The organism is Streptomyces eurocidicus (assembly GCF_002891295.1).
Taxonomy (GTDB): Bacteria; Actinomycetota; Actinomycetes; order Streptomycetales; family Streptomycetaceae; genus Streptomyces; species Streptomyces eurocidicus.
This window is the reverse complement of record NZ_LGUI01000012.1, coordinates 229,730-287,400: the sequence shown is the minus strand read 5'-3', so window position 1 is coordinate 287,400 and position 57,671 is coordinate 229,730. Positions and strand designations below refer to the sequence as shown.

48 protein-coding genes and 1 pseudogene (2 of these 49 running past the window's edge) are annotated in these 57,671 nt (G+C 71.6%); 29 read left to right on the top strand and 20 right to left on the bottom strand.

The window, feature by feature from the left end; all coding sequences use genetic code 11:
- The 6 genes from AF335_RS30650 to serA form a co-directional block, all read left to right on the top strand.
- On the top strand, positions 1-667 hold the 3' portion of the coding sequence (locus AF335_RS30650; protein WP_102921676.1) for a 2-hydroxyacid dehydrogenase. The gene continues 296 nt to the left of window position 1, outside the view; the window shows 667 of its 963 coding nt (coding positions 297-963); its start codon lies off the left edge, out of view; the stop codon is at positions 665-667.
- 404 nt (positions 668-1,071) lie between these two features.
- Complete coding sequence (locus AF335_RS30645; RefSeq protein ID WP_102921711.1) at positions 1,072-4,053, top strand: putative bifunctional diguanylate cyclase/phosphodiesterase; 2,982 nt, start codon at positions 1,072-1,074, stop codon at positions 4,051-4,053.
- Between the two features lie 228 nt (positions 4,054-4,281).
- Complete coding sequence (locus tag AF335_RS30640) at positions 4,282-6,141, top strand: acetolactate synthase large subunit (RefSeq protein ID WP_184742841.1); 1,860 nt, start codon at positions 4,282-4,284, stop codon at positions 6,139-6,141.
- A 29-nt stretch (positions 6,142-6,170) separates the two neighbouring features.
- Positions 6,171-6,695, top strand: coding sequence for an acetolactate synthase small subunit (ilvN, locus tag AF335_RS30635; RefSeq protein ID WP_087926127.1), 525 nt, complete (start codon positions 6,171-6,173; stop codon positions 6,693-6,695).
- Positions 6,696-6,826: 131 nt separating this feature from the next.
- Complete coding sequence (gene ilvC / locus AF335_RS30630) at positions 6,827-7,828, top strand: ketol-acid reductoisomerase (protein ID WP_102921674.1); 1,002 nt, start codon at positions 6,827-6,829, stop codon at positions 7,826-7,828.
- Positions 7,829-8,101: 273 nt separating this feature from the next.
- Positions 8,102-9,706: a phosphoglycerate dehydrogenase gene (serA, locus tag AF335_RS30625; RefSeq protein ID WP_102921673.1), complete on the top strand. Its 1,605-nt coding sequence runs from the start codon at positions 8,102-8,104 to the stop codon at positions 9,704-9,706.
- Positions 9,707-9,844: 138 nt separating this feature from the next.
- On the opposite strand, the gene AF335_RS30620 is transcribed toward serA, so the two are convergent.
- The 3 genes from AF335_RS30620 to AF335_RS34945 form a co-directional block, all read right to left on the bottom strand.
- Positions 9,845-10,651: an SCO4651 family lipoprotein gene (locus AF335_RS30620; protein WP_102921672.1), complete on the bottom strand. Its 807-nt coding sequence runs from the start codon at positions 10,649-10,651 to the stop codon at positions 9,845-9,847.
- Between the two features lie 67 nt (positions 10,652-10,718).
- On the bottom strand, positions 10,719-11,153 hold the full coding sequence (locus tag AF335_RS30615) for a hypothetical protein (protein WP_102921671.1): 435 nt from the start codon (positions 11,151-11,153) through the stop codon (positions 10,719-10,721).
- A gap of 68 nt (positions 11,154-11,221) precedes the next feature.
- Positions 11,222-11,671: a hypothetical protein gene (locus AF335_RS34945; RefSeq protein ID WP_170127835.1), complete on the bottom strand. Its 450-nt coding sequence runs from the start codon at positions 11,669-11,671 to the stop codon at positions 11,222-11,224.
- Positions 11,672-11,860: 189 nt separating this feature from the next.
- Between AF335_RS34945 and AF335_RS30605 the strand changes: the two genes are divergently transcribed.
- Positions 11,861-13,042 (top strand): helix-turn-helix domain-containing protein, encoded by a 1,182-nt coding sequence (locus AF335_RS30605; protein WP_102921670.1) that lies wholly within the window; start codon positions 11,861-11,863, stop codon positions 13,040-13,042.
- A 208-nt stretch (positions 13,043-13,250) separates the two neighbouring features.
- Here the strand turns inward: AF335_RS30605 and AF335_RS30600 are convergent, their stop codons facing one another.
- A complete protein-coding gene (locus AF335_RS30600; RefSeq protein WP_102921669.1) occupies positions 13,251-14,144 on the bottom strand; it encodes an SCO4651 family lipoprotein in 894 nt (297 codons plus the stop codon).
- Positions 14,145-14,342: 198 nt separating this feature from the next.
- On the opposite strand from AF335_RS30600, the gene AF335_RS30595 reads away from it, so the two are divergent.
- Positions 14,343-14,690 carry an antibiotic biosynthesis monooxygenase family protein gene (locus AF335_RS30595; protein ID WP_102921668.1) on the top strand — a complete coding sequence of 116 codons (348 nt, stop codon included), beginning with the start codon at positions 14,343-14,345 and terminating at the stop codon, positions 14,688-14,690.
- Positions 14,691-14,731: 41 nt separating this feature from the next.
- On the opposite strand, the gene AF335_RS36065 is transcribed toward AF335_RS30595, so the two are convergent.
- The gene (locus AF335_RS36065) at positions 14,732-15,223 is read right to left on the bottom strand and encodes a hypothetical protein (RefSeq protein ID WP_170127834.1); all 492 of its coding nucleotides are present in this window, start codon (positions 15,221-15,223) and stop codon (positions 14,732-14,734) included.
- Positions 15,224-15,394: 171 nt separating this feature from the next.
- Between AF335_RS36065 and AF335_RS30585 the strand changes: the two genes are divergently transcribed.
- Positions 15,395-15,658: a GntR family transcriptional regulator gene (locus AF335_RS30585; RefSeq protein WP_184742838.1), complete on the top strand. Its 264-nt coding sequence runs from the start codon at positions 15,395-15,397 to the stop codon at positions 15,656-15,658.
- Positions 15,659-15,678: 20 nt separating this feature from the next.
- On the opposite strand, the gene AF335_RS30580 is transcribed toward AF335_RS30585, so the two are convergent.
- Positions 15,679-16,098 (bottom strand): TIGR03668 family PPOX class F420-dependent oxidoreductase, encoded by a 420-nt coding sequence (locus AF335_RS30580; protein WP_102921667.1) that lies wholly within the window; start codon positions 16,096-16,098, stop codon positions 15,679-15,681.
- A 136-nt stretch (positions 16,099-16,234) separates the two neighbouring features.
- On the opposite strand from AF335_RS30580, the gene AF335_RS30575 reads away from it, so the two are divergent.
- The 3 genes from AF335_RS30575 (at position 16,235) to AF335_RS30565 (ending at position 19,155) form a co-directional block, all read left to right on the top strand.
- A complete protein-coding gene (locus AF335_RS30575) occupies positions 16,235-17,047 on the top strand; it encodes a class I SAM-dependent methyltransferase (RefSeq protein ID WP_102921666.1) in 813 nt (270 codons plus the stop codon).
- Between the two features lie 47 nt (positions 17,048-17,094).
- Entirely contained in the window at positions 17,095-18,069 is a 975-nt protein-coding gene (locus AF335_RS30570; RefSeq protein WP_102921665.1) for an MsnO8 family LLM class oxidoreductase, read from the top strand.
- Positions 18,070-18,219: 150 nt separating this feature from the next.
- On the top strand, positions 18,220-19,155 hold the full coding sequence (locus tag AF335_RS30565) for a GntR family transcriptional regulator (RefSeq protein ID WP_102921664.1): 936 nt from the start codon (positions 18,220-18,222) through the stop codon (positions 19,153-19,155).
- 54 nt (positions 19,156-19,209) lie between these two features.
- On the opposite strand, the gene AF335_RS30560 is transcribed toward AF335_RS30565, so the two are convergent.
- Positions 19,210-19,818, bottom strand: coding sequence for a TetR/AcrR family transcriptional regulator (locus AF335_RS30560; protein WP_102921663.1), 609 nt, complete (start codon positions 19,816-19,818; stop codon positions 19,210-19,212).
- Positions 19,819-19,904: 86 nt separating this feature from the next.
- Here AF335_RS30560 and AF335_RS30555 point away from each other — a divergent pair, with 86 nt between their 5' ends.
- The 3 genes from AF335_RS30555 (at position 19,905) to AF335_RS30545 (ending at position 22,484) form a co-directional block, all read left to right on the top strand.
- Complete coding sequence (locus AF335_RS30555; protein WP_228773080.1) at positions 19,905-20,816, top strand: NAD(P)-dependent oxidoreductase; 912 nt, start codon at positions 19,905-19,907, stop codon at positions 20,814-20,816.
- A gap of 190 nt (positions 20,817-21,006) precedes the next feature.
- The gene (locus AF335_RS30550; RefSeq protein WP_102921662.1) at positions 21,007-22,230 is read left to right on the top strand and encodes a cytochrome P450; all 1,224 of its coding nucleotides are present in this window, start codon (positions 21,007-21,009) and stop codon (positions 22,228-22,230) included.
- A 59-nt stretch (positions 22,231-22,289) separates the two neighbouring features.
- Positions 22,290-22,484: a ferredoxin gene (locus tag AF335_RS30545; RefSeq protein WP_102921705.1), complete on the top strand. Its 195-nt coding sequence runs from the start codon at positions 22,290-22,292 to the stop codon at positions 22,482-22,484.
- A gap of 23 nt (positions 22,485-22,507) precedes the next feature.
- Here AF335_RS30545 and AF335_RS30540 read toward each other — a convergent pair whose 3' ends face one another.
- Both AF335_RS30540 and AF335_RS30535 read right to left on the bottom strand, forming a co-directional pair.
- Complete coding sequence (locus AF335_RS30540) at positions 22,508-24,286, bottom strand: acyl-CoA dehydrogenase family protein (protein ID WP_244927207.1); 1,779 nt, start codon at positions 24,284-24,286, stop codon at positions 22,508-22,510.
- A 130-nt stretch (positions 24,287-24,416) separates the two neighbouring features.
- Positions 24,417-25,652 carry a PucR family transcriptional regulator gene (locus AF335_RS30535; RefSeq protein ID WP_102921661.1) on the bottom strand — a complete coding sequence of 412 codons (1,236 nt, stop codon included), beginning with the start codon at positions 25,650-25,652 and terminating at the stop codon, positions 24,417-24,419.
- Positions 25,653-25,843: 191 nt separating this feature from the next.
- Here AF335_RS30535 and AF335_RS30530 point away from each other — a divergent pair, with 191 nt between their 5' ends.
- The 3 genes from AF335_RS30530 to AF335_RS34935 all read left to right on the top strand — a co-directional run bounded on the left by AF335_RS30530 (position 25,844) and on the right by AF335_RS34935 (position 29,147).
- The gene (locus AF335_RS30530) at positions 25,844-26,770 is read left to right on the top strand and encodes a proline dehydrogenase family protein (protein WP_102921704.1); all 927 of its coding nucleotides are present in this window, start codon (positions 25,844-25,846) and stop codon (positions 26,768-26,770) included.
- Between the two features lie 45 nt (positions 26,771-26,815).
- On the top strand, positions 26,816-28,447 hold the full coding sequence (gene pruA / locus AF335_RS30525) for an L-glutamate gamma-semialdehyde dehydrogenase (protein WP_102921660.1): 1,632 nt from the start codon (positions 26,816-26,818) through the stop codon (positions 28,445-28,447).
- Between the two features lie 556 nt (positions 28,448-29,003).
- On the top strand, positions 29,004-29,147 hold the full coding sequence (locus AF335_RS34935; RefSeq protein WP_170127844.1) for a hypothetical protein: 144 nt from the start codon (positions 29,004-29,006) through the stop codon (positions 29,145-29,147).
- 42 nt (positions 29,148-29,189) lie between these two features.
- On the opposite strand, the gene AF335_RS30520 is transcribed toward AF335_RS34935, so the two are convergent.
- Positions 29,190-30,797, bottom strand: a complete 1,608-nt coding sequence (locus AF335_RS30520; RefSeq protein ID WP_102921703.1) for a purple acid phosphatase family protein — start codon at positions 30,795-30,797, stop codon at positions 29,190-29,192.
- 131 nt (positions 30,798-30,928) lie between these two features.
- Here AF335_RS30520 and AF335_RS30515 point away from each other — a divergent pair, with 131 nt between their 5' ends.
- The 4 genes from AF335_RS30515 to cimA all read left to right on the top strand — a co-directional run bounded on the left by AF335_RS30515 (position 30,929) and on the right by cimA (position 36,785).
- A complete protein-coding gene (locus AF335_RS30515) occupies positions 30,929-31,969 on the top strand; it encodes a 3-isopropylmalate dehydrogenase (RefSeq protein ID WP_102921659.1) in 1,041 nt (346 codons plus the stop codon).
- A 192-nt stretch (positions 31,970-32,161) separates the two neighbouring features.
- Complete coding sequence (locus tag AF335_RS30510) at positions 32,162-33,250, top strand: branched-chain amino acid aminotransferase (protein WP_102921658.1); 1,089 nt, start codon at positions 32,162-32,164, stop codon at positions 33,248-33,250.
- 264 nt (positions 33,251-33,514) lie between these two features.
- Positions 33,515-34,825: an MFS transporter gene (locus AF335_RS30505; protein WP_102921702.1), complete on the top strand. Its 1,311-nt coding sequence runs from the start codon at positions 33,515-33,517 to the stop codon at positions 34,823-34,825.
- A gap of 328 nt (positions 34,826-35,153) precedes the next feature.
- Positions 35,154-36,785 carry a citramalate synthase gene (cimA, locus tag AF335_RS30500; RefSeq protein ID WP_102921657.1) on the top strand — a complete coding sequence of 544 codons (1,632 nt, stop codon included), beginning with the start codon at positions 35,154-35,156 and terminating at the stop codon, positions 36,783-36,785.
- A 91-nt stretch (positions 36,786-36,876) separates the two neighbouring features.
- Here the strand turns inward: cimA and AF335_RS30495 are convergent, their stop codons facing one another.
- A complete protein-coding gene (locus AF335_RS30495; RefSeq protein WP_102921656.1) occupies positions 36,877-37,518 on the bottom strand; it encodes a TetR family transcriptional regulator in 642 nt (213 codons plus the stop codon).
- A 106-nt stretch (positions 37,519-37,624) separates the two neighbouring features.
- Between AF335_RS30495 and AF335_RS30490 the strand changes: the two genes are divergently transcribed.
- Complete coding sequence (locus tag AF335_RS30490; RefSeq protein ID WP_102921655.1) at positions 37,625-39,220, top strand: FAD-dependent monooxygenase; 1,596 nt, start codon at positions 37,625-37,627, stop codon at positions 39,218-39,220.
- A 13-nt stretch (positions 39,221-39,233) separates the two neighbouring features.
- Here the strand turns inward: AF335_RS30490 and AF335_RS30485 are convergent, their stop codons facing one another.
- Positions 39,234-39,869 carry a YceI family protein gene (locus AF335_RS30485; RefSeq protein WP_102921654.1) on the bottom strand — a complete coding sequence of 212 codons (636 nt, stop codon included), beginning with the start codon at positions 39,867-39,869 and terminating at the stop codon, positions 39,234-39,236.
- A 218-nt stretch (positions 39,870-40,087) separates the two neighbouring features.
- On the opposite strand from AF335_RS30485, the gene AF335_RS30480 reads away from it, so the two are divergent.
- The 3 genes from AF335_RS30480 (at position 40,088) to AF335_RS30470 (ending at position 44,488) form a co-directional block, all read left to right on the top strand.
- Complete coding sequence (locus AF335_RS30480; protein ID WP_244927206.1) at positions 40,088-42,475, top strand: polysaccharide lyase 8 family protein; 2,388 nt, start codon at positions 40,088-40,090, stop codon at positions 42,473-42,475.
- A gap of 219 nt (positions 42,476-42,694) precedes the next feature.
- The gene (locus tag AF335_RS30475) at positions 42,695-44,278 is read left to right on the top strand and encodes an acyl-CoA carboxylase subunit beta (protein WP_102921652.1); all 1,584 of its coding nucleotides are present in this window, start codon (positions 42,695-42,697) and stop codon (positions 44,276-44,278) included.
- A 12-nt stretch (positions 44,279-44,290) separates the two neighbouring features.
- Entirely contained in the window at positions 44,291-44,488 is a 198-nt protein-coding gene (locus AF335_RS30470) for an acyl-CoA carboxylase subunit epsilon (RefSeq protein WP_102921651.1), read from the top strand.
- Between the two features lie 144 nt (positions 44,489-44,632).
- Here AF335_RS30470 and AF335_RS30465 read toward each other — a convergent pair whose 3' ends face one another.
- From AF335_RS30465 to AF335_RS30430, 8 genes and pseudogenes are all read right to left on the bottom strand, one after another.
- Positions 44,633-45,214: a GTP-binding protein gene (locus AF335_RS30465; protein ID WP_087926103.1), complete on the bottom strand. Its 582-nt coding sequence runs from the start codon at positions 45,212-45,214 to the stop codon at positions 44,633-44,635.
- Positions 45,195-45,737 (bottom strand): DUF742 domain-containing protein, encoded by a 543-nt coding sequence (locus AF335_RS30460; RefSeq protein ID WP_102921650.1) that lies wholly within the window; start codon positions 45,735-45,737, stop codon positions 45,195-45,197. The genes AF335_RS30465 and AF335_RS30460 overlap by 20 nt, the downstream gene beginning before the upstream one ends.
- 84 nt (positions 45,738-45,821) lie before the next feature.
- Positions 45,822-46,244: a roadblock/LC7 domain-containing protein gene (locus tag AF335_RS30455; protein ID WP_087926101.1), complete on the bottom strand. Its 423-nt coding sequence runs from the start codon at positions 46,242-46,244 to the stop codon at positions 45,822-45,824.
- A 1-nt stretch (position 46,245) separates the two neighbouring features.
- Positions 46,246-49,509: a sensor histidine kinase gene (locus AF335_RS30450; protein WP_102921649.1), complete on the bottom strand. Its 3,264-nt coding sequence runs from the start codon at positions 49,507-49,509 to the stop codon at positions 46,246-46,248.
- A 328-nt stretch (positions 49,510-49,837) separates the two neighbouring features.
- Positions 49,838-50,419, bottom strand: coding sequence for a GTP-binding protein (locus AF335_RS30445; RefSeq protein WP_087926099.1), 582 nt, complete (start codon positions 50,417-50,419; stop codon positions 49,838-49,840).
- Entirely contained in the window at positions 50,400-50,807 is a 408-nt protein-coding gene (locus tag AF335_RS30440; protein ID WP_087926098.1) for a DUF742 domain-containing protein, read from the bottom strand. The genes AF335_RS30445 and AF335_RS30440 overlap by 20 nt, the downstream gene beginning before the upstream one ends.
- Before the next feature lie 104 nt (positions 50,808-50,911).
- The gene (locus AF335_RS30435) at positions 50,912-51,325 is read right to left on the bottom strand and encodes a roadblock/LC7 domain-containing protein (protein ID WP_170116805.1); all 414 of its coding nucleotides are present in this window, start codon (positions 51,323-51,325) and stop codon (positions 50,912-50,914) included.
- A gap of 9 nt (positions 51,326-51,334) precedes the next feature.
- Positions 51,335-55,236: pseudogene (locus AF335_RS30430) on the bottom strand (sensor histidine kinase).
- A 485-nt stretch (positions 55,237-55,721) separates the two neighbouring features.
- Here AF335_RS30430 and AF335_RS30425 point away from each other — a divergent pair.
- From AF335_RS30425 to gltX, 3 genes are all read left to right on the top strand, one after another.
- On the top strand, positions 55,722-55,934 hold the full coding sequence (locus AF335_RS30425) for a hypothetical protein (RefSeq protein WP_102921648.1): 213 nt from the start codon (positions 55,722-55,724) through the stop codon (positions 55,932-55,934).
- Between the two features lie 227 nt (positions 55,935-56,161).
- On the top strand, positions 56,162-56,944 hold the full coding sequence (locus tag AF335_RS30420; RefSeq protein WP_102921647.1) for a fumarylacetoacetate hydrolase family protein: 783 nt from the start codon (positions 56,162-56,164) through the stop codon (positions 56,942-56,944).
- Positions 56,937-57,671: the beginning of a glutamate--tRNA ligase gene (gltX, locus tag AF335_RS30415; RefSeq protein WP_102921646.1), read on the top strand. It continues 738 nt past the right edge of the window; 735 of the gene's 1,473 nt are visible here — the first part of the coding sequence; it begins with the start codon at positions 56,937-56,939; its stop codon lies off the right edge, out of view. The genes AF335_RS30420 and gltX overlap by 8 nt, the downstream gene beginning before the upstream one ends.

Genomic DNA, 57,671 nt, shown 5'->3' with positions numbered 1-57,671 from the left:
CGCCCGCGGCCTGCACGACGCCAGCACCGCCGAGCTGGCCCTCGCCCTCGTCCTGGCCTCCCTCCGGGACATCCCGGGCTTCGTCCGGGCGCAGGACGCGGGGGAGTGGAGGCAGGGCTTCCGGCCCGCGCTCGCGGACCGGTCCGTGCTCATCGTCGGCTACGGCTCGATCGGCCGCGCCATCGAGGACCGGCTCCTGCCCTTTGAGTGCGCGCGGGTGGTGCGCGTCGCACGCTCCCCGCGTGAGGACGAGCGCGGACCCGTACACGCGATCACGGAGCTGCCCGGCCTGCTCGCCGACGCCGACGTCGTCATCCTCGCGACCCCGCTCACCACGGAGACCCGCGGCCTGGTGGACGCGGGCTTCCTCGCCCGGATGAAGGACGGCGCCCTGCTGGTGAACATCGCGCGGGGGCCCGTCGTCGACACCAAGGCCCTGCTCACCGAGGTGGAGAGCGGCAGGCTGCGCGCGGCCCTGGACGTCACCGACCCCGAACCGCTGCCTTCCGGCCATCCGCTGTGGAGCGCCCCCGGGGTGCTCATCACCCCCCATGTGGGTGGACCTTCTTCGGCCTTTCTGCCCCGCGCCAAGAGGATGCTGCGTGATCAGCTGGCCAGATTCGCTCTGGACGCGCCACTGCAAAATGTCGTAGTCACCGCACCCTAGTTACCACGTAGAGGTACCGTTCGACTGCACTGAGTGTCCATAACGCCGCTGCCGATTACGCTATGTATATGAGCTATGTCCCTGAGTGACGAGTCTGGTGTATCGTCCCGACCGGGGGCTGCGCCGGGCACCGTACGGCCGCAGCGAAGTACCGGAACTCGAGGGGGGCGACGGGCGATGCACGGCCAATGGACGATCAACCCGACGCGGCTCACGTACCGACCACGGCACCGCTGTGCGGCGCCGCCACCCGGCCCGACCAGCCCGGCAGGCGCGCCCCCCACGCTTCCGCCGCCCCCGCGGCCCCTCCGGTCCGGGCCCGGGCCCGGACCCCGGCGGCCCGGCCGGCCCCCGGCGAGGACCCGCCCGGGCCCGCCGCGGCCCTCGCTCGGGACGGCGGCGCGGTGAGCGCCCCCGGAGCGGCGCTGCCCCGCCGCACCGGCGGCGGCTCCGGACCGGCCTCGCCACTGCTCCTCGCCCTCGTCTGCGGGGGCTACGCCACGGGCGCCGTCTTCGGCTGGGGATCCCGCGAGCTGGCCTCCGCCATGGGCGATTTCGGGCTGGGCGGCGCGGCGGCCCTCGCGGCCCTCTCCTGCTTCTGGTACGGCAGGACGCACAAGACCAGGTTTCGGCTCGCCTGGCTCCTCTTCGCGGTCTCCTCGGCCATGGCCGGCCTCGGCAACCTCGTCTGGGGCTGGTACGAGGTCGTCCTCGACCAGGTGGTCCCCGACCTGTCCGCGGCCGACTTCTGCTTCCTGCTCTTCGCCCCGCCCGCCATCATCGGCCTCCTGGTTCTCGCCCGCCGGCCCGTCACCCGCGCCGGCTGGGTCTGCCTGGCCCTCGACGCCTGGCTCACGGGCGGCTCGCTGCTGACCCTCTCCTGGAGCCTGGCCCTCGCGCACACCGCCCAGTTCCAGGGCGAGAACGTCGCCCACGCCGCCCTGTCGCTGGCCTATCCGCTGCTCGACATCGCCCTGGTCTCCATGGTCCTGGCGCTCCACTTCCGGCGTTCCACGGCCAACCGCTCCGCCATCAACACCGCCATCGCCGCCCTCGCCCTGACCGTCCTGTGCGACGCCCTGTTCACCTCGCCCCTGCTGCGCTCCAACTACCGTTCCGGCCAGATCCTCGACGCCGGCTGGTTCGCGGGCTACATGCTGATGGCGTACGCCCCCTGGGTGGCCCGCGAGAAGGGCGACGACACCGGAGCCGCCGGGCGCCGCGCCGCGCACACCCCGAGCCGCCCCATCGCCGGCTCCCTCGCCGCCCTCACCCCGTATCTGGCGGCCGCGGTCTGCACGCTGGGGATCCTCTACACCTTCCTCAACGGCCACCACGCCGACCGCGTAGTGATCTTCACGGGCTGTACGGTCGTGCTGGCGCTGGTCATCCGCCAGGGCATCATGCTGCTGGACAACATCTCCCTCACCCAGGAGCTGGCCCAGAAGGAGAACCACTTCCGCTCCCTGGTGCAGGGCTCCAGCGACGTCATCATGATCGCCGCACCCACCGGAATACTGCGCTACGTCAGCCCCGCCGCCGCCGGTGTCTACGGCCGGGAGGCCGAGGAGCTCGTCGGTTCCGAGCTGGCCTCGCTGATCCACCCGGAGGACCTCGGCAGGGTCGTCCACGAGGTGCGCCGCTTCCTCGCCGCGCCCCCCGCCGACGAGCCCACCACCCGCATCGAGTGCCGCTTCCGCTCCGGCGGCGGCGACTGGCTCAACGTGGAGTCCACCGTCAACCGCCACCACGGCGGCCTGATCTTCAACAGCCGGGACGTCACCGAGCGCGTCCGCCTCCAGGCCCAGCTCCAGCACACCGCCGAGCACGACCCGCTCACCGACCTGCCCAACCGCGCCCTGTTCACCAACCGCGTCCAGCAGGCGCTCACCGGCCGCAGAGCGACCGACGCCGGCACGGCCGTGCTCTTCATCGACCTGGACGGCTTCAAGGCGGTCAACGACACGGTCGGCCACCAGGCGGGCGACGAGCTCCTGGTCCAGGCGGCCCGTCGGCTCCAGGACTCCGTGCGCGCGGGCGACAGCACCGCCCGGTTCGGGGGCGACGAGTTCGCCGCGCTGATCCTCGGCGACGGCACCCGCGACCCCGAGGCCCGGGAGTACCGCATCCACGAGATCGCCGACCGGCTGCGGCTCACCCTCTCCCAGCCCTACCGCGTGGAAGGAGGCACCGAGGTCCGCGTCGCCGCCAGCATCGGCGTCGCCTTCGCCGAGCCGGGCATCACCCCCGGCGCCCTGATGCGTAACGCCGACCTCGCGATGTACCGGGCCAAGCAGGCCGGCAAGGGCCGCGTCGAGCTCTACGCCCCCCAGATGCAGGCCGACGTGGTGCGCCGTGCCGAGCTCGCCACCCGGCTGCGCACCGCGCTGCACGAAGGCGAGTTCGCCCTGCTCCATCAGCCGGTCGTCGAGCTCGGCACGGGCCGGATCACGGCCGTCTCCGCCCAGGCCCGCTGGCGCTCCGCCCAGGGCGTCCTGTTCACCCCCGCCGAGTACCTCCGGGTGGCCGAGACCGAGCGGGGCGACGAGGGCGCGCGCGCCGCCGAACTGGGCCGCTGGACGGTCGAGAAGGCCGTCGAGCAGGCCGCCCAGCGCTGCCGCGCGGGCCACGTCGCGCCCGTGTACGTACGGCTGACCGCCGCCCGGCTGATGGACAAGTCGCTGCCGCCCAAGTACCTCGAAGGGCTGCTGGTCCGGCACGGCCTGCCCTCCGGCGCGCTCGTCCTGGAGCTGTCCGGAAGCGATCCCCGCGTCCCCCTGGACGAGTTGGAGCGGCGGCTCGTCGCGCTGCGCCGGCTGGGCGTGCGGATCGCCCTGGACGGATTCGGCAGCGGATATGCCGCGATCAGCGCCCTGCGCAGGCTCCCCATCGATACACTCAAGCTCGATCGCGGACTGGTCGACGGAGTGGTCGAGTCCGCACGGTTGCACAAGATCACCGCAGGACTGCTGAGGATCGCCTCCGACCTCGGCATGCAGTCCGTCGCCGATGGTGTCGACGTCCCCGAGCAGGCGCTCGCCCTGCGGGCCATGGGGTGCACCCACGGTCTGGGCGCCGCCTTCGCCGGTCCGCTCGACGAGCACCGGCTGCGGCACGCCCTCGATCTCGGCACCTACCCGGTACCGGGCGCGGCCGTGGACGGCGGGAACGTCCTCGTCGCCGGTGCGGTGCCGGGCCACGCCGGGAGTCACCTCCCCCGTGCCGTCCCGGCCCACCTCCCGGTGAACGCCCCGGTCAACGTGGCGTTGAACGCCGTCAACGCGGCCCTTCCGCCGGCCGTCCGATCGGGGGCCGCGGGGGGCGCCGGATCCCTTGCCCATGCTCCATTGCGTTCAAATAATGAGACGCCCGTCCCACCCACTTGACACTGCATATGCGCCGGGTGGAGGGTCAACCACATGCGCACCCGAATTCTCGTACTTGGAAAGCGCGTCGGCTGAAGCAGGCATCGTCACAAGCCCTGCTGACCACCCCGGCGCGCTCCCCTCGCTTGCCTCATGGCACGAGGGGTTTTTTGTTGCACCGGAACGACGCGGAACTACGCAGACCCACCCAAAACCTCATCCGTCGAATCCTTCGAGAAGAGAATGTCGATGACCGAGCAGGCCACCGGGGCCCACCATCCGCAGCCGCGGGCCCGTAGCGGCGCCGCGCAGCAGCAGCCCGCCACCGTCGAGCACGTCACGGGTGCGCAGTCCCTCATCCGTTCGCTGGAGGAGGTAGGGGCGGAGATCGTCTTCGGTATCCCGGGTGGGGCGATCCTTCCGGCGTACGACCCGATGATGGACTCGTCGAAGGTGCGTCACGTCCTGGTCCGGCACGAGCAGGGCGCGGGGCACGCGGCGACCGGATACGCGCAGGCCACCGGCAAGGTCGGGGTGTGCATGGCGACGTCCGGCCCGGGGGCGACGAACCTGGTGACGCCGATCGCCGACGCGCACATGGACTCGGTGCCGCTGGTGGCGATCACGGGCCAGGTGGCGTCGAAGGCGATCGGCACGGACGCCTTCCAGGAGGCGGACATCTGCGGCATCACCATGCCGATCACCAAGCACAACTGGCTGGTCACCGACCCGGCGGAGATCCCGCGGACGATCGCCGAGGCGTTCCACGTCGCCGCCACCGGCCGGCCCGGCCCGGTGCTCGTCGACATCGCCAAGGACGCCCTCCAGGCGCGCACCACCTTCAGCTGGCCGCCGCACACGGACCTGCCGGGTTACCGGCCGGTGACCAAGCCGCACGCCAAGCAGATCCGCGAGGCCGCGAAGCTGATCACGCAGGCCCGGCGCCCGGTGCTGTACGTGGGCGGCGGTGTGCTGAAGGCGCGGGCCACCGCGGAGCTGAAGGTGCTGGCCGAGCTGACCGGCGCCCCCGTCACGACGACGCTGATGGCGCTGGGCTCCTTCCCCGACAGCCACCCGCAGCACGTGGGCATGCCGGGGATGCACGGCTCGGTCGCGGCCGTGACCGCCCTGCAGAAGTCCGACCTGATCGTGGCGCTGGGCGCCCGCTTCGACGACCGGGTGACGGGCAAGCTGGACTCCTTCGCCCCGTACGCCAAGATCGTCCACGCGGACATCGACCCGGCGGAGATCGGCAAGAACCGGGCGGCGGACGTGCCGATCGTCGGTGACGCCCGTGAGGTCATCGCCGATCTGATCGTGGCGATCCAGGCCGAGCACGCCGAGGGCCACACCGGGGACTACCGCGCCTGGTGGAACGACCTCAACCGGTGGCGCGAGACCTACCCGCTGGGCTACACCCTGCCCGAGGACGGCAGTCTCTCCCCGCAGCAGGTCATCCAGCGCATCGGGCAGCTCGCGCCGAAGGACACGATCTACGCCGCCGGCGTCGGCCAGCACCAGATGTGGGCCTCGCACTTCATCGACTACGAGCGGCCGCGCACCTGGCTGAACTCCGGCGGCGCGGGCACCATGGGCTACGCGGTCCCGGCCGCGATGGGCGCCAAGGCCGGCGCGCCGGAGCACACGGTGTGGGCGATCGACGGCGACGGCTGCTTCCAGATGACCAATCAGGAGCTGGTCACCTGCGCGCTGAACGACATCCCGATCAAGGTCGCGATCATCAACAACGGCGCCCTGGGCATGGTCCGTCAGTGGCAGACCCTGTTCTACAACGAGCGCTACTCCAACACCGTGCTCCACTCGGGCCCCGGCTCGGACGGCACCGAGTCGCACTCCGGCACCCGGGTCCCGGACTTTGTGAAGCTCGCGGACGCGATGGGCTGCGTGGGCCTGCGCTGTGAGCGCCCGGAGGACCTGGACGCGGTCATCGAGAAGGCCAACGCCATCAACGACCGGCCCGTCGTCGTGGACTTCATCGTCCACCAGGACGCCATGGTCTGGCCGATGGTCGCCGCCGGCACCTCCAACGACGAGATCCTCGCGGCCCAGGGCGTCCGCCCGGACTTCGGCGACACCGAGGACGACTGAGAGCCCGCGAGAAGAGAGAGAACAAGCAGATGACCAAGCACACGCTCTCCGTCCTGGTGGAGAACACCCCCGGCATCCTGGCCCGGATCGCCGCGCTCTTCTCCCGCCGCGGCTTCAACATCGACTCCCTCGCCGTCGGCGTCACCGAGCACCCCGACATCTCCCGCATCACCATCGTGGTCAACGTCGAGTCGCTGCCGCTGGAGCAGGTCACCAAGCAGCTCAACAAGCTCGTCAACGTCCTGAAGATCGTGGAGCTGGAGGACAGCGCCGCCATCCAGCGCGAGTTGGTGCTGGTGAAGGTCCGCGCCGACAACGAGACCCGGTCCCAGATCGTCGAGATCGTCCAGCTGTTCCGCGCCAAGACCGTGGACGTCTCCCCGGAGGCCGTCACCATCGAGGCCACCGGCGGCAGTGACAAGCTCGGCGCGATGCTCAAGATGCTGGAGCCGTTCGGCATCAAGGAGCTGGTGCAGTCCGGGACCATCGCCATAGGGCGCGGCGCCCGGTCCATCACGGACCGCAGCCTGCGCGCCCTGGACCGCTCGGCCTGAGCCGAACGGCCGGAAACCATCAGGTCCGGCCCGCCGTGACCCGGCCGGACACCCCTTTCGCTTCGACCCCCGCCCACCCGTCATACGGTGGGACGCACAACCGGAAACCCGGAAACAAGGAGATACCTCACGTGGCTGCCGAGCTGTTCTACGACAACGACGCCGACCTGTCCATCATCCAGGGCCGCAAGGTCGCGGTTCTGGGCTACGGCAGCCAGGGCCACGCCCACGCGCTGTCGCTGCGCGACTCCGGCGTCGATGTCCGGGTGGGCCTGCACGAGGGCTCCAAGTCCAAGGTGAAGGCGGAGGAGCAGGGCCTGCGGGTCGTCACCCCCGCCGAGGCGGCGGCCGAGGCCGACGTCATCATGATCCTGGTGCCGGACCCGATCCAGGCCAAGGTCTACGAGGAGTCCGTCAAGGACCACCTGAAGGACGGCGACGCGCTGTTCTTCGGGCACGGCTTCAACATCCGCTTCGGCTTCATCAAGCCCCCGGCCGGCGTCGACGTCTGCATGGTCGCCCCCAAGGGCCCGGGCCACCTGGTCCGCCGGCAGTACGAGGAGGGCCGCGGCGTGCCGTGCATCGCGGCCGTCGAGCAGGACGCCACGGGCAAGGCGTTCGCGCTGGCCCTCTCCTACGCCAAGGCCATCGGCGGCACCCGCGCCGGCGTCATCAAGACGACCTTCACCGAGGAGACCGAGACCGACCTCTTCGGCGAGCAGGCCGTGCTGTGCGGCGGCGCCTCGGCGCTCGTCAAGGCCGGCTTCGAGACCCTGGTCGAGGCGGGCTACCAGCCGGAGATCGCGTACTTCGAGTGCCTCCACGAGCTGAAGCTGATCGTGGACCTGATGTACGAGGGCGGCCTGGAGAAGATGCGCTGGTCGGTCTCCGAGACCGCCGAGTGGGGCGACTACATCACCGGCCCCCGCATCGTCAATGACCAGACCAAGGCCGAGATGAAGAAGGTCCTCGGCGAGATCCAGGACGGCACCTTCGCCAACAACTGGATGAAGGAGTACCAGGCCGGTCTGCCGAAGTACAACGAGTACAAGAAGGCCGACGAGGACCACCTGCTGGAGACCACCGGCAAGAAGCTGCGCAAGCTCATGAGCTGGGTGGACGACAAGGAGTAGGCGCAACCCGCGCGCCCCGGGGCGCGGGTGGAGGGCCCCGGGAGGCGCGTGCGAGCGCGCCTCCCGGGGCCCTTCCGCCACGCTTGTCCACGGTGTCCACCTCCCGGTGGGTGACGTTTACGAATCGGCACCGGGGCGCCCCGTAACCCCCGATACACTGCGGAGCACAAACGCGTCAGGCTCACAGCGTCGTGCGTCACACGCGGCTGCCCTTCACCGCCTTCGGCCGTCGGGACGGCCGTCCGCAGAGGACTAGTGAGGACTGAGGACCACGTGAGCACTGCTTCGCCCCGCAAACCCGTCGTACTCATCGCGGAAGAGCTGTCCCCCGCGACCGTCGACGCCCTGGGCCCCGACTTCGAGATCCGCCACTGCAACGGCGCGGACCGTGCCGCGCTGCTGCCCGCCATCGCCGATGTGGACGCCGTCCTCGTCCGCAGCGCCACCAAGATCGACGCCGAGGCCATCGCGGCCGCGAAGCGGCTGCGGGTCGTCGCCCGCGCCGGCGTCGGCCTCGACAATGTGGACGTGGCCGCCGCCACCAAGGCCGGCGTGATGGTCGTGAACGCCCCGACCTCCAACATCGTCACCGCCGCCGAGCTCGCCTGCGGCCTGCTGATCGCCACCGCCCGCAACATCCCGCAGGCCAACTCCGCGCTGAAGAACGGCGAGTGGAAGCGCTCCAAGTACACCGGCGTCGAGCTCTCCGAGAAGACCCTCGGCGTCGTCGGCCTCGGCCGCATCGGGGTGCTCGTCGCCCAGCGCATGTCCGCCTTCGGCATGAAGATCGTCGCCTATGACCCCTATGTGCAGCCCGCCCGGGCCGCGCAGATGGGCGTCAAGCTCCTCACGCTCGACGAGCTGCTGGAGGCCGCCGACTTCATCACCGTGCACCTGCCCAAGACCCCCGAGACCCTCGGTCTCATCGGCGACGAGGCGCTGCACAAGGTCAAGCCGAGCGTCCGCATCGTCAACGCCGCGCGCGGCGGGATCGTGGACGAGGCCGCGCTGGCCACCGCCCTGAAGGAGGGCCGGGTCGCCGGCGCCGGCCTGGACGTCTACACCTCCGAGCCCTGCACCGACTCCCCGCTCTTCGAGTTCGACACCGTCGTGGCCACCCCGCACCTGGGCGCCTCGACGGGCGAGGCCCAGGAGAAGGCGGGCATCGCCGTCGCCAAGTCGGTGCGCCTCGCGCTCGCCGGCGAGCTGGTCCCGGACGCGGTCAACGTCCAGGGCGGCGTCATCGCCGAGGACGTCAAGCCCGGCCTGCCGCTGGCCGAGAAGCTCGGCCGGATCTTCACCGCGCTCGCGGGCGAGGTCGCGGTCCGGCTCGACGTCGAGGTCTACGGCGAGCTCACCCAGCACGATGTGAAGGTCCTCGAACTCTCCGCCCTCAAGGGCGTCTTCGAGGACGTCGTCGACGAGACCGTGTCGTACGTCAACGCCCCGCTGTTCGCCCAGGAGCGCGGTGTCGAGGTCCGGCTGACCACCAGCTCCGAGTCGACCGAGCACCGCAATGTGGTGACCGTGCGCGGCACGCTCTCCGGCGGCGACGAGGTGTCCATCTCCGGCACCCTGGCCGGCCCCAAGCACCTCCAGAAGATCGTCGCGGTCGGCGACCACGGCGTGGACCTGGCCCTCGCCGACCATATGGCCTTCCTCCGCTACGGCGACCGCCCCGGCGTCGTCGGTACGGTCGGCCGCATCCTCGGCGAGGCCGGCATCAATATCGCCGGCATGCAGGTCTCCCGCGCCACGGAGGGCGGCGAGGCACTGGTCGCCCTTACGGTCGACGAGTCGATCCCGGCGCCGGTCCTCGCGGAGATCGCGGAGGAGATCGGCGCGGTGTCGGCGCGTGCGGTGAACCTTACGGACTGACGGTTTCCGTACGGGCCTCGCGGACCGGCGGTCCGCGGCGCCCTTACGGCTGACGGTTCCCACGGCCGGAGGCCCGGCCGCCCCCTTACGGAGGGACGGCCGGGCCTCCGGCCCGTACCGGCATGGGCCTCGGCGGCCCTACCCCGTGGTGTCCTCCTCGTCGGGCTCCCCGGTCGGCAGGTCGCCGATGTCGGTGGAGTCCTTCACCGAGGGCACCTGGATCTTCGGGTCGACCCCGTAGTCCGTGTACTCCTCGGTGGTGTCGCTCGCACCCTTGGAGCCCTTGCCCGACTCCCGCCCCTTGAGGGGGAGGCCGTCCCGGCCTATCCAGATGTCGATGTCGACCTGATGGAACCCGGAGACGCGGCGCGGCAGGACGAAGTTCTCGTGCGTGTCCCGTAGCGAGTCCCGTAGCGCGTCGCCCTTGTCGTCCTCCAGTTCGTCGAGGACGACGGTGCCCTTGAAGTGCGTGGCGGGCTTGCCCCGCACCGTCTCCTCGCCGACCTCGGTGACGCCCTTCGACGCGCCGAGGGCCGCTAGCCAGTTGGGCAGCTCGCCTTGGGCCTCCCGCGGACCGGGGAACTTCTTCCCGGGCAACGGGCCCTCGCGATCGATCCGCAGCCACCGCTCACCGGACCGCCGGGGGGACCTGTTGAACACCGTCTTCTCGGTGCTGACCATCTCGATGGATGCCTCGGTGCCGTGGCCGGGACCCCAGCTCTTCGTCGACGCGAGGTCCGGCTTGCGCGAGAAGGCGTGTTCGTCGCGCTTCTCGCCGTCGGCGTCCTTGGTCAATTGCTCTGTCTTGTACGAGTTCTGCTCCGCGACCTTCTGCCCGGCCGCCGTGAGCGCGGCCCGGGGGTCGCGGGCGTCGCCGTCGCCACCACAGGCCGTCAGCCCTAACGCGAGAGCGGCGCCGGTGGCCGCCACGGCGCACTTCTGCATGGCTTTCAAGGGATCCACTGTCCTCTTGTTCTCACGCGAATGATTTCCGCAGAGAGTAACCCCACGATTACGGAGCCGTGCGCCCGGCCCCGGGACCGCGCCGCGCCGGCTTCCCCGAGTCGGGGCGGATGAGCGACAGCAGGCCGCCCAGCAGGGCGAACCCGGTGAAGGACAGCTCTGCCGTCATCCGGTCGGCGTGGTGCTCGACCACCTTGCCGGCGAGGACGAGCCACGTCGACGACCCGAGGGCCACCAGCGCGTAGTTGTCCCGCTCCCGCAGCAGCCGCATCCCCGCCCACAGCAGCAACGGCATGAGCAGGATGCCGCAGGCCGAGGCCAGCGCCCCTTCGACGAACCCCGCGCCGAAGCCCCCGTCCGGATCGGCCGCCGTCGCATCCGACTCCCACTGCCTCGCGGCCGTCCAGACCCAGTACGTCACGTGGGTCGCGGCCGCCGTGACGACGACCCCCTTCATCGCTCTGCGCAGCCTGCTGTTCGCCATGGCCTCACGATGCGTGGCGCGTCGCCCTGAGCACATGAGTACGCGTACTCAGGGCCGACGCGCGACGGTCAGCGCTCGCCCCGGGCGCTGTCCGCGTTGGCGGCCCGCACTTTGGCGCTGAGGAGTTCGGCGGTGGTGGCGGGGCGGGTCGCTCCCGGGTCGGCTTCCCATTCGCGGCCGCCGGTGGGTGGTCGCAGTTGGAGGCGGGGGCCTTGGTGGTCCATGACTTCGCCGACGGTGTCGGTCCGGGTGTCGATGACGTAGACGCGGGGGTTGGGGGCGGTGTGGGCGGCCGGGCGGGGCGTGTCGGAGCAGGTGCAGGTGCGCAGCGGGGAGCTGGGTTTGATCTCGATCCCACGGGAGATCGCCCAGGCGTAGAGGGTGCAGCAACCGGTGTGTGGTTCGCCCGGCCGGTCGTTCGGCTCCGCCGGAGTGGCGGCGGCTGAGTCCGTACCGGGCGTCCCGGGCGCGGGAATCGCCCGTACCGGTGCGAACCGGTGGGGAGTACTGTCGTGCATGTCGGCGCTCCTCTTCAGCGTGGACCATGCCCCCGGGCCGTTCGCCGCGGTCGCGGGGGTCTTCACACACCAAGTCAACGGCGCTGGGGCCGGGTGAACTTGCACAGCGTTTGCACACGACCGCTGCGGGGAAGTCGAGTGGCCTGCGAGCATGGATCCCAAGCCGACCTTCGTGGAAAGACTGGTCTGATGGGCACTACACAGCTGGCCCCTGGAGCGAACGTCGCGGCGCTGCGCAAGGGGCGGGGCTGGTCCCAGGCGTACCTGGCCAGGAAGGCCGCGGTATCGGTCTCGCTCCTGAGCAAGATCGAGGTCGGGGACCGTGCCCTGACGCCCGCTGTGGCAGCCACGCTCGGCCGTGCGATGAGCCTCACCATGGCCGAAGTCCTCGGCCGGGCGCCTGTCGCGCAGGACGACGAGGCCCGCCTCTCGGAGCTCCGGTCCGCCATAAGGGACTACGACCTGCCTGGTCAGCAGCGAATGGAGGAGGGCGCGATCGTCGCGGGCCTCGTGGCCGCCGGACGGCATCGGGACACGGCCGACGTCGCACGGCTGCTGAGGATGCTGCCCGGCCTTCTTCGGGCGGCCACGGCCCATGCCTACGCGGCCAACACCGCGCAGGGGTGGGCGGCCCTCGCGGAGGTGTACAGCACCGTCTATTGGCTCGCGGCCCGGCACCGCTGGATGGACCTGGCGGAACTGGCCGTAGCGCGGCAGCAATGGGCCGCCGAACAGAAGCCCAACCCGCTGGCCGTGGCCGTCGCGGTGCGGGACCGGGCCGGTACCTACCTGAACTTCGGGGACTGCGAGACCGGGCTCGTCCTGATCGACCGGGCGGTCTCCGCCGCGCAAACGGCACTCAGCGGAACGGATCGGGATGTCGCCGTCGGCATCCTCAGCCTGCGCGGAATGACCCTGGCGGGCAGGCTCGACGACAAGCGTGAGGCCGCCAGGGAAGCGGAACGCCACATGCGCGCGGCCGAGGCGGCCTCGTCGTACTTCGAGCGTGACCTCGACCTGCACGGGCTGACCTTCGGCCCGCAGAACACCCTCACCCACCGGCTCGCGACCTGCGTGGATCTCGGCCGACCTCAGGAAGCCCTCGCGCTGACGGACAACCTGCCCGCCGTCCTGGAAGGGCTCCCCGCCACACGCGTGGCCCCGACCCACATCAACGCCGCACGGGCGCAGCTCGACACGGGGGACCGGGACGGGGCACTGGAGAACCTGGGCATCGCCTGGGAGGCCGCTCCGCAGATGGCGCGTATCCACCCCATGGGGCAGGAGGTCTTCCGCGTGCTCGCGTCCTTGCACAAGCGGAGCAATCCGCAGTTGCTCAAGCTCTCGAAGCTCTCGGGTATCGCGCTCTAGGCGCGTAATGGGGCCCGACCGTACCCACGAACGGGCCGTCGCCACCCGCCGACGTCACCAACGGCTCGTGCTCCACGCCACGTCGGCCCGGCGCCGGCCGTCGCACGGTCCTGACGACCCGGTCGACACCCCGCCGATCACCTGCCTCGTTCGGATCTTCCCGCAGCGAGTAACCCTCACATCGCGGGTCCTGGCCGTCGGCCGGGCCTCATTTCTTGGTGCCGGCCCCCGAGCGCCCCTTGTCGTAGGCCTCCTGTGCGAACTGGTCGAGCGTGATGGAGTCCTTGAGCGCGGGCACCTGGATCTTGGGGTCGACCCCGTAGTCCGTGTACTCCTCGGTGGTATCGCTCGTGCCCTTGGAACCCTTGCCGGACTCCTGGGCCTTGAGGGGGAGGTCGTCGCGGCCGATCCAGACGTCGACGTCGACCTTGTCGTGCCCTCGCTTGCGGCGCTCCTTCGCGAAGGACTCGCGCAGCCAGTCCCGCATCGCGTCGCCCTTGTACTTCTCCAGCTCGTCGAGGACGACGGTGCCCTTGAAGTGCGCGGCGGGCTTCCCGCCGACCTTCTCCTCGCCGACCTTGGCGACGCCCTTGGACGAGCCCAGAACCCCCAGCCAGTTGGGCAGCTCGCCCTCGGCCCGCTTCTGGACCTCACCCTTCCGGGCGGCCTCCTTGTCCGCGGCCTTGTCCTTGACGTCGGTCCGCAGCCACCGGCCGTCGGCCAGCCCGGCGTTCCTGGTGAAGATCGCGTCCTCGGTGCCGACCATCTGGTCGTAGTTGTCGAGCCCGTCGTTCTTGGGCTTGAGGGGGTAGTCCCAGCTCTTCTTGTCGGTGAGGTCGGGCTCCCGTGAGAAGGCGTACTCGACGCGCTCGTGGCCGTCCGAATTCTTGGCCAGCCGCTTCGTCTTGTACGAGTTCTGCTTCGCGACCTTTTCCTTGGCCGCCTTGAGCACGGCGTAGGGGTCGCGGGTGTCGGCCTTGGCGCCGTTCTTGCCGGTCCCGCCGCCGCTGTTTTCGCTTCCACCGCCGCCGCCACACGCCGTGAGAGTCAGGGCGAGGGCGGCGCCCGTGGCCGCCAGGATGCTCTTCTGTATCGCCTTCATGGGCTTTGCTGTCCTTTGCCGCTTATGAATTCCTCCGCAGAGAGTAACCCTCCGGTTACGGAGGCGGGTGGCCGCCCCCGAGGCGGGCGAGCGCTGGGGGTCCGCCGAACAGGGCGTAGGAAATGGGGTTGTGGGTTCAGGCGGGTGCGCGAGACCGTTTGAGGCGATACCCCCGTAGCCGCCTGTTGGAGGACCTCCGTGGCCGATCCCGCGCCCGCATCATTGCCCGCCCCGCCCTACTACGCGGTGGTGTTCACTTCCGTGCGGACCGCTGGTGACGAGGGCTACGGGGACAGGGCCGAGCAGATGCTGAAGCTGGCTTCCGGCCAGCCGGGTTTCCTCGGCGTCGATTCGGCTCGCGGCGCGGACGGTCTGGGGATCACGGTGTCTCACTGGAGCGATGAGGAGTCGATCGCGGCCTGGCGGGGGCACGCGGAGCACGTGCTGACCCGCGCGCACGGGCGCGAGCACTGGTATGCCTCGTTCGCGGTCCACGTGGCCAAGGTCGAGCGCGCCTACGGGTTCCTCCGCCCGGCGGATCTGTAAGCACCGCCACAGCCCGTCCTTGTGAGCGGTGGGGGTGGGACTCAGGCCATGCCCCGGGCGCTGTCCGCGTTGGCGGCCCGCACTTTGGCGCTGAGGAGTTCGGCGGTGGTGGCGGGGCGGGTCGCTCCCGGGTCGGCTTCCCATTCGCGGCCGCCGGTGGGCGGCCGCAGTTGGAGGCGGGGGCCTTGGTGGTCCATGACCTCGCCGACGGTGTCGGTCCGGGTGTCGATGACGTAGACGCGGGGGTTGGGGGCGGCGGGGGTGGCCGGACGGGGCGTGTCGGAGCAGGTGCAGGTGCGCAGCGGGGAGCTGGGCTTGAGGTCGATCCCATGCGCGGTGGCCCAGACGTAGACGGCGCAGGCTCCCTGGCGACGGGGGCTGGGGCTGAGGGCCGGTTCTGGGGATGCCGCGACAGGCGGGGTTGCCGGGGGAGTGGCGGGGGGCGTCTCGTGAACTTGAGGTGCGGGGCGGGTCGTTCCGGTCGAGAGGATCTCTCGCGCCCATGCGAGCCACAGGGGGATAAAGTTGTGCACGTCGACGCTCCTATGCGGCGTTGGCCATGCCCCGGGGTCGTTACAGCGGCCGCCGGGGTTTCCATTGGCTCGGGAGCGTAGCAGTAGAGCTCTATAGAACACCTAGGATGCTAAGGATTCGAAGATAACCATGTCTTGCATGGACATACATGGCGCACATAGCGTGCTCATGTGATCGAATTCGTTCCTGACATCCCACGCTGGCGTCAAGTGGCCGAAGTGATTCGAGAGCGCATAAAGGACGGCACCTATCCGCCGCGGTCGCGTGTTCCTTCCGTCGTCCAACTCACGGAAGAGTTCGGCATCGCCGCCATGACGGCCCACAAGGTGCACCGGGCCCTTCGCGAGGAAGGCCGCATCTACACGGAGCCGGGGCTGGGCTCTTTCGTCTCCCGGCAGCAGCCGGAGGAGGCCGAAGGCGCGTCCGGCGAGTGAGGGCGATGCTCCCGAGCCGGTCAGCGGGAGAACGCCCACCCGCTCCATTCCGATACTTCGACGGCGACGACCGGCCCTTCGGGGGATCTGTCGGCGTACTGCGGGTACTTCGCCCGGAGCAACGAGACCGGGGTGCGGCACCGCCTCGGATCCGTCCAGACCTCGGCCTGGCCGTCCGCCCGCGCCCACCAGAGGGCCGTCCAGTCGGCCGAGTAATGATCGACGAGGACTGATACCCGGGGGTTCGTGCGGATGTTCCGGAGGCGCCGCAGGTTCTGTGTGCTCTTCGGCTTGTGGTCGACGGCGAAGTACAGCACGTTCCGGTCGAGGGCGAACGTGATGGGCACGGCGTGCGGCCTGCCCGTCTCGTCGGCGGTGGCCAGTCGGGCCACCGGCTGCCCCTCGAAGTGGGCCCGAGCCTCAACAGGTCCTAACCTCATGGCTCCGACCGTACCCACGAACGGGCCGTCACCCCGCACCGCTGGACGCCCTGCGCACCCGGCAGCGTCGCCAAGGGCCCGACCTCCGCAGAGCGGCCGTGGACAGGTGGACCGGTCACGGTAGAGCATCCACAACATGACAACGCCCCAAGTGGACCCGGAGATCATCGACTTCTACACCGATACCTTCGACGAGGCCACGCGCCTCTCGGCGACGGCGGACGGCGTCCTGGAGATGGTCCGTACGCAGGAGCTTCTCCGCCGCCACATGCCTCCCGCTCCCGCCCGCGTCCTCGACGTGGGTGGCGGTCCCGGCACCCACGCCCGGTGGCTCGCGGCCGACGGGTATCGAGTGCACCTCGTGGACCCGGTTGAGCGGCATGTCGAGCAGGCCGCGGCCGCCGGCTGTTCGGCCGAGCTGGGGGACGCGCGCGGCCTAGTCGCCGAGGACGGGGCGTACGACGTCACCCTCCTCCTCGGCCCGCTCTACCACCTTCTCGACCGGGCCGATCGCGACCGGGCCCTGGCCGAAGCGCGGCGGGTGACCGTCCCCGGCGGCCTCGTCGCGGCTGCCGCGATCAACAGGTACGCGTCGCTGTTCGAGCACACCGCCACCACCTGGCTGGACCGGGCGAGCGTGCGCGACGCCGTGACCGACATCCTCGCGACCGGTGTCCACGAGCCGGGGCGGAAGGGGTTCACCGCCGCGTACTTCCACACAGCCCCCCAGCTCGCCGAGGAGATGCGCGGCGTCGGCTTCGTAGACGTCACCGTGTACGCGATCGAAGGCCCGACCTGGTCGCTGCTCAAGGCCACCGAGCAGCACGCCGGGCAGCCGCTCGCCAACTCGCCGCTGTTCCGGGCGGCCCTGGCCGCCGCCCGCGCCGCGGAACCGTACCCGGACCTCCTGGCCGCGAGCTCGCACCTACTGGCCGTCGGTCGCGCCTGACGGCCCGGTCGGCGCCCCGCCGATCACCCGGTCCCTATGCTGGCGACATGATCGGTATACCTCTCTCCGCACTCGAAGTCGCCATGGTGCAGGCCGGCTCCCGGGCGATCGACACCCTGCGTGACACGGCTGCCTTCGCCCAGGCGGTGGAACGGCTGGGCTACCAACGGATCTGGTACGCCGAGCACCACCACTCGCCCGCGATCGGCGCGTTCCCGCCGGTCGTGCTGATCGCGCACGCCGCCGCCTCGACCTCGTCCGTCCGGCTCGGGTCGGGTGGCGTGCTGGCCCCCAACCACGTGCCCCTCGCGCTGGCGGAGCAGTTCGGGACGCTCGCCGCGCTGCACGAGGACCGTGTCGACCTGGGGATCGGCCGGGGGCCCGGGACGATGGACGAGGCCACCGCGCGGGCGCTGCGCCGGGGTGCCGGGCCGGCGACGGACGAGGAGTACCGGGGCGACGTGGCCCGGATCCTGTCGTTCCTGGTCGACGAGGTCGCCCTCGGCCCGCTGCCCGAGCCGTGGCTGCTGGCGTCCAGCGCCGCGGGTGCCGCCCTGGCCGCGGAACTCGGCCTGCCGGTCGCCGTCGCGCACCACATCCGGCCGCAGAACACCCAGGAGGTCGTGGAGCGGTACCGCGCGGCGTTCACCCCCTCCCGCTGGTGCGAGCGCCCCCGGGTGCTGGTGTGCGTGGAGGCGGTGTGTGCCGGGACCGCGGAGGAGGCCGCGTGGCTGGCCGGGCCGATGGAGGTCGTCAAGGCCGGGCTCCTCGAAGGCCGGAGCGAGATCCCCTTCCCGACCCCGGAGGACGCGGCCGCCCACCCCTTCACGGCGGAACAGCGGCGGGCACTGGACGGTTTCCGCGCGCAGCAGGCCGTCGGCACCCCCGGGACCGTCGTGGAGCGGCTCACACGACTCGCCGATGAGACCGGGGCGGACGAGCTCATGCTGACGACACCCGTCCACAGCCTCCGCGACCGCGTCCGCTCGTACGAACTCATCCAGCGGTACACCGGGGCCTGATCGTCCGTCCCGCGGGCCCGGTGAGGCGTGCGTATGGCGTACGCGATGACTTGCTTACGCGATACGTTCGCGGGATCGGTGCCGCAATTCCCGGGTAATGCAGGGGAGTTGCGCACTAGTGCGCACCCGGTGCGGTGCTAATCTGCCCGCATGGGTGCACTAGAACGGTCGGCGGTCCCCGCCCCGGCCCCCTACCTCCGGATCGCCGCGGAGCTCCGCGCCCGCATCGCCTCCGGCGAGCTGCGCGCGGGCGAGCGGATCCCCTCCACCCGGCGGATCACCCAGGAGTGGGGCGTGGCCATGGCCACCGCCACCAAGGCCCTGGCCGTCCTGCGGCAGGAGGGGCTCGTCCGGGCGGTGCCCGGCGTCGGCACCGTGGTGGCGGCGCCCGGCGGCTCGCCGGATCACCCGGCTCGTACGTCCCGGCGCAACGGCGCGCGGAACAGCGCGCGGAACGGGGAGTCCGTGCTCACCCGGGAGCGCGTCGTGCGGACCGCCGTCGGCATCGCCGACGCCCAGGGCGCCGCGGCCCTGTCCATGCGTGCCGTCGCCGCCGGACTCGGCGTCTCCACGATGGCGCTGTACCGCTACGTGCCCGGCAAGAACGAGCTCGTCGCCCTGATGGCGGACGCCGTCTTCGGCGAGGTCGAACCGCCCGCGGGGGCGCCCGCCGGCTGGCACGGACGGCTGGAGGCCGCCGCCCGGCTCCAGTGGGCGCTCTACCGCCGCCACCCCTGGCTGGCGAAGGCGGTGTCGTTCACCCGCCCGCCGCTCCCCGGGAACGCCCTGGCCTTCATGGAGTGGATGGCGGCCCCGGTCCGCGAACGCGTCACCGACGCCTCGGAGTTGCTGCACATCACGGTCACCGTGGCCGGCTACGTGCGCGGCGTCGCCGTGAACCTGGAGGACGACGTCGACGCCATGGGCGAGCGACCGGGGGAGATCCTCCGGGGCGGCGGCCGTCCGGCGGGAAGCCGGATCGCGACGCGGCCGGACATCGACCTCGACTCGGTGTTCACGTTCGGGCTGGCCCGGCTGCTGGACGGCCTGGCACCGCTGTTCGAGGGGTGCGCCTCCGGTTCGTAGGCTTCGTGGGCGGGAAGCCGGCCGTACGCCCGGAGCCCCCGCCCGCTCCGCCCCTCAGCGGTAGGAGTCGATCAGCCGCGCCAGATGCCGCCCCGCGATCAGCAGCGGCGCCTCGTCCCGCGCGAGCTGCGCCGCCAGCTCCGCGCCCTCCAGGGTGCTGATCACCGTGTGCGCGAGCTCGCGCGCGCTCTCCTCGGCGAAGCCGGAGGCGCGGAGTTCGTCCTCTACCAGGCCGCGCCACCGCGCGAACGCCTCGGCCGCCGCCCGCTGGAGGTCCGGGGCGCTCTCGGCCGTGCCGATGCTGGTGGCCGTCACCGGGCAGCCGTCGATCCAGTCCGAGGCGCGCAGGGCCTCGGCGACCGTCCGGGCGCAGGCGGCGATCGCCTCGGCGGGGTCGTCCGCGCCGTCCAGCGCCTCGCGCAGGATGTCGGTGAACTCCTGGTCCCCGTGGCGGATCGCCTCCGTCGCCAACTCCTGCTTGCCGCCCGGGAAGAAGTGGTAGACCGAGCCGAGCGTGGCCCCGGCCTCCCGGGAGATCTGCTTGATCCCGGTGCCCTCGTAGCCCTGGCGCTGCATCAGCCGCGAGGCCGCCCGCACGATGCGCTCGCGGGTGCCGAGGGCGGCGTCGCCCGCCTCGCGTCCCGCCTCCGTGGTCGTCTTCACCCCTCAAAGATATCGGATAGAGCGTTCGTTCTAGTCCGTGCTACGTTTTCTCTAGATAGAGCGTTCGTTCTAGAAGGAGTCCATCCATGTCTTCCGTCATGTCTTCCGCCCCGGCCGCCACGCCCTCCGTCACCGTCATCGGGCTCGGCCCCATGGGCCGCGCCATGGTCGGGGCCTTCCTCGACGCCGGCCACCGCGTCACCGTCTGGAACCGCACCGCCGCCAAGGCCGACGACCTGGTGGCCCGGGGCGCCGAGCGCGCCGCCACGGTCGAGGAGGCGCTGGCCGCGAACGAGCTGGTGGTCCTCAGCCTCACCGACTACGACGCGCTGTACGCGATCCTCGGCCCGGCCACCGCCGCCCTGCCCGGCCGCGTCCTCGTCAACCTCAGCTCCGACACCCCGGCGCGCGCCCGCGAGGCCGCCGAATGGGCCGCCCGGCACGGCGCCGTCCACCTCACCGGCGGGGTGCAGGTGCCGCCGTCGGGCATCGGGAACCCCGAGTCGTCCACCTTCTACAGCGGCCCCGAGGACGTCTTCGAGGCCCACCGGCCCACCCTGGAGGTCCTCACCGGCGCCGACTACCGGGGCGCCGACCCGGGCCTGGCCGCGCTGTTCTACCAGCTCCAGATGGACATCTTCTGGACCACGATGACCAGCTTCGTGCACGCCACCGCCGTCGCCCGCCGCAACGGGATATCGGCCGAGGAGTTCCTGCCGTACGCCTCCTCCACGGCGGCGTCCGTCCCGGGCTTCCTCGCCTTCTACGCCCCCCGGCTCGACGCCCGGCGCTACGAGGGCGACGTCGACAACCTCGCCATGGGGCTGGCCAGCGTCGAGCACATCCTCCACACCACCGAGGACGCCGGCGTCGACACCACGCTGCCCGCCACCGTGCGGGACTTCATGCGGCGCGCGGTGGAGCGGGGGCGGGCGGGGGAGAGCTTCATCAGCCTGGTGGAGGAGTTCGCCCCGTCGGCCGCCGCCGAAGGGGCGTGAGCGAGGGGCGGCGGAACGGGCGCGTCCACCCGGGCGTGTGGGGGGTACCTGTCCCGAAGAGGCCCTCGTGAGACATATTCGGCCGTTCTGCGGGATATGGCTGAACTATGTGTGGCGGACTGCGGTCAAGGAGCCTGGACTTGACTTACTGGATGTAGAGGACATCTGTCCGAACGCCTGGAGGTTGCGCATGACCGACACCGGAATCCGTGCCACCGTCCCCTCCGTTCCCCCCGCCCCCTCCTTCCCCCAGGACCGTACGTGTCCGTACCGGCCGCCCGAGAGCTACGGCGAGCTGGCGGCCGACGGCCCCGTCACCCGCGTCGCGCTGTACAACGGGCGCGTGGTGTGGCTGGTGACAGGGCACGCGGAAGCGCGCGCCCTGCTCACCGACCCCCGGGTCTCCACCAGCAGGCAGAACCCGGACTTCCCCATGGTCGCGCCGCGCGCCGAGTCGCAGCACACCGTCGTCCTCCCGCTGCTCGGCGTCGACGACCCCGAGCACGCCCGGCAGCGGCGGATGCTGATCCCCCGGTTCGGCCTCAAGCGCGTCAACGCGATGCGCCCGCAGATCCAGGCCGTCGTGGACCGGCTCCTCGACGACATGCTCGCCGCCGGCCCCGGCGCCGAGCTCGTCTCGGCCTACAGCCTGCCCGTCCCCTCGACGGTCATCTGCGCGCTGCTCGGCGTCCCCTACGCCGACCACGCCTTCTTCGAGGACAGGTCACGCCGGCTGTTCACCGCGCCGACCGCCGCCGAGTCCACGGCCGCCCTCGATGAACTGCGCGACTATCTCCGCGAGCTGATCGCCCGGAAGGAGACCGGCCCCGGGGAGGGGCTGCTGGACGAGCTGATCGCCGAGCGGCTCACCGAGGGGGAGGTCGACCGCGAGGAACTGGTCATGATGGCCGTGCTGTTACTGGTGGCCGGCCACGAGACCACGTCCAACATGATCTCCCTCGGCACGTACACCCTCCTGGAGCACCCCGAGGAGCTCGCCGCGCTGCGCGCCGACCCGACGCTGATGCCCGGCGCCGTCGAGGAGCTGCTGCGCTTCCTGTCCATAGCCGACGGGCTCGTACGCGTCGCCGTGGAGGACTTCGACCTCGGCGGGCGGACCGTGCGCGCCGGCGACGGCATCATGATCAGCACCTCCGTGGTCAACCGCGACGCCGCCGCCTACGACCGCCCCGAGGACCTCGACGTGCACCGCTCGGCCCGCCACCACGTCGCCTTCGGGTACGGCGTCCACCAGTGCCTGGGCCAGAACCTGGCCCGTGCGGAACTGGAGATCGCCCTCAGCACGCTCTTCCGCCGCATCCCCACGCTGCGGCCGGCCGTCGCGCCGGACGAGGTGGCGGTCAAGCCGGGCGACACGCTCCAGGGGCTTTTCGCGCTGCCCGTCACCTGGTGAACTACCCGGAGCGGCAAAGAGATCGAGAGCCAAGAGAACGGAACCGTGTCATGAGCAGCATCCGCGTCACCATCGACTCCGACAACTGCATCGGCTCCGGGCAGTGCGCCCTGACCGCCTCCAGCGTCTTCACCCAGGACGACGACGGGTTCGGCATGGTCCGGCCCGGCCGCGAGGACGGCGCGGGCGACCCGCTCGTGCGGGAGGCGGTGCGGGCCTGTCCGGTCCAGGCCATCGCGATCGAGGAGGACTGACCGGAGGCCCGCGGGCGGCCCCGTCAGGGGGCCGTCAGCATCGGCAGGGAGGACAGGTGCTCCTCCGGGACATCGAAGGCGTCCGTCAGAGCCGCCAGGTGCGGGGCGAGCCGGGCGGTCAGGTCGCGCAGCACCCGGGGGAGCGAACGGACCTGGTCGGCGGTGAGCGCCCCCTCGGCCAGGAGCAGGCCGCTCCGGGCGTCCACTTGGCCCAGCAGGAACAGCGCGTACAGGTCGTCCAGGACCGCGCGTACGGCCGGGCCGGCGGCGCGGTCGCGGGCCGAGGCGAAGGCGTCGGCGGCCTCGCCCACCGTGTACGCCTCGACCAGGCCGAGGGCGGCGGTGGACGCGTTGTTCCAGCGGCCGAGCGCGTCCCCGGCCCCGCCGCCGCGCAGGTCGCTCCGGGCGGTCGTGTGCCAGTGGCGCTCGGCGGCGGCGACGGCCCGCCGGAGGAAGCCGGGGTCGGCCGGGTCCTCCAGGCCGGTGGCCTTCGGCGGCTCCGGGGCGAGCGTGTGACCGAAGATCATCTCGGCTCCCGCCTTGCACCAGATCGCGAGGTTGTCCCCCTCCGCGGTGATCGCCCCGTCCGCGTTCGCGGCGAACTCGGCCAGCCCGTTCACCGGGAACAGCGCCCTGGCGCCGCAGCGCTCCCGGCTCTCGATCGTGATCTCCCGGGCCCGCCAGGTGATCCAGCCCTTGGCGACCGCCACGAGCCGCTCGGCCTCGGCCCGCTCCCCGGGCCCGTGGGTGACCCAGCGCTCGGTGACCGCCCGGTGGAGGAAGGTCATGGCGTAGGCGGTGGCCACCCGTTCGAGCAGCCGCCCGTGGTGGCTGCGGTGGGCGGCCAGCGGGACGCGCTGTCCCGCCACCGGGCCGGAGATCCGCCGGGTGTGGGCGTAGCGGACGGCGATCGCCAGCGCCGCCCGGCAGCCGCCGAGCGTGCTCGCGCTCATGCACAGCTTCCCGACCGTCACCCGGCCGATGGCGTGCAGGAACCGCTTGCGCGGACTGCCCACGGCGCTGCTGAACGTACCGTCCGGCGACAGCCGGCCGTGCGCGCCCTGGACGAGCGCGGTCCGGGGCAGGCGGACGTGGTCGAAGCCGGTGACGCAGTGGTCCACCGGGCTGCCGATCCGTTCCGGCAGCATCGTCACGGTGACGCCCGGCAGGGTTCCGCCGTGGTCGCTCAGCGGGGTGAGGAAGAGGAAGACGCCCTGGTCCTGACCGTCGATCAGCAGCCGGGCCGCCACCACCGCGCTCTTCGGGCCGCCCGCCGGACTGGTGTTGGGCATGAACTTCCACGCGCCCTCGTGCGGGGTGTGCAGCACGAACTCGTCGCGTTCGCGGTCGTACCGGGCGACGGTCTCCAGCGCGGCCGCGTCGTTGCCGTGCCCGCGCTCGGTGCACAGGAAGGTGCCGGTACGGGACAGCGCGGCGAATTCGCTCACGTCGCGTGACGGCGAGATCACGTCGTCGAGCAGGCTTCCGAGGAAGAGGTTGTAGTGGATGCCGGCCACGGTCGCCGTGGCGCCGTCCACCACCGACGTCCACTCGTGCAGGGCCGCCAGCCCGCGCGGATCCAGGGCCAGGAGCTCGGGGGAGGGCAGCTCCTCGTTCAGCGCCCGCAGACGGTCGTAGGAGAGCCGCCATCTCTCCTCGGTGGGCACGTCGCCGCGGTGGCGGAAGAGTTCGGCCGAGATCGCCTTGCGCCAGCGGCCGTGGGCATCGGTGCCCTCGGGGCCGTCGTGGAACAGGAGTCGGGTGAGCTCGGAGCTGTCGAGAACGGGCGAGGAGTCGGTCACGGGGGCAGTCTTGATCAACACGCCCGAACCAACGACGAAGACCGGCCATCGGAAACCATCCGAGATTACTGTCGGTCAATATTCGTGACGATGGGCGCGCGGCGCGGCGTGCCCCGCTTCCCCGCCGCCGTCAGAGCCGCGCCGCCTTCAGCCCCATGTGGAGCAGCAGCCGGTCCTCGCCCTCGTCCAGGTCGAGGCCCGTGAGCTGTTCCACGCGGGCCAAGCGGTAGTAGAGGGTCTGGCGGTGGATGCCGAGAGCCGCCGCCGTGCGGCCCGCCTGCCCGGCGCAGTCGAGGAACGCCTCCGCGGTGCGGGCCAGTTCGGCGTGGGTCGCGGCCAGCAGGGGGCGTACGGAGGGGTCCGCGGCGGCCTCCGGGGGCAGCGCGGCCAGCGCGCGGTACGGGCCGATGCCCGCCCACTCCGCGACCGGGCCCAGCCGGGGCTCCGCGGCCGCCGCGCGCGCCGCGGACAGGGCCTCCACCCAGGCGGCCGACAGCTCGGCGAGGCCGCGGCGCGGCGCGGCGAGCCCGGCCGTCGCGGAGACGGGCGCGACGCCCGCCGCCGGCGGGCCGCCCGCGCGCGGCGAGCGCAGCAGCCGGTCGGCGGCCGTCCGCGCGGGGGCCGGGGTGCTCATGGCCCGCAGCCGGATCAGCGCGGCGAGGGCCGGTGAGCCGTCCGGGAGGCTGTCCGGCACCGCGCACAGGGCGGCCACGCCGGACTGCGCCGCCAGCGCCGAACCTGCCCCGTCCGCGTCACCGCCCTCGGCGTCGCCCGCCGACTGCCAGGGGGTCACCGCCACCAGCGCCAGCGGCCCGTCGCCCGAGGAGCCGAGCGCCTCCCGCAGCGCGGCCCGCGCCGCGTCCCGCCCCGCCGGCCGGCCGATCAGCAGCTCCCTCAGGAGCTCGCCCAGCTCGGCCTCCGCACGGGCCTCGGCGGCCAGCAGGGCGCCGATCCGGGCGGCGGTCTCCATCGCCTGCGCGAGCCGCGGGTCGGCGAAGGGCACGCCCAGGTCCAGGCCCGCCAGGTGCTCGTCGTCCAGCAGCCACACATAGCCGTGCACCACACCCCGGTGGCGTACGGGCAGGCAGATGCGGCCCTTGAACACCCCGGCCGCCGGGTCCGGCGGGATCCGCAGCGGGGCCTGCGCCCGCGCGATGCCGAACGCCTCGAACCACGCCCGTACGGCCGCCGTCGACCGCCGCTGGAGGATCGAACGGGTGCGCACCGGGTCCATCGTCAGCTCGACGTCGTCGTCCCCGCCGTGCGCGCCGAACGCGATCAGCCCGAAGTCACGGTCCTCCAGGGTCGCGGGCGCGCCGAGCGCCGCCGAGATGTCGTCCACAAGCTGCTGATAGTCGCCCCGCATCGCGAGCCCCCCGCTCCTTTCCTCAGGTGTTCCCTATGTCGGTTCTCCTATTGTCATACATCTGTCTGAGATCCCGGCCACGGATGCGTGACAGCTGTCGATGGTCGCGAGGTGGTGCGAACTCTACGTTTCACGTTGAGTTACTTATGCCGTCTTCCCAGGTGGGGGCGGCCGTCATCCTGGAGGTGCCCGTGCTGGGTCCCGTGATTCTCGCCGCCTCGCGCAGCGACAAGATGCGCCGCTTCGTATCGGCTGCCCCGGGCACCAAGCAGGTCGTCGACCGGTTCATCGCCGGCGAGACCGTCGACCAGGTCGTCCCGATCGTCCAGGACGCCGCGGACAAGGGCCTCGAGGTCACCCTGGACGTGGTGGGCGAGGACATCACCACCGTCGAGCAGTCGTACGCCGCGCGCGACGCCTATCTGGAGCTGGTCGGCCGCCTCAAGGAGCTCGGCCTCGGCACCCGCGCCGAGATGTCCGTCAAGCTCTCCATGTTCGGCCAGTCCCTGGAGGGCGGCCACGAGCTGGCTCTCGCCAACGTCCGCCCGGTCGTCGAGGCCGCCGCCGCCATCGGCACCACGGTCACCCTGGACGCCGAGGACCACACGACCCTCGACTCCATGTTCGCCATCCACGAAGAGCTGCGCAGGGACTTCCCGGACACCGGCTGCGTCATCCAGGCGTACCTCTTCCGCACCGAGGACGACGCCCGCCGCCTGGCCGCCGCCGGCAGCCGGGTGCGTATCGTGAAGGGTGCGTACAAGGAGCCGGCCTCCGTCGCTTACCAGGACAAGGCCGAGGTCGACAAGGCGTTCGTCCGCATCGTGAAGATCCTGATGGCGGGCGAGGGCTACCCGATGATCGGGTCGCATGACCCGCGCCTGATCACCATCACCCAGGAGCTGGCCCGCCAGGCCGGGCGCAAACTGGACGAGTACGAGTTCCAGATGCTGTACGGCATCCGCAGCGACGAGCACGTCCGGCTGGCCGCCGAGGGCCACCGGATGCGCGTCTACACGGCGTACGGCACCGACTGGTACGGCTATTTCATGCGCCGTCTCGCCGAGAAGCCCGCGAACCTGCTGTTCTTCGCCCGCTCCATCCTCACCAAGGGCTGAGCCCCACCCCACCTCCCCCCATAGCCCCGAAGGAGACACGGAACCATGGACGCAGTGACCCAGGTCCCCGCCCCGGTCAACGAGCCGGTGCACAGCTACGCGCCCGGCAGCCCGGAGCGGGCCCGCCTCGAGGCCAAGCTCAAGGAGCTGGCCGGCAACCCCATCGACCTCCCGATGACCATCAACGGTGAGAAGCGCATGGGCGGCGGCGAGCCGTTCGACGTCGTGCAGCCGCACAACCACGCGGCCCGCATCGGCACCTTCCGCAACGCCACCACGCAGGACGCCCAGGACGCGGTCGACGCCGCCCTGGCCGCCGCCCCGGCCTGGCGCGCGATGTCCTTCGACGACCGCGCCGCGATCATCCTCCGCGCCGCCGACCTGCTGTCCGGCCCCTGGCGCGAGACGCTGGCCGCCTCCACCATGCTGGGCCAGTCGAAGACCGCCCAGCAGGCCGAGATCGACACCCCGTGCGAGCTCGTCGACTTCTGGCGCTTCAACGTGCACTTCGCGCGCCAGATCCTCGCCGAGCAGCCGGTCGCCAACTCCGCCGGCGTGTGGAACCGCAGCGACCACCGCCCGCTCGAGGGCTTCGTCTACGCGATCACGCCGTTCAACTTCACCGCGATCGCCGGCAACCTGCCGACCGCCCCCGCCCTCATGGGCAACGTGGTCGTGTGGAAGCCGTCCCCGACCCAGACCCACTCCGCCGTGCTGCTGATGGCGCTGCTGGAGGAGGCGGGCCTGCCCAAGGGCGTCATCAACCTGGTGACCGGCGACGGCATCGCCGTCTCCGAGGTGGCCCTGAACCACCCCGAGCTGGCCGGTATCCACTTCACCGGCTCGACCAAGACCTTCCAGTACCTCTGGAAGACGGTCGGCAACAACATCGAGAAGTACAAGTCCTACCCGCGCCTGGTCGGCGAGACCGGCGGCAAGGACTTCGTCGTCGCCCACCCGAGCGCCGACCGCGAGATCCTGAAGACCGCGCTGACCCGCGGCTCCTTCGAGTTCCAGGGCCAGAAGTGTTCGGCCTCCTCCCGCGCCTACGTCCCGCGCTCCCTCTGGGAGAACGGCTTCAAGGAGGAGTTCGCGGCCGAGGTCGACGGCATCACCATGGGTGACGTCACCGACCTGGGGCACTTCATCGGCGCCGTCATCGACGAGCGCGCCTTCGCCAAGAACAAGGCCGCGATCGACCGCGCCAAGGCCGACCCGACCTGCACGATCGTGGCCGGTGGCACGTACGACGACTCGGTGGGCTACTTCGTCCGCCCGACCGTCATCGAGTGCACCGACCCGGCGAACGAGGTCTTCACGACCGAGTACTTCGGCCCGATCCTCGCCGTGCACGTCTACGAGGACGCCGACTTCGACGCGATGCTGGCCCAGATGGAGTCCGTCTCGGCGTACGCGCTGACCGGCTCGGTCATCGGCCAGGACCGCTACGCCGTCGCCGACGCGATGGAGAAGCTCCGCTTCGCCGCGGGCAACTTCTACATCAACGACAAGTCGACCGGCGCCGTCGTCGGCCAGCAGCCCTTCGGCGGCGGCCGCGCCTCCGGCACCAACGACAAGGCCGGTGCCGCGACCAACCTGATGCGCTGGACCTCGACCCGCTCCATCAAGGAGACCCTGGTCCCGCCGACCGACTACCGCTACCCGCACATGGGCTGATCCGGTCCTCGGCTGAGCTCCGCCCCCGTCCGGCCCCCCAGCCGGACGGGGGCGGTGTGCGTGCCGGGCCCTTCCCGGCCACGTCCGGGCCCCCGGCCGCCCCCCCACGCCCGCGCCGAGCGCTCCCGCCCGGGTCCTGTCCGGGGAGAGCCGCGACAGCGGCCGGGCGAGTCCGCCGCCCGTACGGGCGAGCGGCGGGCCACCGCCTCGTACGGCGCGCCCGCGCGCGGGCCCGTTCGCCCGGACGGCCGCGCTTCCGTCTCAGATAGTAGGAAGACCGAGTAATTGGGCAGACAGCGCGCGCGGGCTGTCCTAGCGTGGAAGAAGCCGAACGTTCCGCTCCATCGAGCGATCAGCGGTTGTGGCCCCGTGCGCGAGCGCAGGTGATCCCTGCGGCGCCCCGGCCCCCGCGTCCTTCCGGCTCTCCGGCCCACCACGCCCCGGCCCCGGCGCTCCGAACCTTCCGCCGCCGCCGGGAACGGCGGGCCGGAGACGAGCAGCCGAACCCGATGCCGCGCGCCTCGCCCGCGCGCCCCACGCAGAGGAGACGTGACCCATGGCCGACACCGCCGTCCGCAGGACCCGCCGCACCGTCCGCCGCGCCGACAGCGCCGAGCGCGCGACCGACCGCGTGAACGCCGCCGCCGCGCTCCAGCGGGCGCTCGACCGCCGTGACAACGGCGGCGTCACCGGGCACTGACGCGCCCCGGGTGCCGTGCGCGCCCGCGTGGTCCGGCCGGGGTCAGCGCCCCGGCCGGACGATGTCGAAGTGGTCGATCCGCTCGCCGTTCTCCGCCAGCGCCGTCACCCGCAGCCGCGGGCGGCGGCCCGGTACGCCCGGTTCCACCTCGACCGCGAGGAAGGAGTAGCCGGTGTAGCGCACCCTCGACCACTCCACCGTCTCCGGCCGCTTCACCCCGCCCTTGCCCCAGGAGTAACTGGCGACGGCGTCCAGGTCCTTGACGTGGCCCTCGTAGCTGTCCGGCGCCGGGAAGTCGTAGAGGGACTTCCCGGCGCCCCCGGCGGTGACGTACACGATGCCGTCGCGCGGGGAGTCGACGGTCGCCCCGATGGGCACCGGCTTCGTGGCCCGCCCGCCCCGGAGCGCGTCGGTCCGCTCGTAGACGTGGTTGTGGCCGTTGATGACGAGGTCGACCTGGTGCTTCTCGAACAGCGGCAGCCACTCCTCGCGCACGGCCCCGTCCGAGGCGTGCGCCTTCGTGGTGGAGAAGGCGCAGTGGTGGAAGAACACCACCAGGAAGTCGATGTCCCGGCGCCCGCGCAGCTCGCCGAGGCGCCGGTCGAGCCAGCGCGTCTGCCGGCCGCCGGTGTAGCCGGTGTTGGCCGTGATCTCGTACGAGATGTCGTTGGCGTCGAGCGCGACCACGCCGGTGTCGCCGTAGACGAAGGAGTAGACGCCGGGCGCGGTCCGCGGGTCGACGCCGTTGGCCGGCAGCGTCCAGCGGGCGCTCTGCCCGCCGTAGCCGTTGGGGGAGTACCAGGCTTCCATGTCGTGGTTGCCCGTGGTCACCATCCAGGGCACGGACCCGGCCACCGACTCGGTCTGGGCGAGGAACTGGTCCCACACCCGCGCGTCGTAGACGTCCGTCGGCTTCCCGGCGCCGCTGTCGTCGGCGTAGCAGATATCGCCCGCATGGAGGTGGAACGCCGGATTCTGGCCCAGGATCAGCTGGTCGTTGGCGAGGGCGTGATAGCTGACGCCCTGGTCGCCGAAGGCGGTGAAGGTGAACTTCTCCGCGCGCGCCGGGGCGGTGCGGAAGGTGCCGACCGTCCGGAGGTGCCGGGGGTCGGCCGGGTCGTGGCCGTCGTGGCCGACGCCGTAGTAGTACGTCCGGCCGGGCCGCAGGCCGTCCAGGGCCGCGTGCAGATAGACCTGGTCGACGGCGGGGAGCTTCTTGGACAGCGGCGGCGTGTGCAGGGTCCGCACCTCGGCCTCGATCCGCCGGCCGAGGTCCCAGGGCTCCGTCCCCACCCGGACGAATGGTTTCCGCACGGCGAACGGCACCTGCCAGGAGATCCGCATCTGGGTGGCGGGGTCGGCGCCGAAGGCCAGGTGGCGGCCGAAGGGCGCGACGTGCCGGCCGTCCACCCGGCCGGTGGCGGGCGCGGTCAGCAGGCCGGCGGCGGCGGGCACGGCCGGGGCGGACGGCCGGGTGTACGCGTGCGCGGGACCGCTCAGCAGACCCGTGCCCGCGGCGGCGCCCGCCGCCACGGCCCCCGCGCGGAGCGCGCCCCGCCGGGTCAGCCGCGCCCGGAGGTACTCGTGCTGCTCCGGCATGGTCATACGGCTCGCGAGGTGCTCCGGGATGCCTACCCGTGGTGTGTCCATGTCGTTGAACGTGCCAGGAACCAGCGGCTTCGGCATGGATTTTGGGTGAACATGACCTTTCTGGATCGCAATCTGTCCGCATGATGGACGGAGTGTGTCAACCAGCGGAACGGGGGAGTACGGTCCGCGGTATGTCTCGCAGCATTCGCCTCGCAGTGATCCCCGGTGACGGTATCGGCCCGGAGGTCGTGGCCCAGGGCCTCAAGGTCCTCGCGGCCGCGCTCCCTTCGGACGTCAAGCTGGAGACCCGGGAGTACGACCTCGGTGCCCGCCGCTGGCACGCCACCGGGGAGACCCTGCCGGACGCCGAGCTCGCGTCCCTCAAGGACCACGACGCGATCCTGCTCGGCGCGATCGGCGACCCCTCCGTGCCCTCCGGCGTCCTGGAGCGCGGGCTGCTGCTCAAGCTGCGCTTCGCCTTCGACCACTATGTGAACCTGCGCCCCTCGCGGCTCCTCCCCGGCACGGCCACCCCGCTCGCCGGCCGCCCCGAGATCGACTTCGTCGTCGTCCGGGAGGGCACCGAGGGCCCCTACGTCGGCAACGGCGGCAGCCTGCGCACCGGCACCCCGGCCGAGGTCGCCACCGAGGTCAGCCTCAACACCGCGTACGGCGTGGAGCGCGTGGTGCGCGACGCCTACGAGCGCGCCCGGTCCCGCCCGCGCAAGAAGCTGACGCTCGTCCACAAGAACAACGTCCTCGTCCACGCCGGCCACCTGTGGAAGAACATCTTCGACCGCGTCGGCCGTGAGTACCCCGAGGTCACCACCGACTATCTGCACGTCGACGCCGCGACGATCTTCTTCGTCACCCAGCCCGAGCGCTTCGACGTGATCGTCACCGACAACCTCTTCGGCGACATCCTCACCGACCTCGCGGCCGCCGTCACCGGTGGCATCGGCCTCGCCGCCTCCGGCAACATCAACCCGGCCGGGGCCTTCCCCTCGATGTTCGAACCGGTACACGGCTCCGCCCCGGACATCGCGGGCACCGGCAAGGCCGATCCGACGGCCACCGTCCTCTCCGTGGCGCTGCTGCTGCGCCACCTCGGGCACGAGCCGGAGGCCGCCCGGATCGAGGCCGCCGTCGAGGCCGACCTGGCCGCCCGCGACGGCTCGCCGAGGACGACGGACCAGGTCGGCGACGCTCTCGCGGAGCGAGTGACCGGCTAACCCAGCCGCTGTGCTACCGCGCGGTTGGGTGCGACCATCGACCCCGGGCCGCGCACATGTTTCCGTACCCGGCCCCACGCGAGCGATAATCGAACGTGGGGCCGCGGCATGAGAGGAAGCTCGGACGTCCTGGAGCCACCTGGACGTCGGTGAGCGCGGTCCGCCACACACAAATGTGAAGGACACGCATCCATGACGACGCCCACGATCGAGCTCAAGCCCTCCGCGCACCCGCTGTCCGACGCAGAGCGCGAGCAGATCCTCGCCGACCCCGGTTTCGGCCGCCACTTCACCGATCACATGGTCACCATCAAGTGGACCGAGGGCCGCGGCTGGCACGACGCCCAGCTCGTTCCTTACGCGCCCCTGTCGATCGACCCGGCGAACATGACCCTGCACTACGCGCAGGAGATCTTCGAGGGCCTGAAGGCGTACCGCGGCCCCGACGGCTCGGTCGCCACCTTCCGCCCCGAGGCCAACGCCGAGCGCTTCCAGAAGTCCGCCCGCCGCCTGGCCATGCCCGAGCTGCCGATCGAGACCTTCATCGCCGCGTGCGACGCGCTGGTCCAGCAGGACAAGGCGTGGGTGCCGGCGCACGGTGGCGAGGCGTCCCTCTACCTGCGTCCCTTCATGATCGCCACGGAGGTCGGCCTCGGCGTCAAGCCGGCCAACGAATACCTCTTCATCGTGATCGCCTCGCCCGCCGGCGCCTACTTCTCCGGCGGCGTGAAGCCGGTCTCCGTCTGGCTGTCCGAGAACTACGTCCGCGCCGTCCCCGGCGGCATGGGCTTCGCCAAGACCGGCGGCAACTACGCGGCCTCCCTGCTGGCCCAGGCCGAGGCGGCCGAGAAGGGCTGCGACCAGGTCGTCTGGCTCGACGCCCTGGAGCACCGCTGGGTCGAGGAGATGGGCGGGATGAACCTGTACTTCGTGTACGGAGACAAGATCGTCACCCCCGAGCTCACCGGCTCCCTCCTCGCGGGCATCACCCGCGACTCCCTGCTCACCGTCGCCAAGGACCTCGGCTTCGAGTCCGCGGAGGGCCGCATCTCGACCGAGGACTGGAAGCGCGACACCGAGAACGGCACGCTCACCGAGGTCTTCGCCTGCGGCACCGCCGCGGTCATCACCCCGGTCGGCTCGGTCAAGTCGGCGGGCGCCGACTGGACGCAGGGCGACGGGACGCCGGGCGAGGTCACGCTGAAGCTCCGTAAGGCGCTGCTCGACATCCAGACCGGCGCCGCCGAGGACACCCACGGCTGGATGCACCCCCTGGGCTGAGGCCCGTAGGCCGCCCTTCCGCACCGATCTCACGCGTACTCACGTGCGTGCGCCATGAACGCAACGCACGTAAGTACGCGTGATCGTTGCTCCCCGGACCCTTTCCGAACCGGGCTCCGTCCGTCACCGTGATCGTCCATGGGACAGGAACAGACACGGGCGCGGGACGAGGCCCCGGACGCGCGGCACGAGGCTTCGGACGCGCGTGACGAGGCTTCGGGCGCGCGGCACTGGAAGAAGATCTGGGTCGGCTCCGCCGGCAACATGGTCGAGTGGTTCGACTGGTTCGTCTACGCCAGCTTCGCCACGTATTTCGCGGGGTCCTTCTTCCCCGAGGGCAATGACACCGCCAAGCTCATGAACACCGCCGGCATCTTCGCCGTCGGCTTCTTCATGCGGCCGGTGGGCGGCTGGCTGCTGGGCCGGGTCGGCGACCGGCGCGGCCGGAAGGCGGCCCTCACGCTGACCGTCACCCTGATGTCCGCCTCCGCCGTACTGATCGCCGTCGCCCCCACCTACGCGGTCGCGGGCTACGGCGGCGTCGCCGTCCTGCTCGTCGCCCGGCTGCTCCAGGGCCTGTCCGTGGGTGGCGAGTACGCGGCCAGCGCCACCTATCTCACCGAGGCGTCCGCGCCCGGCCGGCGCGGCTTCGCCTCCAGCTTCCAGTACGTGTCCATGACCGCGGGCCAGATCCTCGGCCTGGGCATCCAGATCATCCTCCAGCGCACGCTCACCAGCGGCGAACTGCACAGCTGGGGCTGGCGCATCCCCTTCGTCGTGGGCGCGCTCGGCGCGGCCGTCATCTTCTACCTGCGGCGCAACATGCTGGAGACGGAGGTCTACGACGCGGCCGACACGACCCCGCAGGAGGAGCGCGGCACGCTGCGGGCGCTGCTGCGGCACAAGCGCGAGGCGTTCCTGGTGATCGCGCTGACCATGGGCGGCACCCTCGCGTACTACACGTACACCACCTATCTGACGAAGTACCTGTCCAACAGCGTCGGCCTGCCCAAACAGACCGCCACCCTCGTCAGCTTCTGCGCCCTGCTGGTCTTCGCGTGCCTCCAGCCGCTGGCCGGCGCGCTGTCGGACCGGATCGGCCGCCGGCCGCTGCTGATCACCTTCGCGGTGGGCGCCACCTTCCTGACCGTGCCGGTCATGTCGCTGCTCAAGCACGCGGGGTCCTTCTGGCCGGCGCTGGGCCTGTCCCTGGTCGCGCTGGTCGTCGTCACGGGCTACACGTCGATCAACGCGTGTGTGAAGGCGGAGCTGTTCCCCACGGGCGTACGGTCGCTGGGCGTCGCTCTGCCGTACGCGATCGCCAACGCCCTCTTCGGTGGGACGGCGGAGTATGTGGCCCTGTGGTTCAAGAACAGCGGTATGGAGTCCGGCTTCTCCTGGTACGTGGCGGGTTGTGCGGCGGTGTCGCTGGTCGTCTATCTGACGATGCGGGAGACGCGCGACATCGATCTGAAGCGGGTGGGGGAGAAGGCGGACGGAGCGGCGGACACCGCCGGCCGGGCGCCGGAGGCCGAGCCGGTGAATCCGGCCCGGTCCGCGCCGACCACCGGCTGACGGCGCGGACCGGGTCCTCCGGGCGGCGCCGGTGACCGCATGGTGAGACCGGCCCGCATGAACCGGGGAACCCTGCCAGGATGTCCACCATGCTCTCGTTCGCCATGATTATTGGCAGCAGGCGCGCCGGTCCGCAGTGACCGCCACGTACCACCCGTACGTCGCGGTCACCGTCGTCCCAGACCCGCGCGCAGACCTCTCGCACCCGCGAGAGGTCTTTTCGTTTCCCGGCCCACCCTCAGCCGGAGGCGGAGCGCACGCGGGACATCAGGGGATGGTGGAGCCGATCATTCCGGTAGACCGAGATCCCGACAGGAGTCAGAGCAGCATGACGGACGTAACCGACGACAGTCTCCGGCCCGACGACGGCCGTGTGGACGACGCCTTCCACGTGTTCGACACGACGCTGCGCGACGGCGCGCAGCGCGAGGGCATCAACCTCACCGTCGCGGACAAGCTGACCATCGCCCGGCACCTGGACGACTTCGGCGTGGGCTTCATCGAGGGCGGCTGGCCCGGCGCCAACCCGCGCGACACCGAGTTCTTCCAGCGCGCCGCGGAGGAGATCGACTTCCGGCACGCCCGGCTCGTCGCGTTCGGCGCCACCCGCAAGGCGGGCGTACGCGCCGAGGACGATCCCCAGGTCGCCGCCCTGCTCGACTCCGGGGCCCCGGTGATCACCCTGGTCGCCAAGTCCCACGACCGGCACGTCGAACTCGCCCTGCGCACCACGCTGGACGAGAACCTCGCCATGGTCCGCGACACCGTGGCGTACCTGCGGGAGCGGGGCCGCCGGGTCTTCGTCGACTGCGAGCACTTCTTCGACGGCTACCGCGCCAACCCCGACTACGCGGTGCGGGTCGTCCGCGCCGCGCACGAGGCCGGCGCCGATGTCGTCGTCCTCTGCGACACCAACGGCGGCATGCTCCCCGCCCAGGTCGAGGCCGTGGTCCGGGCCGTGCTCGGCGCCACCGGCGCCCGGCTGGGCATCCACGCGCAGGACGACACGGGCTGCGCGGTGGCCAACACCCTGGCCGCCGTGGACGGCGGCGCCACCCATGTGCAGTGCACGGCCAACGGCTACGGCGAGCGGGTCGGCAACGCCAACCTCTTCCCGGTGGTCGCGGCCCTGGAGCTGAAGTGCGGCCGTACGGTGCTGCCCGCGGGCGCGCTCGCGGAGATGACCCGGATCTCGCACGCCATCGCCGAGGTCGTCAACCTCACGCCGTCGACGCATCAGCCGTACGTGGGGGTCTCCGCCTTCGCGCACAAGGCCGGACTGCATGCCTCCGCGATCAAGGTCGACCCGGACCTCTACCAGCACATCGCCCCTGAGGCCGTCGGCAACACCATGCGGATGCTGGTGTCGGACATGGCGGGCCGGGCGTCCATCGAGCTCAAGGGCAAGGAGCTGGGCGTCGACCTCGGTGGCGACCGCGAGCTGGTCGGCCGGGTCGTCGAGCGGGTCAAGGAGCGCGAGCTGGCGGGCTATACGTATGAGGCGGCGGACGCCTCCTTCGAACTGCTCCTGCGCCAGGAGGTCGAGGGCCGGGCTCGCCGCTACTACCGGGTGGAGTCCTGGCGGGCGATCGTCGAGGACCGCCCCGACGGCACGCACGCCAACGAGGCGACGGTGAAGCTCTGGGCCAAGGGCGAGCGCATCGTCGCCACGGCGGAGGGGAACGGCCCGGTCGACGCGCTGGACCGCGCGCTGCGGGTGGCGCTGGAGCGCATCTATCCGCAGCTGGCCGAGCTGGAGCTGGTGGACTACAAGGTCCGCATCCTGGAGGGGCGGCTGGGCACCGGCTCGATCACGAGGGTGCTGGTGTCGACGAGCGACGGACGGAACGAGTGGTCGACGGTGGGGGTGGCGGAGAACGTCATCGCGGCGTCGTGGCAGGCACTGGACGACGCGTACGCGTACGGGCTGCGGCGGGCGGGGGTGGAACCGCAGGAGTAATTCAGCCCGTCCGGCGTTTGAGGACCGGGGTCCGGGGCGGAGCCCCGGTTCGGGAAGGGGCGGGGCTGGGGAAAAACCGCCGGAGGCCAGGTCAGAGCCCCCGCACCCCCAGCCCGCTCCCGAGCAACTCATACGCCGCATCCGCATCCGCGTGCGCGGCGCCCAGCGTCGCCACCGCCGAAGCCCCCTCGGCCAGACGCTCCCAGTTCACCCGGGCGAGAGCTTGGTGCACCGTGACGATCTGCGCTGCGGCCAGCCGCGCCACCAGCCCGTCCACACCCTCCGGGGCGGCCTCCCCGAGCGCCGCCGCCAACTCCCGCTCGTCCTCCAGCGAATAGAGCGTCAGCCGGGCCCGCAGGCTGGGCGTCCCGTACAGCAGCTCCCGGTAGGCCACCACGGCCGGTATGTCGCACAGCCCCGTGATCGGGTCGTGCGCGTCGAGCCGCTCGTGGAAGTGGGCGCGCAGGGCGGCCAGGGCCCGCTCGCCCGGGGCCCGGCCGCGCACGACGCGCGCCGCTTCGCCCTGGTGGTCGGCGATGCCGTGCAGGACCAGGTCCTCCTTGGCGGGGAAGTAGCGGAAGAGCGTCGGCTTCGACACCTCCGCGGCGGCCGCGACCTCGGCGACCGACACCTGGTCGAAGCCGCGCTCCAGGAAGAGCTCGATGGCCGTCCTGGACAGCGTCTCGCGGGTGCGCTGCTTCTTCCGCTCCCGCAGTCCCGTCTCCTCGTTCACGCCCTCACCCTATCAGGTGGACGTTACTCGGAATCTTTTGTTACTCGGTTGCGTTTTTCGTTCCGTCGGTCTTTCATGGAAGGGCCGAACGACGGAGGGACATCGCATGACCGCCTCAGTACTGATCGTGGGCGCCGGACCGACCGGCCTCACCCTCGGATGCGTCCTGGCCCGGGCCGGGGTGCCGGTCCGGATCATCGACAAGTCCCCGGAGTTCCACCGGGCCTCGCGGGGGAAGGGGCTCAATCAGCGCAGCCGGGAGCTGCTGGCGGACCTGGGGGTGGCGGAGGAGGCCGCGGAGTCGGGGATCGAGCACATCGTGCTGCGCAAGTACCGTGACGGGAAGGCGATCGCCGACCATGTCGCGTTCGGGGACCGCGTCCCCACGCCCGACGCTCCGTACGCCAGTGGGCTGGTCATCCCGCAGTGGCGCACCGAGGAGATCCTGCGCGGCCGGCTCGCCTCGTTCGGCGTGGAGGTCGAGCTGGGCAGCGAGATGACGGGCTTCACCCAGGACGAGCGGGGGGTGGTGGCGACGCTGGCCGACGGCCGGCGCGTCGAGGCCGGTTATCTCGTGGGCTGCGACGGCGGTCGCAGTCCGGTGCGCAAGGCGCTCGGCGTCGGCTTCGAAGGGGCGACCGAGGCCGAGGAGTGCATGATCATCGGAGATGTGGAGGTCGACGGCCTCGACCCGGGGTTCTGGCACCAGTGGTTCGACGAGGACGGCGCCGTGATGCTCTGCCCCTTCCGGGGCAGCCGGCACTGGCAGTTGCAGGGCGCGCCCGAGCGGGACGCCGGGGGCCGTCCGGTCGAGCCCTCGCTCGCGGCCTTCCAGCGGCTCTTCGACCGGCATGTGCGGATGCCCGGGGTGCGGCCCGCGAACCCCACCTGGCTGTCGAGCTACCGCATCAACGTCCGGATGGCCGACCGCTTCCGGGTGGACAGGGTCTTCCTCGCGGGTGACGCGGCGCACGTCCACTCGATAGCCGGTGGTCTGGGGATGAACACCGGGATCCAGGACGCCTTCAACCTGGGCTGGAAGCTCGCGCTCGTCGCGCGCGGCGCGGCGGGCCCCGGTCTGCTCTCCACCTATGAGGAGGAGCGGCTCCCGGTCGCGGCGTGGACGCTGAAGCTGACCGACGAGCGGCTGCGGGCGGTGCGCGAGGGTGTCATGACGGCGGGCATCGGCACGGAGGCGGTCGTCACCGACGACATCACCACGCTGGGCGTGGGCTACGGCTGGTCCTCACTGGCCTGGGACGGGAAGGCGGCGGGCGAGCGGGCTCCCGACGCCCCCTGCGCCGAGGCGGGGACGGGGCGGCCGGTCCGGCTCTTCGAGGTCTTCGCGGGCTCGCACTTCACCCTGCTGGGCTTCGGGGCGGACAGTACGGCCGCCCTGGCGGAGGCGTCGGAGGCGTGCGGGGATCTGGTGCGCGCCTGTCTCGTCGACGGGCGCGGGGGAGCAGTGCACGCGACCGCAGGGGCCGGTGCGGCCGGTGCGGCCGGTGCGCAGGGGCCGGCGGGCGGCGGGGCCGGCCGGGTGGAGCTGGTGGATCCCGAGGGGCATGCCCGCAGGGCGTACGGCGTGGCGGCCGGGGCGAGCGGTCTGGTGCTGATACGGCCGGACAACCACATCGCGATGAGCGCGGCGGCGGACCGAGGCGCGGAGGTCGTCGACCGTCTGAAGCGCCTCGGCCGCTGACACCGCACGGGGGTCAGGCCTGGGGAGCGGACTTGACGGCGGAGATGTCGAAGGTGAGCTTCACCTTGTCGCTGACCATCACGCCGCCGGTCTCCAGGGCCGCGTTCCAGGTCAGGCCCCAGTCGGAGCGCAGGATCTCGGCGCCGCCCTCGAAGCCGACGCGCTCGTTGCCGTAGACGTCGGTGGCCGAGCCGTTGAACTCCAGGTCGATGGCGAGCGGCCGGGTGACGTCCTTGATGGTGAGGTCGCCGGTGAGGCGGTAGCGGTCGCCGCCGAGCTGCTCGGCGGCCGTGGAGCGGAAGGTCATCAGGGGGAAGCGCCCGGCGTCGAAGAAGTCCTCGCCGCGCAGGTGGGCGTCGCGGTCCTTGATGCCGGTGTCCACGCTCTCGATCCTGACGTCCAGGGAGGCGGTGGAACGGGAGGGGTCGGAGCCGTCGAGGTGGAGGCCGCCCTCGTGCTCCGCGAAGGAGCCCTTGACGTTGGTGACCATGGCGTGGCGGACGGTGAAGCCGATGCTGCTGTGCGCCGGGTCGATGGTGTAGTCGCCGGTCAGGGCGGCCAGTGCCGGGTCGACGGGGGCGGCGGTCCGGGAGCCGGCCGGGGCGGCGGTGGCGGGGGCCGCGGTGCGCTTGCGGGTGAAGAGGCCCATGACTGCTCCTTTACGGGAAACGGTGTCGTTGAATGTTCAACGAGAACGACGGTAGCGCGATCTGGTTCAAGTTTCAACATCTAGGGGGTGTCGGATCGCGACACGCGCGTCACGGCCATTGCGGCCGTGCCGCGGCCGTGCCAGCGTGCCTCCTGCACCGGTTCCCCGCGCTCGCGCCCGTACGCCGTCGCACCTCTGCCCACCAGGGAGGCTTCGCCGTGCCTTCTGCCCCGGCCTGGACCCGCCGTGGATTTCTCGCCGCCTCCGCCGCCGGACCGCTCGCCCTCGCCGCCGCCCGGCCCGCGCGCGCCGCCGCCCCCGACGAATTCGCCGGGCTCCGGCGGCGGTGGCGGGCGCTCATGCTCGGAGCGGGCTTCGACGGCTCCGCGGAGCCCTACGCCTCGGTCCTGCGCCGCACCGGCGAGCTCGCCCGCGCCCACCGCGCCGGCATGAGACCCGGCCCCGCCTCGCTCTGGCCCGACAGCCCCTTCGACCCGCCCTCCGGCATCACCCGCAGTTACTCCCGGCTGCACACCATGGCCCAGGCGTACGTTCAGCCCGGCACCGGCCTCACCGGGGACGGCGGGCTGGTCACGGACGTCCTCGCCGGGCTCGACCACCTCCATCAACGCGTCTACCACCCCGGCACCGCCCGGTACGGCAACTGGTGGGAGTGGCAGATCGGCACCCCCCGGCTGCTCCTGGACACCCTCACCCTGCTCCACGACGAGGCGGGCCCCGGCCGGCGGGCCGACTGTCTCGCCGCCGTCGGCCACTTCGTCCCCGACACCGTCCTCGCCGACTACAGCGGCACGAGCACCGGTGCCAACCGCGTCGACCTCTGCCGCGTCGTCGCCCTGCGCGGCATCCTCGCCGCCGACCCCACCAGGACCGCCCTCGCCCGGGACGCCCTGTCGCCCGTCTTCCCCCAGGTGACCAAGGGCGACGGCCTCTACGCCGACGGCTCGTTCGTCCAGCACACCTGGGTCGCCTACTCCGGCACCTACGGTCAGGTGCTGCTCGACGGACTCGGCCGGCTCTTCGCCCTGCTGAGCGGCTCTCCCTGGGAGGTCACCGACCCCGCCCGGCAGGTGATCCACGACAGCGTGGAGCACGCCTACGCCCCGCTCCTCCACGACGGTCTGATGATGGACTGCGTCTCCGGGCGGGCCGTCAGCCGCGGTGTGCAGGAAGTCGATCCACGCCGGCTCGCACAGAGCGACCACCAGCGGGGGCGCGCCGTCATCGCCGCCATCGCACTGCTCGGCGACAGCGCGAGCGCCGCCGAGCGGGCCCGCTGGCACGGGCTGATCAGGGGCTGGGCCGCGCGCGACACCACCGGCTCGCTGCGCACCGACCCGCAGTTCGGCACCGCCGACCTGGCCCGCCTCGCCGCCGTCCTCGACGCCCCGGGACCCGTCACGCCCGAGGCCCCGGGCCACCGCCTGTTCGCCGCCATGGACCGGGCCGTCCACCGCCGCCCCGGCTGGGCCGCCTCGATCGCCATGGCCTCCGACCGCATCACCTACTACGAGAACGGCAACGGCGAGAACCCGCGCGGCTGGCACACCGGCGCCGGCATGCTCAGCTGGTGGGGCCCGCCGGGCACCACCGACCAGTACGGCGACGGCTTCTGGCCCACCGTCGACCCCTACCGGATGCCCGGGACCACCGTCTCCGCCAAACGGCTCGCCGACAACGAGGGAGGCGGCTGGGGCGTGCCCAAGCCCTCCGCGCGCTGGGTCGGCGGGGTCACCGACGGCGAGTTCGCCGTCGTCGGACAGCACCTCAAGGGGCTGTCCTCGACGCTGGAGGCCCGCAAGTCCTGGTTCTGCGCGGCCGATACGGTCATCTGCCTGGGCGCGGGCATCACCGCCCGCGACGGCACCCCCGTCGAGACGGTCGTGGACAACCGCAACCTCGGCGAGCACGGCGCGCCCCTGCTCACCGTGGACGGGGCGGCCCAGCCCCACGACACCGGCCGGTCGCTGTCCTTCCCCCGTGCCCGCTGGGCCCATCTCGAAGGGCACGGCGGTTACGTCTTCCCCGGCGGCGCCCCCCTGGTCGCCCTGCGCGAGGCCCGCACCGGATCCTGGCGGGACGTCAATTCCGGTGGCGACCCCACCCCGGTCACCCGCCGCTACCTCACCCTCCTGCACCCGCACGGCACCGACCCGGCCGACGGCTCCTACGCCTACCTCCTGATGCCCGGCGCCGGCCCGCGCGCCCTCGCCGCCCGTGCCGCGGACCCGCGCTGGCTCACCGTCCTCGCCAACACCCGGGACCGGCAGGCCGTCGCCCTGCCCTCGCTCGGGCTCACCGCGGCCGCCTTCTGGGCGCCCGGCGCGGTGGGCGCGCTCGCCGTGACCGCCCCGGCCGCCGTGCTCGTCCGGACGCGCGGTCGCACGGCGACCCTCTGCCTCGGCGAGCCCCCGCGCACCGGCGTACCCCTGGACGTCGTCTGGTCCCGGCCGGTGCGCCGGGTGACCGCACAAGACCCCTCGGTGCGGGTGCTGTCCACAGGCGCGGAGCTACGGCTGCGCGTCACCCCGGGGACCGCGTGCGCGACGCACCGCTGCACGGTGACCCTGGGCGACCAGGGGTGACGGCTCCGGAGCCGTCCGGCGCGCGAAGGGGCGTCAAGCTACGCAGCCTACGGCTCCTACCGGAGAGTTTTGTGGGGTGTTGACAGTGACCACCCCCGATCGGGGGTGGCCTACTGGGAGGCGCCTGTGTACTTCTGTTCTGCCTGCCCACCAAATCGCACATGACGTTGTATGGAACCGACATGAGGTTCGGGCGCCCCGGCCACGTACCGTCTATGCATGAGCAATCTCGAAGGTGCGCCCGTAGAGGCGAGTGACGTCCGTGGGCGCGTCGCCGAGCTGCACGCCATCCGCGAGCAGGTTCGGCGGGGTCCGAGCGAGCGGGCGACCCAGGCCCAGAAGGCCAAGGGGAAGCTGACCGCCCGGGAGCGGATCGACCTGCTCCTGGACGAGGGTTCCTTCTCCGAGGTGGAGCCGCTGCGCCGGCACCGCGCCACGGGGTTCGGCCTGGAGAGCAAGAAGCCCTACACGGACGGTGTGATCACCGGTTGGGGCACGGTCCACGGCCGGACGGTGTTCGTCTACGCCCATGACTTCCGGATCTTCGGCGGTGCGCTGGGCGAGGCCCACGCCACCAAGATCCACAAGATCATGGACATGGCCATCTCGGCCGGAGCGCCGCTGGTGTCGCTGAACGACGGCGCGGGTGCCCGTATCCAGGAGGGCGTCTCGGCGCTGGCCGGTTACGGCGGCATCTTCCAGCGGAACACCAAGGCGTCCGGCGTCATCCCGCAGATCTCCGTGATGCTCGGCCCCTGCGCCGGTGGCGCGGCCTACAGCCCGGCGCTGACCGACTTCGTCTTCATGGTCCGCGAGACCTCCCAGATGTTCATCACCGGCCCCGACGTCGTCCGCGCCGTCACCGGCGAGGAGATCAGCCAGAACGGCCTCGGCGGCGCCGACGTGCACGCCGAGACCTCGGGCGTCGCGCACTTCGCGTACGACGACGAGGAGACCTGCCTCGAAGAGGTCCGCTACCTCCTCGCGCTGCTCCCGCAGAACAACCGGGAGAACCCGCCCCGCGTGGCGAGCGAGGACCCGGCCGACCGGACCGGCGAGGCCCTCCTCGACCTGGTGCCCGCCGACGGCAACCGCCCGTACGACATGCGCAAGGTCATCGAGGAGCTCGTCGACGACGGCGACTACCTGGAGGTCCACGAGCGCTGGGCCACCAACATCATCTGCGCACTGTCCCGGCTGGACGGCCAGGTCGTCGGCATCGTCGCCAACCAGCCGCAGTCCCTCGCCGGGGTCCTGGACATCGAGGCCAGCGAGAAGGCCGCCCGATTCATCCAGATGTGCGATGCCTTCAACATCCCGATCATCACCCTTCTGGACGTACCGGGCTTCCTCCCGGGCGTCGACCAGGAGCACGGTGGGATCATCCGGCACGGCGCCAAGCTGCTCTACGCCTACTGCAACGCCACGGTGCCCCGGATCTCGGTCATCCTGCGCAAGGCGTACGGCGGTGCCTACATCGTCATGGACTCCCAGTCCATCGGCGCCGACCTCACCTATGCCTGGCCGACCAACGAGATCGCCGTCATGGGCGCCGAGGGCGCGGCCAACGTGATCTTCCGCAAGCAGATCGCCGAGGCCGACGACCCCGAGGCCATGCGGGCGCGGATGGTCAAGGAGTACAAGGCCGAGCTGATGCACCCGTACTACGCCGCCGAGCGCGGCCTGGTCGACGACGTGATCGACCCGGTCGAGACCCGGTCGGTGCTGATCAAGTCGCTGGCGATGCTTGCCACCAAGCACGCCGACCTGCCCTCCCGCAAGCACGGCAACCCGCCCCAGTAAGGGAGTACCCGCATGGACAACACGCTCGTACGCGTAGAGAAGGGCACCGCCGACGCCGAGGAAGTGGCGGCCGTCACGGCCGTCCTCCTGGCTCGCGCCGCCGCCGTCGGCCACCACTCGGCCCCGGCCCGCCCCCGTCGCACCGCCGCCGGCTGGCGCCGCCTGGAGCGCACCTCCGGCTTCCGGGCGCCGCACAGCTGGCAGGGCTGAGCACCGGCCGCATCCCACCGGCCGCACCGGGGCCCCTCGGGCCCCGTGAGGTCTGCCGGCCGCCGCGTCACCGCCCGGCCACGCAGAAGGTCCCCGCACTCCTCGTGAGTGTGGGGACCTTTGTGCGTCGGCACGGCCGACGGCTCACCGCAGGCGCGCCATGAGGGCATGTTCGACCAGCGTGATCAGCGCGCTCTTCGCCTCGTTGCGGTGCCGGGCGTCCGTGATGATGATCGGCGCGTCCGGGCCGATCTGGAGGGCCTCACGGACCTCGTCCGGCGTGTACGGCTGGTGGCCGTCGAAACCGTTGAGGGCGATGACGAAGGGCAGGCCGCTGTTCTCGAAGTAGTCGACGGCCGGGAAACAGTCCGCGAGTCTGCGGGTGTCGACGAGCACGACGGCGCCGATGGCACCGCGCACCAGGTCGTCCCACATGAACCAGAAACGGTCCTGACCCGGCGTACCGAAGAGGTACAGGATCAGGTCCTGGTCCAGGGTGATACGGCCGAAGTCCATGGCCACGGTGGTCGTGGTCTTGTCCGGCGCGTGGGTGAGGTCGTCGATCCCGGCCGACGCGGAAGTCATCACGGCTTCGGTGCGCAGCGGGTTGATCTCCGAGACCGCGCCGACGAACGTGGTCTTGCCCACGCCGAATCCACCCGCCACCACGATCTTCGCGGAGGTGGTGGAGCGGACCGCCTCGCCGCTAGAGGTTCCGAAGTCCACTGAGCACCCTTTCGAGCAGTGTCACGTCAGGCTGGCCGCCGGCGGACTCGTCGCCGCCGGGCTGATGGATGGCGACGAGCCCGGCCTCCGCCAAGTCGGCGACGAGGATTCGGGCGACGCCGAGGGGGATGGAGAGAAGTGCCGAGATCTCGGCGACCGACTTGATCTCACGGCACAGATGGCAGATGCGCTGGTGTTCCGGCAACTGCCCTTGAAGCTGGGACGGCTGTGCCGTCGTGTGCACCAGTGCCTCGATGGCGAGCTGGTACCGCGGCCTGGTCCGGCCACCCGTCATCGCGTACGGGCGGACCAGCGGGTTGTGCTTGCCGCCGGACTTGCCCCCGGCGGGGGAGCCCGAGGCGCGCCGGTGCTGCTGCTGGGGCGGCTGCGCCGGGGCATGAGGCTGCCGCGGAGGCCCCGCGGGCGCTTGGTGGCTTGGCGCGGAGGGGAAGTTGAAGCGGTTCAACGGCGGTTGAGCCTGCTGGTCATTTCCGTACGGGTAACCGCCTGGGGGCGTTGCCACGTCTCCTCCTCCGACTTGCCTGTCTGCTGCTGGTCGCGCCACCGCACCCTATGGCGCGGTGGCGCGAAACGCACTGCCTCTTGGTTAGTTGAGAAGGCTCCCCTGCAGTTCGGCACGGAGATCGGGCGTCAGCACACTGCCCGCGCGGTCGACCAGGAGGGCCATCTCGTAGCCCACGAGGCCGATGTCGCACTCGGGGTGCGCCAGTACGGCCAGCGAGGAGCCGTCGGAGACGGACATGATGAAGAGGAAGCCGCGCTCCATCTCCACGACGGTCTGGTTGACGGCGCCGCCCTCGAAGATCCGGGAGGCACCGGCCGTCAGGGAGGTCAGGCCGGAGGCGACCGCCGCCAGCTGATCGGCGCGGTCCCGCGGGAACCCTTCGGACATCGCCAGAAGGAGTCCGTCGGCGGAGACCACGACGGTGTGGGACACCCCTGGGGTGTTCTCCACGAAACTGGTGATCAACCAGTTCAGGTTCTGCGCCGCCTGGCTCATCGGGCTCACACTAACGCTCCTGATCGTAGGTACCGCCGGGGCCGAAGCCCTGGCCGTGTTGCTCGTGCTGCTCTTGCGCGGTGGTGTCGTTACCCGCGCTGCGCCCCTGCTGGACCCCGCGGCGCAGATTGCTCAGCCTGCCGCGAACGTCCTCCGGGGCACGGGAGATCTGGGGCCCGTCCTGGGGGGTCTGCGCCGCCTTGCCCTCGACCAGATTGGCCTTGGGGACCCGGCGCGGCAGACCGGAGGAAGTGATACCGCCGGCTTTCGGCTCACGGAGCTGCTCGGCACGCTGCCAGCGCTCGTCGTTCGTCGATCGCCAGTCGGGCTGGTCACCCTCCTGGGGCTGCTGTACGTCCTGCTGGGGCGGCTCCGGTGCGCCGGCCCCCGTGGCCTCCTCGACTGACTCGGGCTCCTGCCACTGCTTCGCGCGGCGCGGCAGACCGGCCCCGGTCAGCGAGTGGGAGCCGCTCGAAGCGGGGCCCGGACGGTCGAACTCTACGCGCTCGGGCTGCGCCGTGTCAGCGGGCGGCCGGGATTCCGAATCCGCTCCGTAACCCTGCTGGACGGCGTCCTGGTACGGACCGGAGTCCTGCCAGCCACCCTGCCGCACCGAGCCGTCGGGGCCGCCGAAGGGCTGCTGTGCCTGCGGGTAACCGGCCTCCGCGTAGCCCTGCTCCGGATAACCCGCCTCCGGATAGGTGTGCTGCGGCTGCTCGTGCGGCTGCGGGAAGGACTGCGTGTCGTGCTGCGGAACCGCGTGCTGGCCGGTGTGCTGCTGCGCGTGCTGACCGGTGTCCTGGTCCGGCCGCTGCTCGTACGGCTGCGCCTGCCGGGGCTGCTCGTACTGCTGGCCGAAGGACTGCTGCTGGTCGTACGCCTGCTGCTCGAACTGCTGCTGCGGGACCTCGTCCCGGAACAGCGGACGGTTCTCGGCGGCCTGCTGCTGCGCCTCCAGAGCGGCACGCCGCTCCTCGCGGAGCCGCGAACGGCCGACCGGGTCCAGCGAGGGGGCGCCGGCGGGAGCCTCCTGGCCCGCGTCGTAACGGGAGTCGTCGAAGCCGAGCTCGGCGGCGGTACGGAGCCGGCCCGCCGGGGCGGACTGCTGCTCCGGCACCATCCGGGAGACCGTGAAGTCGTCACCGGAGAGCTCGTCCTCGCCACCGCCACCGTGGGTGATCGCGTCCGGCAGCATCACCAGCGAGGTGGTGCCGGCCTGCTCGCCCGACGGGCGGAGCTGGACGCGGATGCCGTGCCGGGTGGCGAGCCGGCCGACCACGAAGAGGCCCATGCGCTGCGCGATCGCGACGTCCACGCTCGGCGGGTTGGCCAGGCGGTGGTTGATGTCCGCGAAGTCCTCGGCGGTGAGGCCGATGCCCTTGTCGTGGATCTCGACCATGACGCGGCCGTCGGGCAGCCGGGTGGCGGTCACCCGCACCTTGGTGTGCGGGGAGGAGAACGAGGTCGCGTTCTCCAGCAGCTCGGCGAGCAGGTGCACGAGGTCGGTCACGGCCAGGCCGTGGATCTCGGCGTCCGGGACGCCGGACAGTTCGATGCGCTCGTACGCCTCCACCTCGGAGGAGGCGGCGCGCAGCACGTCCACCAGCGGGACCGGCTGGTCCCAGCGGCGGCCCGGCTCCTCGCCGGCGAGGACCAGGAGGTTCTCGCCGTTGCGGCGCATACGGGTGGCCAGGTGGTCCAGGCGGAAGAGGTTCTCCAGCTGGTCCGGGTCGGCCTCGTGCTCCTCCAGCTCCGTGATCAGGGTCAGCTGGCCCTCGATCAGGGACTGGTTGCGGCGCGAGAGGTTGGTGAAGATCGCGTTGACGTTGCCGCGCAGCAGCGCCTGCTCGGCGGCCAGCCGGACCGCTTCCCGGTGGACCTGGTCGAAGGCGCGGGCGACCTCGCCGATCTCGTCCCGGGTGGTGATCGGAATGGGCTGGATACGGGTGTCGACACGGCCCGGGTCGGTGCGCGAGAGCTGGTCGACCAGGGCCGGCAGCCGCTGCTCGGCGACGTCGAAGGCCGCGCGCCGCAGGTGACGCATGTTGCGGCTCATCGAGCGCGCCATCATCCCGGCCACGAAGAACGCGATGAGCAGGGCGACGATCATGATGGAGGAGTTGACGAAGGCGGCCCGCTGGGCGTCCGCGGAGACCTGCTCGGCCTCGTCCACCGCCTTGTCGGCGAGCTCCTTCTCGACCTCGCGGTAGGCGTCGAACTTCGCCGTCGCGGCGGTGAACCACGCCTCCGGGGTGACGCCCGCTTCCTTCAGCTGCTTGGCCGACTTGCCCGACGAGATCGCGGCGAACATCTTGTCCTGCTCGGAGATCTTGGCCTTGGTGGCCATGATGTCGTTGAGCCGGCTGATGTCGTCCTCGCCACCGGCGGCGTCGTACTCGCCGCGGGCGATGTACTCCAGGAAGTTGTAGGAGGAGAACGCGGTGACCTGCACCTCGTGCTCCGAGCCGGTCGCGGCTTCGGTGGAACCGGCCGAACCCGACGCGCCCGCCGCACCGCCCGCGGCGGCCGGGTTGGTCTTGGCCGCCGAGGCGCCGGGCTTGACGATCAGGTGGGTGCCGATGGACCGCTGGAGCGACTCGGCGGCCTTCGCCAGCTCGATCGCGTAGACCATGCGGCCGTAGGAGTTGCTGCCGGTGCCCAGGCCCAGCTCGTTGGCGAAGGCCATGAGCGGACGCTGGATGGCGCCGTAGCCGTCCTCGGTCTTCACCCCGTCCAGGGCGGGGGTATAAGCGATCTTGCGCAGCTTGGGCAGGGTCTGCTCCGCCTCGCGGAAGAGCTTGATGCGGCGCCGCAGGCTCAGGGTGTCCGGGGCCTGCTTGACGGCCTTGTCGAACTCTTCCCGGGCCGCGTCCGTCGCCGCCTGCGCCTTCTTGACCGTGGCGTTGTCACGGTCGCCCTCGAGCATCGGCTGGGCGATGATGTCGCGCTCGTCGATGACGGCGTGCGCGTAGGTGGCCGCGGAGCGGACCAGGCGCGCGGTGTTCGCGGCGTCCTTGGCCTCGGTCCAGGTGTCGACCGAGCCCTTCACGTCGAGGCCGCCGAAGACCAGCGCCACGAGCACCGGGATCAGCAGGATCGCGTTCAGTCGTACGGGCACCCGCCAGTTGCGCGGCGAGAGCCGTCCACCGCGGCCGGCGGGCGGCGCGGGGGTTTCGGGGACGTCGGAAGGCGGCACCGCTGTGCGTGACGGCGGGGTGAAGTTTCCCCGCTCGTCCCGCGCCTGCTGTGCGGCGCCCGTCTTTCTGCGCGTCACTCGACCAACAACCTCTCGGCGTCGGCACCTGCGTTGTGTGCCGTTTTTCGGCTGAGCCGTTACTGCTCAGTTCCTGGAATTCCAGCACGTCAGCCGTGTGCATTCCAAACACTGGACATGACGGCCGGGCGAAGCGATTTGCCCGACATAAAACGGGCATTAAGAGCGAGCGGCGCCAAATGCCGGGGCAAATATGCGCACAGTGAAGTCGGCCGAACGCACCGAGTGGTCGCGTCCGGCCGATTCTCTGTCGAAACGTTATGAAGCCTGTGCCGCGCCGTGGCCAATGCCACAACCCATTTGTCATGCCTGGGTGGTGTGCGCAACGTTATTTCAGTCGGGCCATCAGAGCGTGCTCGACAAGGGTGATCAGCGCACTCTTGGTCTCATTGCGGTGCCGGGCGTCCGTGGTGATGATCGGTGTGTCCGGGCCGATCTGGAGCGCCTCGCGCACCTCCTCCGGGCCGTAGGGCTGCTGCCCGTTGAAGCCGTTGAGGGCGATGACGAAGGGCAGGCCGCTGTTCTCGAAGTAGTCGACGGCCGGGAAGCAGTCCGCGAGTCTGCGGGTGTCGACGAGCACGACGGCGCCGATGGCACCGCGCACCAGGTCGTCCCACATGAACCAGAAACGGTCCTGACCGGGCGTACCGAACAGATACAGGATCAGATCGTCGTCGAGGGTGATACGGCCGAAATCCATCGCCACGGTGGTCGTGGTCTTGTCCTGGACATGGCTCAGATCATCGATCCCGGCCGACGCGGACGTCATCACGGCCTCGGTACGCAGCGGGCTGATCTCCGAGACCGCGCCCACGAACGTGGTCTTGCCCACGCCGAAGCCGCCGGCCACCACGATCTTCGCGGACGTGGTGGAACGGCCGACGCCTCCGCTAGAGGTTCCGAAGTCCACTGAGCACCCTTTCGAGCAGTGTCACATCCGGCGTCCCGCCGGACTCTCCGCCGCCACCCGGCTGGTGGATGGCCACCATGCCGGCCTCCGCCAGGTCCGCGACGAGGATGCGCGCCACGCCCAGCGGCATGTTCAGCAGCGCAGAGACCTCCGCGACCGACTTGACCTCCCGGCACAGGTGGCAGATCCGCTGGTGCTCGGGGAGCAGCCCCGCCAGGTGGGCCGGGTCGGCCGTGGAGCTGACCAGCGCCTCGATGGCGAGCTGATAGCGGGGCCGGGTGCGGCCACCCGTCATGGCGTAGGGGCGGATCAGCGGCTCTTCGCCTTCACTCCCGTACGGCGCGTGATGAGAGGCGCCGTACGGGCCGGGCGAGGCGGGCGGGGTCATGAATCCTCCGGACGGGACAGCAGGACTGGCAATAATGCCGTCGAGCGCGGGCCGGTGGGGGGTTTTCGGCCGTACGGTCGGACGGGATCAGCGGAATACATCGGTCAGTTCAGCAGGCTGCCCTGGAGCTCGGCGCGGAGATCGGGCGTCAGCACGGTACCCGCGCGGTCGACCAGGAGGGCCATCTCGTAGCCCACGAGGCCGATGTCGCACTCGGGGTGCGCCAGTACGGCCAGCGAGGAGCCGTCGGAGACGGACATGATGAAGAGGAAGCCGCGCTCCATCTCCACGACGGTCTGGTTGACGGCGCCGCCCTCGAAGATCCGGGAGGCACCGGCCGTCAGGGAGGTCAGGCCGGAGGCGACCGCCGCCAGCTGATCGGCGCGGTCCCGCGGAAAGCCTTCGGACATCGCCAGCAGAAGTCCGTCGGCGGAGACCACCACCGTGTGGGACACCCCTGGGGTGTTCGCCACAAAGTTGGTGATCAACCAGTTCAGGTTCTGCGCCGCCTGGCTCATCGGACTCAACTAACGCTCCTGCGGGTAAGTGGGACCAAGGTTGTGACTACCGGTCGAGGTGTTGCCGGCCTGGCGTCCCTGCTGGATACCCCGGCGCAGGTTGGTCAGGCGGCCGCGTACGTCGTCGGGCGCGCGCGAGACCTGCGGACCGACCGGGGTGGACTGCTGCTGCTCGGCGGTGCCGTCGACCAGGTTCGCGCGCGGCACCCGCCGCGGCAGACCGGACGAGGTGGTACCGCCCGCCGCCGGCTCCCGGACCTGCTCGGCCCGGCGCCAGCGCTCGTCATTGGGGGAGTCACGCCAGTTGTCCTGCGCACCCTGCGGGGCCGGGGCGGCCTCGGGGGTCTGCGGGGTCTGGGCGTTGCCCAGGGGCTGGCGGGACTCACCGCGGCGCGGCAGGCGCTGCGGCATGCCGGCCGGCTGCTCCGGAGCCGCGGCCTGGCCTTCGCCCGCCGCGCCCCGGAACCAGTGGGACTCCATCTCGTCGAAGAGCGGCGTCCGCGCGTCGCCCGCGGGCGGCTGGGCCCGGCCCGTACGGCCGTTCTGGCCCGCCTGGCCCTCGGGCAGCGCGAACCGTCCGGCGCCACCGCGGGTCTGCCGCGGCTCGCGCGGGGCGGCATCGGCCGTCGGCCAGTCGTCGGCCGGGGCCTGCGGGGTCGCTTCGGGCCGCGCGAACTGTCCGGTGTCACCCGGGCCGTCGGGACGGGCGAACTGTCCGGTGTCGCCGCTCGGGAGCGCGAACCGGCCCGTCGTCTCGGCGGCACCGGGCTGTGCGAACTGTCCGGTGGTGCTGTTGGGCTGGGCGAACTGTCCGGTGTCGCCGGGGCCGTCGGGGCGGGCGAACTGGCCGGTCGTGCTGTTCGGCTGTGCGAACTGTCCCGTGTCGCCGGGACCGTCGGGCTGCACGAACTGGCCGGTGGTGCTGTTCGGCTGGGCGAACTGTCCGGTGTCGCCGGGGCCGTCCGGGCGGGCGAACTGGCCGGTCGAGCTGTTCGGCTGCGCGAACTGCCCGGTGTCACCCGGGCCGTCCGGGCGGGCGAACCGGCCCGTCGAGCCGCTGGGCAGCTCGAACTGGCCGGTGCCGCCGGTGGCGGCCGGGCGGGCGTACTCGCCGGACGTGCTGCTGCGCGGCTCGGGCTCGGGCGAGGCCGGGAGCGCGGGGAACTGGGCGGTGTCGCCGCCGCCCCGCGGTGCCTCGGCCGGACGGGCGAAGCCGCCGGTGGTCTCGGGCTCCTCGTGACCGCGCGGGACGTCCTGCGCGGCGCGCGGCGCCGGGTCGGCCGCCGGCCAGTCGTCGGCCGGTGCCTTCGGGGCCGCCGGAGGCTGCTGGTTGCCCCAGCTCGCGGCCGGGCGGCCGGCCATCTCGGAGGCGGGACCGTTGCCACGCCGCTTGGGCATCTTCGGCCGGCGCACGCCCTCGGAGGGCGGCGGCACGGCGGCCGGACCGCCGTTGCCACGCGTCGGCAGCGAGGGACGGCCGTCGGCGCCCGGGGCGCCCTTGGCGTCCGCGGCACCGCGCGGCGGGGCGTCGAAGAGGCTGCCGGCCGCGCCGGCACCCGGCTCGGGGCGGGCCGCCGGAGCCGGCCGCGTCGGCAGACCGGCCTCCGTCATGCCCGGACGGCCGGGCAGCGCGGGACGCGGGCCGGACGCGGGCGCCGCCGGACGGCGCGGCGTGGAGCCGCCGCTCATGAGGCCGGCGTTGCCACCGGGGCCGGACGACTTGGCGCCCGGCATGCCGCCGGACAGGCCCCGGCCAGGCCGCCGGGCATGCCGCCCTGCGGCGCGCCGCCGCCCATCGCGGGCGCGCCCGCGGCACCGGGCATCGGCCGCTTGCCGCCCTGGGCGACGTCGACCGGAAGCATGACGAGCGCGGTCGTACCGCCCGAGTCGGACGGCCGGAGCTGGATGCGGATGCCGTGTCGCAGGGACAGCCGGCCGACCACGAACAGGCCCATGCGGCGCGAGACCGAGACGTCCACGGTCGGCGGGCTCGCGAGCCGCTCGTTGATCGCCGCGAGGTCCTCGGGCGAGAGGCCGATGCCGGTGTCGTGGATCTCGACCAGCACCCGCCCGTCGGGCAGCGCGTGACCGGTCACCTTGACCTTGGTCTGCGGGGAGGAGAACGACGTCGCGTTCTCCAGCAGCTCGGCGAGGAGGTGCACGAGGTCGTTGACCACACGGCCGGCGACCTCTGTCGGCGGCACGCCGGACAGCTCGATGCGCTCGTACTGCTCCACCTCGGACGCGGCGGCGCGGAGCACGTCGACGAGCGGCACGGGCCGGGTCCACCGGCGGCCGGGCTCCTCACCCGCGAGGACGAGGAGGTTTTCGCCGTTACGGCGCATACGGGTCGCGAGGTGGTCGAGCCGGAACAGCGAGGAGAGCTGGTCGGGGTCGGCCTCGCGGCTCTCCAGCTCGGAGATGAGCGAGAGCTGACGCTGGATGAGGCCCTGGCTGCGGCGCGAGAGGTTGGTGAACATCGCGTTGACGTTGCCTCGCAGCAACGCCTGCTCGGCGGCGAGGCGGACCGCCTCGCGGTGCACGTCGTCGAAGGCCGCGGCCACCTTGCCGATCTCGTCCCGGCTGTGCACACCGACGGACTCGACCGTGGTGTCGACGTCCTGCGGGTCGGTCTCGGACAGCTGCTTGACGAGCTCGGGCAGGCGTTCCTGGGCGACGCGCTGGGCGGTGCGCTGCAGCCGGTGCAGCGAGCGGACCATGGAGCGGGCCACCACGAAGGCGCCGACGAGGGAGATGCCGAGGACCAGGATGATCAGGACACCGTTGAGGATCGCCTCCTGCTGCGCCTCGTCGCGCAGCTCGCGGGCCTTCTGGTCCATCTGGCTGAGCAGGGTCTGCTCGATCTTCGACATCTCGTTGAGCTTGACCGTCGACTGGTCGGACCAGTCCATCCACGACGGGGCGTCGGTCTTGAGGCCGTCGCTCTTGCTGAAGACGCGGTCGGCGAAGGTGTTCGCCGAGGTGACGTCGGAGATGCCGCCGTTGAGCGAGAGCATCAGCTGCTTGGCGTCGACGGAGCGGATGGCGGTGAAGCGCTTGATCGCCTCGGTCTCCGCGTCCAGCGCTTCCTTGCCGTACTGGCTGTCGTTCGAGGAGAGGCGGGGGCCGCCCTTCGCGGCGAGCGCCGCGGTGATCACGGCGCGCTGGATGGACGCGTACTCCTTGGCGGCGGAGAACGTGGCCAGCGCACGGGTGCTGGTGATCATTTCGCTGCTGCTGGTGGCCTGGGCCATGTCCTGCGAGAGCGAGAGCAGCGAGTTGATGAGGCCGTCGTAGTTGTTGACGGTCCGGGCGATGTAGTCGCGGTCCTGGTAGGCGTCCTTGCGGACCTCGTCGATCTTCCGCAGCTGCCGGGAGATGTCGACCAGGGTGGTCTGCACGCCGACCATCGTGGTGTCGGTCGGCTTGACGCCCTTGGTGGCCTCGGTGAACGCCTTGATCTCCCGGTCGGACTTCTGCCGGGTGGCCACGACGCGGTCGTCCGAGTCGCCGTTGCCGGCGGCCAGCGGGCCGGCCGAGCGGTCGCGCTCCTCCTGGAGGGCGCTGGCGAGAGCGGTGGCCCGACCGGTCATCTCCGTGAGGAGCTTCATATGGTCGAGCTGGTCGATGTTCTCGAGCGAGCTGTCGATACGCAGGGCACCCAGCGTCGTCGCCGCGACGACGGGCAGAGCCAGCAGGGAGACCAGTCGTGTGGAGATGCGCCAGTTGCGCAGGGCTATTCGCGCACCCGGCCCGTTCGGACTTTTCGTCCTGTTCGCCTTGGACTTGGACTTCGGCCGTTCGGCGGACTCGCCGCCGGTCGGCGCGTCGGCGGACGTGCCGCGGTCGGTCGCACCGCGCGGCTCCGGCTCCGCCGCAGCGCTGCCATCCCTCTTGAAACGTCCCTGCACTAGCGTCGCAACCTCTGGACCAGGCGTCCCACCGGTGGAGCGGCGGGACGGTGTCGAGTCGTGGGGGGACCGCGGTTGCCCCCTGGCGGTCCGTGGAATTCCAGCACAGTGCCGGATCTCCCAACAAGGCCGGTGCATGCCCCTGGGGAGGGGGTGACGCTCAGTGCCCGGCGTGGTCACTGGGCGTAGAGGACCAGAGCCCTTATATGGGACTTATCTGGATTAGTTACCCTGGTAAGCCGGTCGCCGCTCCGGTGTCCCAGTCCTCATGATCAGGAGCGGAATATCTGATTCAGTCCTGCGATGTCCGATTCGCGGAGGCTCAAAGGCCGACCGCTATGCGGCTTTTTTCGGCGCGCTCGTGAGCAAACTCACAAGCAACTCATGACTTCTCTCGCGGACGGCTGGGGATAGGCGCGCCTAGCCTGGTCCTTTACACAAGACGCGAGAACGACAGCGCGCACCCCGACACCGCGAGGCAGCAAGTGCAGACCACGAAGACGACGAAGACGGCGAAGAACAAGGCGAAGGCGCTCCGCAAGACCGCCAACCCGCGCCGCACGACGCTCGCGCACCTCGCGGACGCGGAGGCGCTGCGCCCCACCGCCCGGGAGCACGCCACCGAGCTGCCCCAGGTCACGGCCAACCCGCGCCGCACGGTCCTGATGACCGCTCCCGTGGTGACCCCGCTCGACTGAGCCCGGCTCCGGTCCGGCCGGTCGCTCCCGCCCCTTCCCCGGGCCCGGGACGGCCGGCCCGCCGCTCCGGCGGTACGAGCGCCCGTGAGCGGGTGCCCGTAAGGCCGCCCGTACGGCCGCCCGCACCCGGCCCCGGCCGAAATCCGCGGCGCACGGGCCGCGCACGCCCCCCGCGATAGCCTGAGGTGTCAGACTCCGGCCGGATCAGATAGGGGCAAAAGCTTCCCGTGCGCATCGCCAGGTTCTCCATCGACGGCAACGTCGCCTTCGGCGTCGTGGAAGGGGACGCCTCCACAGAAGGCGGCCCCCTCCTCGACATCATCAAGGGGCACCCCTTCGCCGAATTCGAGCGCTCGGGGCAGAAGATCCCGCTGAGCAAGGTACGGCTGTTGCCCCCCGTGCTGCCCAACAAGGTCGTCGCCATCGGCCGCAACTACGCCGAGCACGCCGCGGAGCTGGGCAACGAGGTCCCCGCGGCCCCCGTCACCTTCTTCAAGCCGTCCACCGCGGTCATCGGCCCCGGCGACCCCATCGCGTACCCCTCCTTCTCCGAAGAGGTGCACCACGAGGCCGAGCTGGCCGTGGTCATCGGGCGGATGTGCCGCGAGGTCCCCCGCGAGCGGGTGAAGGACGTCATCCTCGGCTACACCTGCGCCAACGACATCACCGCGCGTGACGTCCAGCGCAGCGAGCAGCAGTGGGCCCGTGCCAAGGGCTTCGACACCTCCTGCCCCCTCGGCCCCTGGGTGGAGACCGAGCTGGACCCGAGCGACCTCGGGATCATGTGCACGGTCAACGGCGAACAGCGCCAGCTGGGCCGCACGAGCGACATGGTGCGCTCCATCGAGGACCTCATCGTCCACATCACCGAGGCGATGACGCTGCTCCCCGGCGACGTCGTCCTCACGGGCACCCCGGCCGGAGTCGGACCGCTCAACGTCGGCGACGAGGTCGCCGTCACCATCGAAGGCATCGGCACTCTCACCAATAAGGTGATCAAGCGTGGCTAACGCGAATGTCCGCGTACGTTTCTGTCCCTCCCCGACCGGCAACCCCCACGTGGGTCTGGTCCGCACCGCCCTGTTCAACTGGGCGTTCGCCCGCCACCACGGCGGCACCCTCGTCTTCCGCATCGAGGACACCGACGCGGCCCGCGACTCCGAGGAGTCGTACGAGCAGCTGCTGGACTCCATGCGCTGGCTGGGCTTCGACTGGGACGAGGGCCCCGAGGTCGGCGGCCCGCACGCCCCGTACCGCCAGTCGCAGCGCATGGACATCTACAAGGACGTCGCGCAGCGGCTGCTGGACGCCGGGCACGCCTACCACTGCTACTGCACCGCCGCGGAGCTCGACGAGCGCCGTGACGCCGCCCGCGCCGCCGGCAAGCCGTCCGGCTACGACGGCAAGTGCCGGGTCGTGACCCCCGAGCAGCGGGCGGCCTACGAGGCCGAGGGCCGCGCCTCGATCGTCCGCTTCCGGATGCCCGACGAGACGATCACCTTTACGGACCTGGTCCGCGGTGAGCTGACCTTCACCCCGGAGAACGTTCCGGACTACGGCATCGTCCGGGCCAACGGCGCCCCCCTCTACACGCTCGTCAACCCCGTCGACGACGCCCTGATGGAGATCACGCACGTGCTGCGCGGCGAGGACCTGCTGTCCTCCACCCCGCGCCAGATCGCGCTCTACAAGGCGCTGATCGAGCTGGGCGTCGCCAAGGAGATCCCGGCCTTCGGC

Bases quoted from the DNA above. Each gene is read 5' to 3' on its own strand.
- AF335_RS30640 (WP_184742841.1), top strand. From the start codon at position 4,282: ATGACCGAGCAGGCCACCGGGGCCCACCATCCGCAGCCGCGGGCCCGT.
- ilvN (WP_087926127.1), top strand. From the start codon at position 6,171: ATGACCAAGCACACGCTCTCCGTCCTGGTGGAGAACACCCCCGGCATC.
- AF335_RS30620 (WP_102921672.1), bottom strand. From the start codon at position 10,651: ATGCAGAAGTGCGCCGTGGCGGCCACCGGCGCCGCTCTCGCGTTAGGG.
- AF335_RS30615 (WP_102921671.1), bottom strand. From the start codon at position 11,153: ATGGCGAACAGCAGGCTGCGCAGAGCGATGAAGGGGGTCGTCGTCACG.
- AF335_RS34945 (WP_170127835.1), bottom strand. From the start codon at position 11,671: ATGCACGACAGTACTCCCCACCGGTTCGCACCGGTACGGGCGATTCCC.
- AF335_RS30605 (WP_102921670.1), top strand. From the start codon at position 11,861: ATGGGCACTACACAGCTGGCCCCTGGAGCGAACGTCGCGGCGCTGCGC.
- AF335_RS30600 (WP_102921669.1), bottom strand. From the start codon at position 14,144: ATGAAGGCGATACAGAAGAGCATCCTGGCGGCCACGGGCGCCGCCCTC.
- AF335_RS30580 (WP_102921667.1), bottom strand. From the start codon at position 16,098: ATGAGGTTAGGACCTGTTGAGGCTCGGGCCCACTTCGAGGGGCAGCCG.
- AF335_RS30575 (WP_102921666.1), top strand. From the start codon at position 16,235: ATGACAACGCCCCAAGTGGACCCGGAGATCATCGACTTCTACACCGAT.
- AF335_RS30570 (WP_102921665.1), top strand. From the start codon at position 17,095: ATGATCGGTATACCTCTCTCCGCACTCGAAGTCGCCATGGTGCAGGCC.
- AF335_RS30565 (WP_102921664.1), top strand. From the start codon at position 18,220: ATGGGTGCACTAGAACGGTCGGCGGTCCCCGCCCCGGCCCCCTACCTC.
- AF335_RS30555 (WP_228773080.1), top strand. From the start codon at position 19,905: ATGTCTTCCGTCATGTCTTCCGCCCCGGCCGCCACGCCCTCCGTCACC.
- AF335_RS30550 (WP_102921662.1), top strand. From the start codon at position 21,007: ATGACCGACACCGGAATCCGTGCCACCGTCCCCTCCGTTCCCCCCGCC.
- AF335_RS30535 (WP_102921661.1), bottom strand. From the start codon at position 25,652: ATGCGGGGCGACTATCAGCAGCTTGTGGACGACATCTCGGCGGCGCTC.
- pruA (WP_102921660.1), top strand. From the start codon at position 26,816: ATGGACGCAGTGACCCAGGTCCCCGCCCCGGTCAACGAGCCGGTGCAC.
- AF335_RS34935 (WP_170127844.1), top strand. From the start codon at position 29,004: ATGGCCGACACCGCCGTCCGCAGGACCCGCCGCACCGTCCGCCGCGCC.
- AF335_RS30520 (WP_102921703.1), bottom strand. From the start codon at position 30,797: ATGGACACACCACGGGTAGGCATCCCGGAGCACCTCGCGAGCCGTATG.
- AF335_RS30515 (WP_102921659.1), top strand. From the start codon at position 30,929: ATGTCTCGCAGCATTCGCCTCGCAGTGATCCCCGGTGACGGTATCGGC.
- AF335_RS30510 (WP_102921658.1), top strand. From the start codon at position 32,162: ATGACGACGCCCACGATCGAGCTCAAGCCCTCCGCGCACCCGCTGTCC.
- AF335_RS30505 (WP_102921702.1), top strand. From the start codon at position 33,515: ATGGTCGAGTGGTTCGACTGGTTCGTCTACGCCAGCTTCGCCACGTAT.
- cimA (WP_102921657.1), top strand. From the start codon at position 35,154: ATGACGGACGTAACCGACGACAGTCTCCGGCCCGACGACGGCCGTGTG.
- AF335_RS30490 (WP_102921655.1), top strand. From the start codon at position 37,625: ATGACCGCCTCAGTACTGATCGTGGGCGCCGGACCGACCGGCCTCACC.
- AF335_RS30485 (WP_102921654.1), bottom strand. From the start codon at position 39,869: ATGGGCCTCTTCACCCGCAAGCGCACCGCGGCCCCCGCCACCGCCGCC.
- AF335_RS30475 (WP_102921652.1), top strand. From the start codon at position 42,695: ATGAGCAATCTCGAAGGTGCGCCCGTAGAGGCGAGTGACGTCCGTGGG.
- AF335_RS30470 (WP_102921651.1), top strand. From the start codon at position 44,291: ATGGACAACACGCTCGTACGCGTAGAGAAGGGCACCGCCGACGCCGAG.
- AF335_RS30440 (WP_087926098.1), bottom strand. From the start codon at position 50,807: ATGACCCCGCCCGCCTCGCCCGGCCCGTACGGCGCCTCTCATCACGCG.
- AF335_RS30435 (WP_170116805.1), bottom strand. From the start codon at position 51,325: ATGAGCCAGGCGGCGCAGAACCTGAACTGGTTGATCACCAACTTTGTG.